The 57,671-nt window shown below is 71.5% G+C and carries 46 protein-coding genes, 1 pseudogene and 1 riboswitch (1 of these 48 running past the window's edge); of the genes and pseudogenes, 21 read left to right on the top strand and 26 right to left on the bottom strand.

All coding sequences use genetic code 11. The annotated features are described in order from the left end of the window. The 3 genes from LJ657_RS07160 to LJ657_RS07150 all read left to right on the top strand — a co-directional run. Window positions 1-286 carry the 3' end of an FHA domain-containing protein gene (locus LJ657_RS07160; protein WP_232647499.1) on the top strand. The gene continues 461 nt to the left of window position 1, outside the view, so 286 of the gene's 747 nt are visible here — the last part of the coding sequence; its start codon lies off the left edge, out of view; the stop codon is at window positions 284-286. Then, a complete protein-coding gene (locus tag LJ657_RS07155) occupies window positions 283-1,848 on the top strand; it encodes a protein kinase domain-containing protein (protein WP_232647498.1) in 1,566 nt (521 codons plus the stop codon). Before LJ657_RS07160 ends, LJ657_RS07155 begins: the two co-directional genes overlap by 4 nt. A gap of 98 nt (window positions 1,849-1,946) precedes the next feature. Further along, complete coding sequence (locus LJ657_RS07150) at window positions 1,947-2,447, top strand: hypothetical protein (RefSeq protein WP_232647497.1); 501 nt, start codon at window positions 1,947-1,949, stop codon at window positions 2,445-2,447. A 63-nt stretch (window positions 2,448-2,510) separates the two neighbouring features. Here the strand turns inward: LJ657_RS07150 and LJ657_RS07145 are convergent, their stop codons facing one another. Continuing rightward, window positions 2,511-2,945, bottom strand: a complete 435-nt coding sequence (locus tag LJ657_RS07145) for an ATP-binding protein (protein WP_232647496.1) — start codon at window positions 2,943-2,945, stop codon at window positions 2,511-2,513. Between the two features lie 222 nt (window positions 2,946-3,167). Between LJ657_RS07145 and LJ657_RS07140 the strand changes: the two genes are divergently transcribed. From LJ657_RS07140 to LJ657_RS07130, 3 genes are all read left to right on the top strand, one after another. After that, the gene (locus LJ657_RS07140; protein ID WP_232647495.1) at window positions 3,168-4,019 is read left to right on the top strand and encodes a helix-turn-helix domain-containing protein; all 852 of its coding nucleotides are present in this window, start codon (window positions 3,168-3,170) and stop codon (window positions 4,017-4,019) included. Window positions 4,020-4,027: 8 nt separating this feature from the next. Then, complete coding sequence (locus LJ657_RS07135) at window positions 4,028-4,228, top strand: DUF397 domain-containing protein (protein WP_232647494.1); 201 nt, start codon at window positions 4,028-4,030, stop codon at window positions 4,226-4,228. Window positions 4,229-4,334: 106 nt separating this feature from the next. After that, the gene (locus LJ657_RS07130; RefSeq protein ID WP_232647493.1) at window positions 4,335-6,008 is read left to right on the top strand and encodes a serine/threonine-protein kinase; all 1,674 of its coding nucleotides are present in this window, start codon (window positions 4,335-4,337) and stop codon (window positions 6,006-6,008) included. Between the two features lie 14 nt (window positions 6,009-6,022). Here the strand turns inward: LJ657_RS07130 and LJ657_RS07125 are convergent, their stop codons facing one another. The 3 genes from LJ657_RS07125 to purN form a co-directional block, all read right to left on the bottom strand. Beyond that, window positions 6,023-6,748 carry a glycoside hydrolase family 16 protein gene (locus tag LJ657_RS07125; protein WP_232647492.1) on the bottom strand — a complete coding sequence of 242 codons (726 nt, stop codon included), beginning with the start codon at window positions 6,746-6,748 and terminating at the stop codon, window positions 6,023-6,025. Between the two features lie 514 nt (window positions 6,749-7,262). Further along, entirely contained in the window at window positions 7,263-8,831 is a 1,569-nt protein-coding gene (gene purH, locus LJ657_RS07120; protein ID WP_232647491.1) for a bifunctional phosphoribosylaminoimidazolecarboxamide formyltransferase/IMP cyclohydrolase, read from the bottom strand. Next, window positions 8,828-9,457, bottom strand: coding sequence for a phosphoribosylglycinamide formyltransferase (gene purN / locus LJ657_RS07115; protein WP_123967030.1), 630 nt, complete (start codon window positions 9,455-9,457; stop codon window positions 8,828-8,830). The genes purH and purN overlap by 4 nt, the downstream gene beginning before the upstream one ends. Before the next feature lie 335 nt (window positions 9,458-9,792). Between purN and LJ657_RS07110 the strand changes: the two genes are divergently transcribed. After that, window positions 9,793-10,557 carry a hypothetical protein gene (locus LJ657_RS07110; RefSeq protein WP_232647490.1) on the top strand — a complete coding sequence of 255 codons (765 nt, stop codon included), beginning with the start codon at window positions 9,793-9,795 and terminating at the stop codon, window positions 10,555-10,557. Between the two features lie 45 nt (window positions 10,558-10,602). Here LJ657_RS07110 and LJ657_RS07105 read toward each other — a convergent pair whose 3' ends face one another. Further along, complete coding sequence (locus LJ657_RS07105; protein ID WP_232647489.1) at window positions 10,603-12,447, bottom strand: cell division protein PerM; 1,845 nt, start codon at window positions 12,445-12,447, stop codon at window positions 10,603-10,605. A gap of 96 nt (window positions 12,448-12,543) precedes the next feature. Here LJ657_RS07105 and LJ657_RS07100 point away from each other — a divergent pair, with 96 nt between their 5' ends. Then, window positions 12,544-13,377, top strand: a complete 834-nt coding sequence (locus LJ657_RS07100) for a SigE family RNA polymerase sigma factor (protein ID WP_232647488.1) — start codon at window positions 12,544-12,546, stop codon at window positions 13,375-13,377. Window positions 13,378-13,524: 147 nt separating this feature from the next. Here LJ657_RS07100 and sucD read toward each other — a convergent pair whose 3' ends face one another. The 8 genes from sucD to LJ657_RS07060 form a co-directional block, all read right to left on the bottom strand. Beyond that, window positions 13,525-14,409 carry a succinate--CoA ligase subunit alpha gene (gene sucD / locus LJ657_RS07095; RefSeq protein ID WP_232647486.1) on the bottom strand — a complete coding sequence of 295 codons (885 nt, stop codon included), beginning with the start codon at window positions 14,407-14,409 and terminating at the stop codon, window positions 13,525-13,527. A gap of 18 nt (window positions 14,410-14,427) precedes the next feature. Next, a complete protein-coding gene (gene sucC, locus LJ657_RS07090) occupies window positions 14,428-15,606 on the bottom strand; it encodes an ADP-forming succinate--CoA ligase subunit beta (protein ID WP_232647485.1) in 1,179 nt (392 codons plus the stop codon). Between the two features lie 453 nt (window positions 15,607-16,059). Continuing rightward, window positions 16,060-18,009 (bottom strand): hypothetical protein, encoded by a 1,950-nt coding sequence (locus LJ657_RS07085; protein WP_232647484.1) that lies wholly within the window; start codon window positions 18,007-18,009, stop codon window positions 16,060-16,062. A 244-nt stretch (window positions 18,010-18,253) separates the two neighbouring features. Beyond that, complete coding sequence (locus tag LJ657_RS07080) at window positions 18,254-19,348, bottom strand: hypothetical protein (protein ID WP_232647483.1); 1,095 nt, start codon at window positions 19,346-19,348, stop codon at window positions 18,254-18,256. Window positions 19,349-19,674: 326 nt separating this feature from the next. Beyond that, entirely contained in the window at window positions 19,675-20,859 is a 1,185-nt protein-coding gene (locus LJ657_RS07075) for a VWA domain-containing protein (RefSeq protein WP_232647481.1), read from the bottom strand. Continuing rightward, window positions 20,856-21,044, bottom strand: a complete 189-nt coding sequence (locus LJ657_RS07070) for a hypothetical protein (protein ID WP_232647479.1) — start codon at window positions 21,042-21,044, stop codon at window positions 20,856-20,858. The genes LJ657_RS07075 and LJ657_RS07070 overlap by 4 nt, the downstream gene beginning before the upstream one ends. Continuing rightward, window positions 21,041-23,908, bottom strand: coding sequence for a DUF5682 family protein (locus LJ657_RS07065; protein WP_232647477.1), 2,868 nt, complete (start codon window positions 23,906-23,908; stop codon window positions 21,041-21,043). Before LJ657_RS07065 ends, LJ657_RS07070 begins: the two co-directional genes overlap by 4 nt. Before the next feature lie 210 nt (window positions 23,909-24,118). Continuing rightward, window positions 24,119-25,318 (bottom strand): ATP-binding protein, encoded by a 1,200-nt coding sequence (locus LJ657_RS07060; protein WP_232647476.1) that lies wholly within the window; start codon window positions 25,316-25,318, stop codon window positions 24,119-24,121. Between the two features lie 133 nt (window positions 25,319-25,451). Between LJ657_RS07060 and LJ657_RS07055 the strand changes: the two genes are divergently transcribed. Together LJ657_RS07055 and LJ657_RS07050 are read left to right on the top strand one after the other, a co-directional pair. Continuing rightward, window positions 25,452-26,807: an SWIM zinc finger family protein gene (locus tag LJ657_RS07055; protein ID WP_232647475.1), complete on the top strand. Its 1,356-nt coding sequence runs from the start codon at window positions 25,452-25,454 to the stop codon at window positions 26,805-26,807. Window positions 26,808-26,872: 65 nt separating this feature from the next. Then, complete coding sequence (locus tag LJ657_RS07050) at window positions 26,873-28,495, top strand: DUF5691 domain-containing protein (RefSeq protein WP_232647473.1); 1,623 nt, start codon at window positions 26,873-26,875, stop codon at window positions 28,493-28,495. Between the two features lie 149 nt (window positions 28,496-28,644). On the opposite strand, the gene icmB is transcribed toward LJ657_RS07050, so the two are convergent. Continuing rightward, window positions 28,645-29,061 (bottom strand): coenzyme B12-dependent isobutyryl CoA mutase small subunit, encoded by a 417-nt coding sequence (gene icmB / locus LJ657_RS07045; protein ID WP_232647955.1) that lies wholly within the window; start codon window positions 29,059-29,061, stop codon window positions 28,645-28,647. Between the two features lie 353 nt (window positions 29,062-29,414). Here icmB and LJ657_RS07040 point away from each other — a divergent pair, with 353 nt between their 5' ends. After that, a complete protein-coding gene (locus LJ657_RS07040; protein WP_232647472.1) occupies window positions 29,415-30,281 on the top strand; it encodes a lipase family alpha/beta hydrolase in 867 nt (288 codons plus the stop codon). 218 nt (window positions 30,282-30,499) lie between these two features. Next, the gene (locus LJ657_RS07035) at window positions 30,500-31,936 is read left to right on the top strand and encodes a M23 family metallopeptidase (protein ID WP_232647954.1); all 1,437 of its coding nucleotides are present in this window, start codon (window positions 30,500-30,502) and stop codon (window positions 31,934-31,936) included. 89 nt (window positions 31,937-32,025) lie between these two features. Here LJ657_RS07035 and pcrA read toward each other — a convergent pair whose 3' ends face one another. Then, window positions 32,026-34,533, bottom strand: a complete 2,508-nt coding sequence (gene pcrA, locus LJ657_RS07030; RefSeq protein WP_232647471.1) for a DNA helicase PcrA — start codon at window positions 34,531-34,533, stop codon at window positions 32,026-32,028. A 373-nt stretch (window positions 34,534-34,906) separates the two neighbouring features. Next, a riboswitch (cyclic di-AMP (ydaO/yuaA leader) is annotated at window positions 34,907-35,076 on the top strand. A gap of 8 nt (window positions 35,077-35,084) precedes the next feature. Here pcrA and LJ657_RS07025 point away from each other — a divergent pair. Together LJ657_RS07025 and LJ657_RS07020 are read left to right on the top strand one after the other, a co-directional pair. Then, a complete protein-coding gene (locus LJ657_RS07025) occupies window positions 35,085-36,239 on the top strand; it encodes a C40 family peptidase (protein ID WP_232647470.1) in 1,155 nt (384 codons plus the stop codon). A gap of 150 nt (window positions 36,240-36,389) precedes the next feature. Then, on the top strand, window positions 36,390-37,385 hold the full coding sequence (locus tag LJ657_RS07020; RefSeq protein WP_232647469.1) for a tellurite resistance/C4-dicarboxylate transporter family protein: 996 nt from the start codon (window positions 36,390-36,392) through the stop codon (window positions 37,383-37,385). Here LJ657_RS07020 and LJ657_RS07015 read toward each other — a convergent pair. After that, window positions 37,363-37,716, bottom strand: coding sequence for a hypothetical protein (locus tag LJ657_RS07015; RefSeq protein ID WP_232647468.1), 354 nt, complete (start codon window positions 37,714-37,716; stop codon window positions 37,363-37,365). The genes LJ657_RS07020 and LJ657_RS07015 overlap by 23 nt on opposite strands. A 413-nt stretch (window positions 37,717-38,129) precedes the next feature. Between LJ657_RS07015 and LJ657_RS07010 the strand changes: the two genes are divergently transcribed. Beyond that, on the top strand, window positions 38,130-39,197 hold the full coding sequence (locus tag LJ657_RS07010) for a C40 family peptidase (protein ID WP_232647467.1): 1,068 nt from the start codon (window positions 38,130-38,132) through the stop codon (window positions 39,195-39,197). 17 nt (window positions 39,198-39,214) lie between these two features. On the opposite strand, the gene LJ657_RS07005 is transcribed toward LJ657_RS07010, so the two are convergent. After that, the gene (locus tag LJ657_RS07005; protein WP_232647465.1) at window positions 39,215-39,940 is read right to left on the bottom strand and encodes a LuxR C-terminal-related transcriptional regulator; all 726 of its coding nucleotides are present in this window, start codon (window positions 39,938-39,940) and stop codon (window positions 39,215-39,217) included. Then, window positions 39,940-41,229, bottom strand: a complete 1,290-nt coding sequence (locus LJ657_RS07000) for an ATP-binding protein (RefSeq protein ID WP_232647464.1) — start codon at window positions 41,227-41,229, stop codon at window positions 39,940-39,942. Before LJ657_RS07000 ends, LJ657_RS07005 begins: the two co-directional genes overlap by 1 nt. Before the next feature lie 179 nt (window positions 41,230-41,408). On the opposite strand from LJ657_RS07000, the gene LJ657_RS06995 reads away from it, so the two are divergent. Together LJ657_RS06995 and LJ657_RS06990 are read left to right on the top strand one after the other, a co-directional pair. Continuing rightward, window positions 41,409-42,830, top strand: a complete 1,422-nt coding sequence (locus tag LJ657_RS06995) for a PspC domain-containing protein (RefSeq protein WP_232647462.1) — start codon at window positions 41,409-41,411, stop codon at window positions 42,828-42,830. After that, window positions 42,817-43,062 carry a hypothetical protein gene (locus tag LJ657_RS06990; RefSeq protein WP_232647460.1) on the top strand — a complete coding sequence of 82 codons (246 nt, stop codon included), beginning with the start codon at window positions 42,817-42,819 and terminating at the stop codon, window positions 43,060-43,062. Before LJ657_RS06995 ends, LJ657_RS06990 begins: the two co-directional genes overlap by 14 nt. 383 nt (window positions 43,063-43,445) lie before the next feature. Here LJ657_RS06990 and LJ657_RS06985 read toward each other — a convergent pair whose 3' ends face one another. Both LJ657_RS06985 and LJ657_RS06980 read right to left on the bottom strand, forming a co-directional pair. Beyond that, window positions 43,446-43,976: a DoxX family protein gene (locus tag LJ657_RS06985; protein ID WP_232647459.1), complete on the bottom strand. Its 531-nt coding sequence runs from the start codon at window positions 43,974-43,976 to the stop codon at window positions 43,446-43,448. Between the two features lie 176 nt (window positions 43,977-44,152). Further along, on the bottom strand, window positions 44,153-45,442 hold the full coding sequence (locus LJ657_RS06980; protein ID WP_232647458.1) for a hypothetical protein: 1,290 nt from the start codon (window positions 45,440-45,442) through the stop codon (window positions 44,153-44,155). Window positions 45,443-45,628: 186 nt separating this feature from the next. On the opposite strand from LJ657_RS06980, the gene LJ657_RS06975 reads away from it, so the two are divergent. Continuing rightward, window positions 45,629-46,513 (top strand): DUF4429 domain-containing protein, encoded by an 885-nt coding sequence (locus LJ657_RS06975; RefSeq protein WP_232647456.1) that lies wholly within the window; start codon window positions 45,629-45,631, stop codon window positions 46,511-46,513. Window positions 46,514-46,517: 4 nt separating this feature from the next. Here the strand turns inward: LJ657_RS06975 and LJ657_RS06970 are convergent, their stop codons facing one another. Then, entirely contained in the window at window positions 46,518-47,327 is an 810-nt protein-coding gene (locus LJ657_RS06970) for a class II aldolase/adducin family protein (protein ID WP_232647450.1), read from the bottom strand. A 143-nt stretch (window positions 47,328-47,470) separates the two neighbouring features. Between LJ657_RS06970 and LJ657_RS06965 the strand changes: the two genes are divergently transcribed. Further along, entirely contained in the window at window positions 47,471-47,992 is a 522-nt protein-coding gene (locus LJ657_RS06965; protein WP_232647449.1) for a pyridoxamine 5'-phosphate oxidase family protein, read from the top strand. A gap of 19 nt (window positions 47,993-48,011) precedes the next feature. On the opposite strand, the gene guaA is transcribed toward LJ657_RS06965, so the two are convergent. Further along, the gene (gene guaA / locus LJ657_RS06960; protein WP_232647448.1) at window positions 48,012-49,592 is read right to left on the bottom strand and encodes a glutamine-hydrolyzing GMP synthase; all 1,581 of its coding nucleotides are present in this window, start codon (window positions 49,590-49,592) and stop codon (window positions 48,012-48,014) included. A 417-nt stretch (window positions 49,593-50,009) separates the two neighbouring features. Here guaA and LJ657_RS06955 point away from each other — a divergent pair, with 417 nt between their 5' ends. Then, on the top strand, window positions 50,010-50,312 hold the full coding sequence (locus tag LJ657_RS06955) for a chorismate mutase (RefSeq protein WP_232647445.1): 303 nt from the start codon (window positions 50,010-50,012) through the stop codon (window positions 50,310-50,312). Window positions 50,313-50,879: 567 nt separating this feature from the next. Here LJ657_RS06955 and LJ657_RS06950 read toward each other — a convergent pair. Beyond that, window positions 50,880-52,013 carry a hypothetical protein gene (locus LJ657_RS06950; protein ID WP_232647443.1) on the bottom strand — a complete coding sequence of 378 codons (1,134 nt, stop codon included), beginning with the start codon at window positions 52,011-52,013 and terminating at the stop codon, window positions 50,880-50,882. A 293-nt stretch (window positions 52,014-52,306) separates the two neighbouring features. Between LJ657_RS06950 and LJ657_RS06945 the strand changes: the two genes are divergently transcribed. Then, window positions 52,307-53,284, top strand: coding sequence for an LPXTG cell wall anchor domain-containing protein (locus tag LJ657_RS06945; protein ID WP_232647441.1), 978 nt, complete (start codon window positions 52,307-52,309; stop codon window positions 53,282-53,284). Between the two features lie 71 nt (window positions 53,285-53,355). Here the strand turns inward: LJ657_RS06945 and LJ657_RS06940 are convergent, their stop codons facing one another. From LJ657_RS06940 to LJ657_RS06930, 3 genes and pseudogenes are all read right to left on the bottom strand, one after another. Continuing rightward, window positions 53,356-55,134 carry a GMC family oxidoreductase N-terminal domain-containing protein gene (locus LJ657_RS06940; RefSeq protein ID WP_232647439.1) on the bottom strand — a complete coding sequence of 593 codons (1,779 nt, stop codon included), beginning with the start codon at window positions 55,132-55,134 and terminating at the stop codon, window positions 53,356-53,358. Window positions 55,135-55,163: 29 nt separating this feature from the next. Beyond that, a complete protein-coding gene (locus LJ657_RS06935) occupies window positions 55,164-56,777 on the bottom strand; it encodes a succinic semialdehyde dehydrogenase (protein ID WP_232647438.1) in 1,614 nt (537 codons plus the stop codon). A gap of 136 nt (window positions 56,778-56,913) precedes the next feature. Further along, window positions 56,914-57,671: pseudogene (locus LJ657_RS06930) on the bottom strand (serine/threonine protein kinase); the annotation flags it as partial.

The following is a 57,671-nucleotide window of genomic DNA, read 5'->3' as shown; positions in this document are numbered from 1 at the left end:
ACCGCGCCTGCGCGGCGCACCGCACGCGCCCCTGCCCACCGTCGACCAGGTCGTCGACCGCCTGCGCCCGAACTGGCCGGCCGCCTCCCGCACTTCGGTGCAGTGGAACATCGACTACCTGGCGGTGAAGCTGCGCCTGAAGCCGGGCCCGGACGAGGCGGACACCGGCCCGCGCCTCAACGGCAAGAAGGAATCGCTGGTCTCGCTCGCACTCCGCTTCGACCTCGTCCGCGAGGACGACCTGGTCGTCCTGGCCGCCTCCCCGTCCGGCCGGGCGGTCCGGTGACCGAGCCCTACGCCGTGCCGGTGCCCAGGGGGTACCGGGTGGGCGTCTGGGAGGTGCGGGACCCGATCGCGACGGGCGCCTTCGGGAGCGTGTACGAGGGCAGACGCACGGGCGGCGACCTGGCCGGCACCGGCGAGGAACTGCCCCGCACGGCCGCCCTGAAGTTCCTCCCCACCGGCACGGGCACCCCGCGCCAACTCACCCACCTGCGCGAGCTCATCGACCGCGAGGTCGAGTTGCACCGCCGCCTGAAGCAGCCGCGCCTGATCCGGATGTACGACACCCTCACGGTCGACGACCCGTCCCGGCCCGCCCTCGACGGCGCCACCGTCCTCGTACTGGAGAAGGCGGAACGCTCCCTGTCGGCGCTGCTGTCCGCCGCCCCGCGCCTGGCCGCCGGACCGGTGCTGCTCGCGCAGGTCTGCGAGGGGCTGGCCCAGCTGCACCGTGCGGGCTGGGTGCACGGGGACCTGAAACCGGCCAACGTCCTGCTGATGAAGGACGGTTCGGCCCGCCTCGCCGACTTCAACATGGCGGCCGAACTGGAGGGCACGCACGCGTACACCCCCGCCTTCTCCACGCCCGACTACACCCCGCCCGAACTCCTGTGGTCGGAGATCGGCACCCGCGGACGCCAGATCCGCCCCTCGGCCGACGTCTGGGCCTTCGGCGTTCTGGCGCACCTGGTTCTGACCGACTCCTTTCCCCTGCCCGGCGGCACCCCGACCGCCCGCCGTGACGCGGCCGCCGCCTACGCCCGCGGCACCGACGAACTGCGGCTGTCGCCCCAACTCCCCGACATCTGGCGGGGGATCGTCAGGGACTGCCTGTCCCGCACCCACGCCGACCGCGTCGGCACGGACGCTCTCCTGCGCCGGGTCACGGAGGCAGCCGGCACGGACCGCCCGCCACGCCTCCCGCGCCGCAGACGTCGTTCGGCGGTGATCGCGAGCGCGACGGCCGCCACCGTCGCGGTCGCGGCGCTCGGCTACGGCATCAGCACCTGGGCGGACACGGGCGGCGGCACCCCGGAGGTCAGGAGCTCCACCCCCACGGCGAAGGTCGCCCCCGCCACCTACGGCTCCGCCGAACTCCGCACGGACCAGGGCGTCCCGGCGGCCTACCGACCGATGATCGTGGACGCGGCTCACGGCTGCGACCAGGCGGACGTCACACCCGCGCTCATCGCGGCCATGCTCAAGGCGGAGAGCAACTTCGACCCGAAGCTCTCCGACCCCGGCAAGGACGAGTACGGCATCGCCCGCTGGACCCCGAGGCTGCTGCGCTGGTGGATCCGGGCCGACGGCCAACCGGTCAGGTCGATGCCCAAGCCACCCCTCTCCGTCCCCGACTCGATCGCCGGCCTCGGCCACTACCTGTGCTACATCGAGCCGAACCTGACACCCGACCTGCCCGGCGACAAACGGGTACTGATCGCCGCCGCGTACCGGACCTCGTACAAGCGGGTCAACGCGGCGCACGGCATTCCCCCCGAATACCGCGACTACTGCAAGCGGCTCACCCAGTACCTCAAGGAGTACACGCCACCCGGCAGTTGGTGACCCTGAGACTTCCGAGGTACCGGCCGGCGGGCGCCGGCGGCACGGTGGTACCACTCCGCCACGGCGGAACGACCACCAGAGTTCATGGGGGAAACAACGTGAACATCGCCAAGCCCGCCGCCCTGTTCCTCGCGGCCACCGCCCTGCTCGCCGGCTCCACGGTCGCGGCCACCGCGGCCGACACCCCGGACGGCACCCGGGTGACCTCGACGCCGGACGGCATCCGCGTCAACAGCATCCAGCAGACCGCCGACCAGGTGCTCGCCGGCCACCCGAAGGCCCTCAAGTCCACCGCCGACGAGGTCAGGTACGACGGCCTGACCCTGACCCGCGCCCCGAAGGGCAACCTCGGCGCGCAGGACCTGGCCTGCGGCTACGGCCACCTGTGCATGGTCGTCAGGGGCACCAAGTTCGACTTCTACAAGTGCCAGACCTGGACCGTCAGCAACTGGACCGGTGACGGCCCGTTCACCAACAACCAGACGCCCGGCACGGTCGCCAAGTTCTACAACCAGGACGGCAGCGTCCGCTGGACGTCCACGGCGTACCAGGCCGGCACGGCCACCTGGGACCCGATCTGGTCCCTGCGCCCCTGCTGACAGGGCACCGACCAGCCGCGGTCTCCGGCTCCCTCGGGGGAGGGCCGGAGACCGCGGCCTTTTTTACGCTGCCGAGGCCGACGCCGGCGTCGTGAGCTCGCACCACACGTACTTGCCCCGCCGGCCTCCCCTGGTCAGCGGCTGCCACCCCCACAGGCTGGAGCACGCACGCACCAGTGCCAGCCCGCGCCCCTCCTCCGCCTGCGCAAGCCGCTCCAACTGTCCCGGTGGCTCAGGCGGTTCGGGGTCGGCGTCCCACGCCCCGATCCGCAACACACCCCCTGGCAACCAGCACACCCGCAGTTCGGCAGGCCCCTTGGTATGCCGTACGGCGTTGGAGACCAGCTCCGCCGCGAGCAGCTCGGCGACGTCGACGAGGCCGATGAGGCCGTGCATGGTGAGGATCAGGCGAAGGGTGCGGCGACTGACGGTGACCGCGCGAAGGTCGTTCGGAATGCGGAGGGAGTACTCCCAGGGCTCGGACTCGTTTTCGGGCATGCGTCAACTCCGCTTAGGTAGTGGGGGGGTTGGGGCTGGCGGGCGGTGGCAGTGCCGCAGCCGTCATGGCAGGACGGGGCGGTGCGCTTCCGGGGTCCCGGGTTTCGCAGCGTGTGCGTCGCATTACCGACAGTAGGTCTTACCGTTTAAGTTTCGCAAGCCGATCGCGTAACCTGTTCCCCGAACGAGTCATGCCCACAGGCATGTTGGGAGGGGCATTCGATGGCCTTGAGGAGTGAGCCAACGGCGCGTCAGCTGCGCCTGGCGGTCGAGCTTCGGAAGCTCCGTGACGCGGCAGGCCTCACGACCCGCGAGGCAGCAGCGCTGCTCGGAGTGAGCTCTGCGCAGATCAGCCAGATCGAGTCCGGCGTCGCAGGCGTGAGCGCCAAGCGGTTGCGCCTCCTCGCTTCCAACTACTCGTGCACGGATGACGAGTTCATCGACGCGCTGGTCTCCTGGGCGACCGACAGAACGCGCGGCTGGTGGGAGGAGTACCGAGGAGCACTGCCCACCCCGTTCCTCGACCTGGCGGAACTGGAGCACCACGCCACGTACCTTCGCGAGGTCCAGTTCCTGCACATCCCCGGCGCGCTCCAGACAGAGGACTACGCCCGCACGATCTTCTCCGACAGAATCCCCGAACTTCCCAGCGATGAGCTTGAGTTGCGTGTCCGACACCGGATGCAGCGCAGGGCGATCTTCGAAGGCCCGGACCCCACACCGTACGAAGCGGTCATCCATGAGGCGGCGCTGCGCATCCGCATCGGCGACCGTGCCGCCTCCCGGGCCCAGCTCAACGCGCTCCTCGACCTCAGCGAGTCGGACCACATCACCGTGCGGGTCATCCCCTTTGACGTGGACGGCTTCGGCGGCTCCTGGGCAGCCATGATGCTGGCGAGCGGTGCCGTACCCAAACTGGACACCGTCGTTCGCGACGCGCCGCACGCCACGGGGTTCATCGACTCGGAGGCCCAGCTCAGCGTCCTTCGCACGCTCTTCCATAGAGTGGAAGCCGCATCGCTCGATCCCGAACGGTCGCGTGATTTCATCCACCGGCTGACCAAAGAGCTGTGAGGTGCCCCATGAGCATCCCCGACAACTGGCGGAAGTCGTCCTACTCCGGCGCCGGGGACGGCAACTCCTGCGTGGAGATAGCGAACTCGGACACCCACGCGGCGGTCCGCGACTCCAAGGACCCGACCGCCGGCGTCCTCACGTTCCCCACCGGAACCTTCACCACCTTCGTCGAAGCCCTGAAGACCCAGCCGGTACGTCAGCCCTGATCCCGGTTGCCGCCCCCGCAACCCGGTAGTCTCTCGTCAACCAACGGTGCCACTGGGCCCGTTGGGATGACCGAGGTCGAGACAGCACACGTCGGGGGATCGATCCATGTCAGACGCCGCCCTCGCACAGACCTGCGCGCGGCCGCTGCGGCCGACCGATCCGGTGCGAATCGGACCGTACGTACCGTTGGGGCTGCTCGGCAGCGGCGGTATGGGCCGGGTCTACCTGGCGCGGCACGGCGACGGGACGCCCGGACTGGCCGCGGTGAAGGTGGTACGGCCCGAGCTCGCCGAAGACGTGCGCTTCCGGCGGCGGTTCGAGCGGGAGGCCACCGTGCACGCGCGCGTGGGCGCGCCGTACACGCCGGAGCTCTTCGGCACCGGGTTCGAGCCCGACAGCGAGTTGCTGTGGATGGCGACCGCGTACCTGCCCGGCCTCAATCTCGCGGACGCCGTACGGGAGTGCGGCGTGCTGGAGCCGTCCGGGGCATGGCGGCTGGTGGCGGATCTGGGCCGGGCACTGGGCGCACTGGCAGCCGTAGGAATCGTGCACCGGGACTTCAAACCGTCGAACGTCCTGCTGACCCGGCACGGAGCACACGTCATCGACTTCGGCATCGCACAGGCCGTGGACGCCAGCGCGATCACGACCACCGGCAGCCGGGTCGGCACCCCCGCCTTCATGTCCCCGGAGTACCTCAGGGACGGCCGCTGCGACACGGCGTCGGACGTGTTCTGCTGCGCGAGCACGGTCGTCCACGCAGTCACCGGACACGCCCCGTTCGGCGACGGCACCGGCATGGACGTCCTGCACCGCGTCGCCTCCGAGGCGCCGAACGCCGAGATCATGGCCGAGGTGGCGGCCGCCGACCCCGCCCTGGCCGCCCTGCTGACCGCCTGCCTCGACAAGGACCCCGCGCTACGGCCCGGTCCACAGCACCTCATCGACGCCGCCGCCGCGCTCCCACGGGCCACCTCCTGGCAGGAGCCGCTGGGCAGCCGTCTCCAGGCCCAGGAGCAGGCGTACGACGTACTGCGCGCCTGCCCCGTGCCTGGCGAGCGGCCTCAGCAGACGCCGACCGAGCAGGTGGTGTACCCGGCGGCCGGGCCGGGGTTCGGTCCGCCGGTGACTCCGCCGTCGACGCCGACCGCACCCGCCCGGCCCCGCAGGAGGCGGTACGCCGCCCTCACCGCCGTACTCGCGGTGTGCGCCGTAGCCGTGACCGCCTTCCTGCTCACCCGCACGTCGTCCTCCGGCGACACCGCGAGCACCGCCGCCACGGCCTCCTCCACCACCGCCACGACCAGCGCATCCGGCGACGGGCCCTCCTCGCCATCCACGAAGCCGAAGGGGAGGGGGACGAAGGAGGGGAAGGGGACGAAGGAGGGGAACCCGATCACCTCCACCGCCCCTTCCGGCAACGGCACGCAAGGGACCGCCCACACCAGCCCCACTCCCCGCCCCACCTCCGAGGCACCCGGCACCCCGACCCCCACCCCCTCGAAGTCGACCCCCGCCCCGGCAGAACCACCGTGGCTCACCGAGTGCACCACCTACGCCGGCACCGAACTCACTCAGCTCGGCGACCGCGGCCGGCGCGTCGTACAGGTGCAGTGCATGCTGACCAAACGCGGCTACGACGTGGGAAGTTCGGGTGTGGACGGGGACTTCGGCAAGGCCACCGACGCGGCGGTGCGCAGCTTCCAGACCGACAAGGGACTGCGGGTCGACGGCCAGGTGGGGCCCAACACATGGGCGGCGCTTCGCAGTTCGACCTGAGGCGACCCGAGCCCTTACGGGGTGTACGGGGTGTACGTGATCGAGGAGACCTTCAGGTACCGCGCACCGTCTCCCGTGGCCCATGTCGAGTCGTTGGGGTTGCCGGGCCAGGTGCCGCCGACGGCGGTGTTGACGATGAAGTGCATCCCGACGCCCGGAGGGGTGGTGTACCACTTCGTGCCGGTGATGGTGCCGTCCACGGCGAAGTCGATGTGATCCGGCCACCAGGTGAACGAGTACCTGTGGTACGCGTTGGTCCAGCCCGCGCCGTTCGTCTTCGAGAACTGGGTCTGGGCGTTGTTGGTGTCGTGAGAGGTCTGGTACACGGTGTTCGGGTTCTGGCCGACGATTTCGGCGGCGTCGAACTCGGGCAGCCACGGATTCAGATAGGCCGCCCATACCGCGGGCAGGAGGCCCTGGCCGTTGGGCATGTTCGCGGTGAAGCTGTAAGTGCCGTAGCCGTAGAGCGCCTTGGACTCCACGCGGCCCGAGTAGTACGTGCCGCCCGACTTGTAGGTCTTGATGACGAGGGTGTCGCCCTCGTACCAGACGCAGCCGGGGGTGTAGGTCTCCAGCTCGTTGTTGGCGGTCCACCGTCCGCTGATGGTGTTCCACGAGTTGACGGTCTGGGGGGCTCCCCAGGACGCCGCGTGGGCCTGCGGCTGCCCCAGGAGAAGCAGTGACAGCGCTGCCAGGGCCGCAACTATCAGGCGTCCCGGCCGGAGAAGTACAGCTGACATCGCGGCTCCATTGCTCGGATGACATGGGGCGTGGGAGCGATCCCACTCTCATATCAACCGGACTTTAGGAGTCCGTTCAACGTTTGACAAGATGCGCGGACAGGATCGAGTCCTGGCTTCCGAAGTTGAAGACACCGGGTGGGGAGCGGCCTGGACAGGTGGATCCGGCACCGCGCGAAGGATGATCCAATGCGCGGGCTGCCAGCCGAAGTCCGAGACGGCCGGGGATGTCCAGAAGGTCACAGCCGGCCCATAGGAGCCGTCCGCCTCGTCGCCGACCTCGACGGTGATCTCCCGGTCCGGGTAGCGCGCGGACAGGACTCCCTGCCAGCACTCCCCCAGAGCCAGCGCGAGCTGGGGCAGCTCCTCCCGGAGCTGATCGTCGTCTGGGGAATGCGGCGCGCACTGACCTCGATGGGCGCACCTCCCCCTCGCCGGGGCTGCGCAAAGGACCGCCCGCACACGGCGCAGACCGCGTACGGGCGGATGAAGCAGCGGCGAAGGCGCGGCCGGCTCAGTGGAAGAAGTGCCGCGTCCCCGTGAAGTACATCGTCACGCCCGCCTTCTTCGCGGCCTCGACCACCAGCTCGTCGCGGACCGAACCGCCCGGCTGGACGACCGCCTTCACGCCGGCCTCGATGAGGATCTCCAGGCCGTCCGGGAAGGGGAAGAACGCGTCCGAGGCGGCGTACGAGCCCTGGGCGCGCTCGGCGCCCGCCCGCTCGACGGCGAGCTTCGCGGAGTCGACGCGGTTGACCTGGCCCATGCCGACGCCGACGGAGGCACCGTCCTTGGCGAGGAGGATCGCGTTGGACTTGACGGCGCGGCAGGCCCTCCAGGCGAAGGACAGCTCGGCCAGTTCGTCCGCGGAGAGTGCCTCGCCCGTGGCCAGCGTCCAGTTGGCCGGGTCGTCGCCCTCGGCCTGGAGGCGGTCGGTGACCTGGAGGAGGACACCACCGTCGATGTGCTTGGCCTCGACCCGGTTGCACGGGCCGTTCGGCGCCTTCAGGACGCGGATGTTCTTCTTCTTGGCGAGGGCTTCGAGGGCGCCGTCCTCGTAGTCGGGCGCGACGATGACCTCGGTGAAGATCTCGGCGACCTGCTCGGCCATCTCCTTGCTGACCGGCCGGTTGACGGCGATCACGCCGCCGAAGGCCGACAGCGGGTCACACGCGTGCGCCCTGCGGTGCGCCTCGGCGACATCCGAACCGACCGCGATACCGCAGGGGTTGGCGTGCTTGATGATCGCCACGCAGGGCTCGTCGTGGTCGTACGCGGCACGGCGGGCGGCGTCCGTGTCCGTGTAGTTGTTGTACGACATCTCCTTGCCGTGCAGCTGCTCGGCCTCGGCGAGACCGCCGGCCGGACCGCCGCCGAGATAGAGAGCGGCGGGCTGGTGCGGGTTCTCGCCGTAGCGCAGGGTGTTCTGGCGCTCGTACGTGGCACCCAGGAAGTCCGGGAAGACGGACTCGTCGACGGGAGCGTACGAGGACGCGAACCAGGAGGCGACCGCCACGTCGTACGCCGCCGTGTGCTGGAAGGCCTCCGCGGCGAGCCGCTTGCGGGTGGCGAGGTCGAAGCCGCCGTCCTTGGCTGCGGCCAGCACGTCGGCGTAGCGGGCCGGGCTGGTGACCACGGCGACCGACGGGTGGTTCTTGGCGGCCGCCCGGACCATCGACGGGCCGCCGATGTCGATCTGCTCGACGCACTCGTCGGGGGACGCCCCCGAGGCGACCGTCTCGCGGAACGGGTAGAGGTTGACCACGACGAGGTCGAACGGCTCGACGCCCAGCTCGGCCAGCTGCTCGCGGTGGCTCTCCAGGCGCAGGTCGGCGAGGATGCCCGCGTGCACCCTGGGGTGCAGGGTCTTGACCCGGCCGTCCAGGCACTCGGGGAAGCCGGTGAGCTCCTCGACCTTGGTGACGGGGACGCCCGCGGCGGCGATACGGCCGGCGGTGGACCCGGTGGAGACGAGTTCCACGCCCGCCTCGTGCAGGCCGCGCGCGAGGTCCTCGAGGCCCGTCTTGTCGTAGACGCTGACGAGCGCCCGGCGAAGGGGCCGCTTGTTGATGTCGGCGGTCACTGGATAACTACCTTTCGTCCCTCAATGCGATAGCCGTTGCGGGCGAGCCGCCCCACGACATCGACGAGCAGCCTTCGCTCGACTTCCTTGATGCGCTCGTGCAGCGCGCTCTCGTCGTCCTCGTCCCGGACCTCCACCACGCCCTGGGCGATGATCGGTCCGGTGTCGACGCCGTCGTCGACGAAGTGGACGGTGCAGCCGGTGACCCTGGCGCCGTACGCGAGCGCGTCGCGCACACCGTGGGCTCCGGGAAAACTGGGGAGGAGGGCCGGGTGCGTGTTCACGAACCGGCCGCCGAAGCGGGCCAGGAACTCCTTGCCGACGATCTTCATGAACCCGGCGGAGACGACCAGGTCGGGCTCGTACGAGGCGACGGCCTCGGCGAGCGCGGCGTCCCACTCCTCGCGGGTCTCGTAGTCCTTGACCCTCGTCACGAAGGTCGGCAGCCCGGCGCGCTCGGCCCGGGCGAGCCCCTCGATGCCGGCGCGGTCGGCCCCGACGGCCACGATCTCGGCGCCGTAGGCCTCGACACCGCTCGTCGCGATGGCGTCCAGCAGCGCCTGGAGGTTGGTGCCTGATCCGGAGACCAGCACGACGAGGCGCTTGGCCACGGGCTTGGCGGCCACGGCGGGGCCCTTTCTCGGGGGAGCGTTTCCGTACGGCCGGCTGTATGTACGTTCGTACGAATGCATCGCGCCCCGGGATACGGGGAAGTCTACGAAGCGGCCGACCGTCAGCAACGATACCGGCACTCCGGACGGCCCCCACGGGACGGGGGCGTGGCCGGAAGGTAGCGTCTGGGAGAGTCCAGGTCGGGAACGTGGTCGCCGTGCTGTGCGTTTCCGAAGTGGAAGCTCGTGCAAGACAGCCGTACGAACGCCTGATCAACGCTTGATCAACCGATCAACGCCTGGTCGGCGCCTGATCACTGCCGTATCGCCTAGGGGAAGACGCTCACTTGATGCCGGACCGCAGCCTGCGACTCCTCACGCTCCCTCCGCAGTCGGTGGAGGGAGGGGAGCACCGCGGCGTGCTGCTGCGGGAGCGCCCCGCCTCTCCGCCCGACGCGCCCTCGGACCGGAAGACCGGCGACTCCCCCGAGGACGACAACCCCTTCGCGCCGCCTCCGGAGGGCACACCGGACCGCCCGTGGCGGCCGCGCCGCCCGGCCGACGGGGAGAACGGCGACGGATCCGGCGACGCCGCCTCCCCGTGGGGCAGCCAGTGGAGCGACCGCCAGCCGGGGCGCTCCCCCGGCGGTTTCGGCCAGCGCCCGGGTGGCCCGCCCCCCAGTCCCGAGGGCCAGGGCGGCAACACCCCGGGCTCGGGCATGCGCTGGGACCCGACGGACCCCTCCCAACGCCGCGCCCGTTACGCCCTCCTGTGCGGGATGTGGGCCTTCTTCTTCGCCCTCTTCAGCTGGCCGTACGTGGCGCTGCTGCTGGGCGCCCTCGCGCTGTACTGGGGCATCAGCGCCCTGCGCGCCGGGGCCGGCGCCTCCGAGCCCACCAACGACCCGTCCGGCCGGCCGCAGACGACGGCGGCGGTGACCGGCCTGGTCACGGCCTCCCTCGCGATCGCACTGGTGGCCGCGACCTTCACCGCGCAGATGGTGTACAGCGACTACTACACCTGCACGAACGACGCCCTCACCAACCAGGCGAAGCAGTCCTGCACCCAGCTTCTGCCGAAGGAACTGCGGGGGTTGCTGGGCACGAACGGCTGACGACCGGCTGACGGAGAACGGCCGCTGCGGCGGCGCGTTCCGCGCTCACGGCAGGTCGGGCCCGTCCTGCGCGTCCGGTGCATCCGGTGCATCCGGCGTCCTGGGCGGGTCGGAGGCGTCCTTCAGCGCCGCCCAGCGGGACTCGCGGGTGGCCTCGCCGGGCCATGGGGCCGACGGCTGGGGCGACGGCTCGGCGGGCAGGAAGTCGTACGGTCCGAACCCCGCTTCCTCCTGGTCGCGCAGCGCGCCGTACGCGTCGTCCTGGTCATAGGGCGCGGAGGGCGTTGCGGAGTCCGCCGCCTTCTGCGCTCCGTCCGAAGCCGACTTCTTCCTCCAGAACCGCCCCTTGCTCTTGGTCTTCTCCGGCTTCTCCGCCTTTCCCGCCTTTCCCGCCTTTCCCGCCTTCTCCGCCTTCTCCGCCTTCCCGGGCTTCCCGGGCTTCCCGGGCTGCTCCTGCTTCGATTCCACGGTCTCCGGCCTCGGCTCCACGATCTTCGCCTGCGGCTCGATGGTCTTCGGCCTCAGATCGAGGGTGTTCGACCCGGGTTCTGCGGCCGCGCGACGCCACCGGCGCGACCGGCACCGCCAGGCCCGTACGCCGACCGCCGTCGGAATCGCCGCGACCGCCGTCCAGACCAGCGCCGCACCCCCCGTCTCCCACCACACGGGCCCGAACCTGGCAAGCTCCGCGACCCCGAGCCGCCCGCCCGCCATCGTCGCGAGTACGGCCATTCCGGCCGCGCACAGCAGCGCCGCCAACACGGCCGTGCCGGCGGCCCGCCCGGCACCGGACGTTCCCTCGGAGGGCAGGGAGGACGTATCGCGCGCTTCCGCCCCGCCCACGAACCACCCGACCGCCAGTCCGGCCGCCACCGGCACCGCTGCGGCGACCCAGTTGGGCCACCCCCCGGTCCCCGCGTCCGGCACCGCGGCCAGCAGTGGAAACGGCGGCAGCAGCGGGGCCGGCGCCGAGGAGAGCAGGTCCACCACATGCCCCGTGCCCAGCACGAATCCGGGTCCGAGGGCGTAGGCCGCCCCCCACACCGCCGCGTTCGGCACCAGCACCAGGCACAGGAACAGCACGGCGAAACGGCCCGACCAGCCCTGCGTCAACTGCAGGAAGGAGACCCGCGCCGTCCCGCCGTGCCACACCAGCGAGACGGCCACCAGCACCGCCCCGCCCCCGACCAGCACCGCCGCACCCGCCGCCGCGGCCCGCGCCGCGGTGCCCAGGCGGGCGTGGGAGCCGGGCCCGCGGACGAAGCTCCGCAGACCGGACGGCAGCAGCTTCAGCACACCTTCGAACGCCCGGCGCGGATGCCCGTACGCCGTCCACACCCCGGCCCCCGCCATCACCATGACGAGCAGCGGCAGGCACAGCATGGCCCGCCCCCACGAGGGCCGCAGCTCGCCGCCCGAGGCGTACAGCGCGGCGGCCGCGCCGACACCGAGGTAGCCGAGGACGACGCCCGCCCAGGCCGTACGGGCGGACAGCAGCGGCCCGTCCTCCTCGCCGCCGTACACCACGTCCCGCGCCGCCCGGTGCACCAGCAGCACCGGCAGCACGAACAGCAGCAGCGGCGTGACACCCACCGGTGCGGGGACACCGGAGAGCGTGTCGGTGCGGAGCAGTTCGGTGCCGTGCGCCAGCAGCCACAGCGCGGCGGCGACATGCAGCGCACCGCCGGGCCCGCTGTCGGGGTACGGCGAGCTGATCCAGAACACCATCACGAGCACGGTGATCGCCCCGAGCCCCAGCCCTGCGGCGACCGCACCGCCCGCCACGCCGGCGCCCAGCCCGGGCGAACGGTCACGCAGCCTGGCCCGGATCCGGGCACGCAGGTACGGCAACGGAGCTCGGCGAACAGTCGTCTGGATCACAACCGCCATGCTCCCAACGACACGCGCTTTCTCGTCGTAATAGGCAAACCACCGAAGTGTCGCCCAATATACGTTTATGTACTTTTTCGTACGAAAGGGCGCCCCGTGACGCCGAACCCCGCGAGCCCGCTGGCGCCCGAGCTGACACCCGCTCAGGCCTTCGACGCGCTGTACGCGTTCTGCGCCCCGGCCCTCGTACGGCAGACGTTCCTGCTCACCGGGCGACGCGAGCTGGCGCGCGAGTCGGTCGAGCGGGCCTTCCAACTGGCCTGGCAGCGCTGGCCCGAGGTGGCCGTCGACCGGGACCCGGCGGGATGGGTCCGGGCGACGGCGTACGAGTACGCGCTCTCGCCCTGGCACCGGTTCCGCCCGTGCCTGCGGCGGCGCCCCGAGCCGCCGCTCGTCGACCGGCGTGACCGCGAGCTGATGAACGTACTCATGGAACTCCCGCCGTCGTACCGCCGGGCGCTGCTGCTCTACGACGGTGTCGGCCTCGATCTGCCGGAGACGGCGGCCGAGGCGGAGGCGAGCACTCCGGCGGCGGCCCACCGACTGCTGAACGCGCGCGACGCGATCGCCGCGCGCCTGCCGGAGCTTGCCGACCCGTCCGCGTTGAACCGGCGTCTGGTCGAACTGGCCTCCACGGAGCGGCAGCCGGCCCCCGGGCCGCCGACGGTACGCAGACGCGGCGAACGCAGCGCCCGCTTCTGGACGCGCGCCGCCATCGCCTTCACGACGGCCCTGATCGGCACGACGGCCCTGGCCCTGCGAACGGCCCCGACGCACTACGAGCCCCCGGTACCACCGGGCGCAATCGTGCAAGGGGTCCCACCCCGGGTGGCCCGCGGCGCACTGTCGGCGCCGGAGGCCCAACTCCGCGCAAAACTGCGGTCGGAGACGGCACACGGCCCGGAGAGACTCGTACCGCTTCAGCAGTAGCCGGCGCAGCCTGCGGGCAGTCGTGCCGCTGGGGCGGCTCCCGACCCGGAGAAAGGCGGCACCCCGCCGGCGCGGGCAGGCGAAAACGCCGGTAGGCCCGCCCCCACCCCGGGGAACGGGCCCACCGACATCCGGCTGAAAACCCGCTCAGCCGGCCAGAATCTCCCGCGCCAGCTTCGCCGTCTCGGTCGGCGTCTTGCCGACCTTGACGCCGGCGGCCTCAAGGGCCTCCTTCTTGGCGGCAGCCGTACCGGACGACCCGGAGACGATGGCACCCGCGTGGCCCATGGTCTTGCCCTCGGGCGCGGTGAAGCCCGCGACGTAACCGACGACCGGCTTCGACACGTTCTCCTTGATGAACGCGGCCGCGCGCTCCTCGGCGTCGCCACCGATCTCACCGATCATCACGATCAGGTCGGTGTCGGGGTCGGCCTCGAACGCGGCGAGCGCGTCGATGTGGGTGGTGCCGATGACCGGGTCGCCACCGATGCCGACGGCGGACGAGAAGCCGATGTCACGCAGCTCGTACATCATCTGGTACGTCAGCGTGCCGGACTTCGAGACCAGGCCGATACGGCCCGGCTTGGTGATGTCGCCCGGGATGATGCCGGCGTTCGACTGGCCCGGGGTGATGAGACCGGGGCAGTTCGGGCCGATGATCCGGGTCTTGTTGCCCTTGGACACGGCGTACGCGTAGAACGCGGCCGAGTCGTGGACCGCGATGCCCTCGGTGATGACGACCGCGAGCGGGATCTCGGCGTCGATGGCCTCGACGACGGCGGCCTTGGCGAAGGCCGGCGGTACGAAGAGGACGGATACGTTCGCGCCCGTCTTCTCGATCGCCTCGGCGACGGTGCCGAAGACCGGGATCTCGGTGCCGTCGACGTCAACGGTGGTGCCCGCCTTGCGCGGGTTCACGCCACCGACGATGTTCGTGCCGTCGGCGAGCATGAGCTTGGTGTGCTTCATGCCCGTGGAGCCGGTCATGCCCTGGACGATGACCTTGGAGTCCTTGTTGAGGAAGATAGCCATGGCTGTGTTCCCTCGTCCTTACTTCGCAGCCGCGAGCTCGGCGGCCTTGTCGGCCGCGCCGTCCATGGTGTCCACGCGCTGGACCAGCGGGTGGTTGGCGTCGGAGAGGATCTGACGACCCAGCTCGGCGTTGTTGCCGTCCAGACGCACGACCAGCGGCTTGGTGACGTCCTCGCCGCGGTCCTCCAGGAGCTTCAGCGCCTGGACGATGCCGTTGGCGACCTCGTCGCACGCGGTGATGCCGCCGAAGACGTTGACGAAGACGGACTTGACGTCCGGGTCGCCGAGGATGATCTCCAGGCCGTTCGCCATCACGGCCGCGGACGCGCCGCCGCCGATGTCGAGGAAGTTGGCCGGCTTCACGCCGCCGTGGTTCTCACCGGCGTACGCGACGACGTCCAGGGTGCTCATGACGAGACCCGCGCCGTTGCCGATGATGCCGACCTCGCCGTCGAGCTTGACGTAGTTGAGGTTCTTCTCCTTGGCGGCGGCCTCGAGCGGGTTGGCCGCGTCCTTGTCCTGGAGGGCCTCGTGCTCCGGCTGGCGGAACTCGGCGTTCTCGTCCAGCGAGACCTTGCCGTCCAGGGCGATGACGTCACCGGAGGCGACCTTCGCCAGCGGGTTGACCTCGACCAGGAGGGCGTCCTCCTCGACGAAGGTCTTCCACAGGGTGACCAGGACGTTCGCAACCTTGTCGGCGACCTCGGCCGGGAACTTCGCGGCCTCGACGATCTGGCGGGCGACCTCGGGGGTCACGCCGACGTTGGCGTCGATCGGCGTCTTGGCGACGGCCTCGGGGCGGGTCTCCGCCACCTCCTCGATCTCCATGCCGCCCTCGACGGACGCGATGGAGAGGAAGGTGCGGTTGGCGCGGTCGAGGAGGAAGGAGACGTAGTACTCCTCCAGGATCTCCGGGGCCGTCTCGGCGATCATCACCTTGTGGACCGTGTGGCCCTTGATGTCCATGCCGAGGATGTTGGTCGCGTGCTCGACCGCCTCGTCGGCGGTGGCGGCCAGCTTCACGCCACCGGCCTTGCCACGGCCGCCGACCTTCACCTGGGCCTTGACTACTGACTTGCCACCGAGACGCTCGGTGGCTGCGCGGGCCGCCTCAGGCGTGTCGATGACTTCACCGGCCAGCACCGGTACATCGTGCTTGGCGAAGAGGTCCCTCGCCTGGTACTCGAACAGGTCCACGCGCTTCCGTCCCTATCAGTGATCTCGCGGTTCGTTGGATGCGTGGGCGTGCCGCGAAGGGCAACGTGACGTCCGCTAGTCACAGGGGAGGCGCACACGGTGTCCGAGCGCGCGGCATGTCCGTCTCGCAGGTTATCTCTGCATGCGGAGGGCCCCTAAATCGAGGGTCACACCTGAGCGGTGATACCTGTCACATGATGCCGCGCTCACTGGCACGGGGTGCCGGATGTGAGGGACAGGCACCGTCCGCGGGGCCGTACGGAGTGGGGCAGGGGAGGGCCTCACCGGGCTGGGGTTGACCCGGTGAGGCCCCTTGTGCAGCCCCGAGGGGGGCTCGGAGCAGTTGATCCCCACCCCAATGGGGATCACCTGACTCCACCCGCGGGGTTCGGGCCGGCCGGTCCGACGGCTTTCGGCCGTCCGGGTCCCTGGGTCCGCGGAGTCGGTCGAGCGTCAGACGCCGTACGGGCTTCCGTACCGCACGTTCTGCGCGAAGCCCGGCGTGATCGACTCGGTGACGCCCTCGACGCCGGTGAGGGCGTGCCCGGCGAGCGGGGCGGCGGTCGAGCGCACGGTGCCGCTCACGTCGCCGGCGAACGGCGCGACCTGGCCCACGACGCCGTGGGCGAAGGGGTCGACGTCACCGACGACGCCGTACGCGAAGGGGGTGACATCACCCGCGACGCCGTACGCCAGCGTCGTCGCACTGCCGCCGACGCCCTGAGCCACGGGCTCGACGAGGTCGACGACCGGCCGGGCGGCCTCGGTGGCACCCTGCGCGAACTGCGGCACCCGACCGACGACGCCGTACGCCAGACCGGTCGCGTGACCGGCGACGCCGTACGCGAGCGGCGCCACGTCGTCGGCGATCCCGCCCGCGAACGGCCGGACGTCACCCGTGACCCCGTACGCCAGCCCGCCCGCGTCCGCCACGGCCTGCCCTGCGACCGGCAGCACGCCGTCCACGGCGGTGTGCGCGACCGGCGGCAGCACGGCACCCGTCGCGTCGTCGGCGACCGGGCCGACCAAGCCTATGGCGTACGACCGCAGGTCCGCGACGACACCGCCGGCGACCGGCGCCACGCCGTACACGGCGCCGACGGCCACGGACCGCGCGTCGGACACCGCCCCCGTGGCGACGGGCCGCACGCCCTGCATGACACCGCCGGCGACCGGCTGCACGCCCTGGACGACGCCGGCCGCGACCGGCTGGACGTCGGACACGACGCCGTACGCCGGCGCCGTCGCCGCGCCGACCGCGTGCCCGGCGGTCTGCTGGACCCCGGCCATGGCTCCACCGACGACCGGCGTCACGCCGTGCACGGCACCGGTGGCGACCGGCGTCACCCCGTCCACCGCGTGACCGGCGACGGGCGTGACCCCGTCGGCGGCCTGCCGGGCGACCGGGACGGCGCCCGCCACCGCCTGGCCGGCAACCGGCGTCACGCCGCGCACGGCGTGGGTGGCGAGGGGCGGAACGGCAGCCGCAGCCGTCTCCACGACCACCGGGGTGAGCGTGCCGGGAACGCTCTGCACGGTGCCGACGGCCTTCTGCTCGACCGCGCCGACCGTGCCCGTGACATGGCTCGGGACCGCGGCCACGCAGGCCTGGGCGGCACCGGCGACTGCTCCGGCCTCGCCCTGCGCGGCGGCCGTCACGCCTGCGGTACGGCCCTGGACGCCGGTCGCGGTGCGGCCCGCACCCGCGACGGTCTGCTGCGCCTTCGTCCTGACGACACCGTCGACGCCCTGCGCCTGGGTGCGGGCCGACGACTGCACGCCCTGGAGCTTCGTCTGGGCCGCGGCGAGCGCCTGCTCCAGCTCCGGCGCGAAGGCGGCGAGCGGGCCGAAGAGGTAGTCGACCTCGCCCTGCGGGGAGGAGGTCGTGTCGGTGACGGTGGTGCGGGCGGTGGTGACAGTGCCCCCGACTGCGGCCTTCGCCCCGGCCTGCGCGGCACGCGCGGCCTTGGCGCCCTGGATGGCGGCGGCGCCCTTGACCTTGGACGCCTTCTTGGCCGCCTGCGCGGCGGACACCTTGGCGTCGACGTACTTGCGGGCCTGCTCGGCGGTCCGGCCGGGCGTCGTCCTCTCGGCGCCGGTGGCCGTGGAGGCCGCCTTGGCCACGGTGCCGTCGAGCGTGCCGGTGACACCGGAGACGGTGTCCTGGACGCCGGTGACGACGCCGTCGACCGTGCCGGTGACGGTGTCGGTCAGCGCGCCGAGCGTGCTGCCGGTGTCGACGGTCGCGTCGCCGGCCGGGTCGGCTGTCGGATCGGATGTCGTGTCGGACACGGACAGGGAGGAGGAGGGCAACTCGTCAGCGCTGGCGACGGCGGAACCGAGCGCCCACGCGCCGGTGACACCGGCGGCTATGACGATGGAGCGGCGGATGTTCTTGTTCATGCGTGCGTCAGATCCTTAGATCCCTGGAAGCTCCGCGCTCCTTGATCTCAGGGGAGATCCGGGGAGTTCCGGGGCTTCTTCGAAAGGCTTGGGGACAATTCCGGCGCCGATTCCGGTCCTGGTCCGGGGAGTCGGGACCAGCGGAGTCGGCGGCTTCCGTCCGGAGAACAAAGGGTGGTCCGGACGGGCGGGCAGACCTGTTCCGCCCCCGCGCGACAGGTCTGTGGCGGGGGAAGGGCCTGCCCTAGCCGGGGAATACGGGAATGTCCCGGTGCCTGTCCCGGGTACCGGCCGCGGCCGCACGGGCGGCGGCGCCGGGCACGAGCCGCACGGATGCCCGGTGGTTCAGGGCGACGGCGTGCGCGTCACCGTGCCTGGAGGTGCCGTTGTCGACAGCGGCCCGGTTGAGCGGCACACCGCCCGGGTCGCCGTCGGGAGCCTGCCGCGCCGGGGCATGTCCGGCACCGGCGGCCCGCTGCCCGCCGCCCCGCACGGCGGTGGCCTCGCCCGCGGTGGCGTCCACGGCGGAAGGCGGACCGACCGCCGTACCGCTCGCCCCCGCTCCGGAGCGCCTGTCGTCGACGGCGCCTTCCGTCCCCGAACGCCCTGCGGCACCCGGCTGCGGCGCCTGCGCGACGGGCGCGGGAAGCATCCGGCCCGGCGACGCAGGGAAACCGGGCAGGGAGGGCAGGCCCGGTATCGACCGGGACCCGGGCAGCCCCGGCAGGGAGGGCAACGACGACAGCTGCGGTATCTGCGCGGTCACCCTGCCCGGCCCGGCGGTCACTGTCTCCACCAGACCACCGACCGGCCGCACGACGCGATCGCCCACCGAGCGAACGAGTTCACCGGTCAACGGAGTGAGGATCTGCTCCTCGGCAGCGCCCGGAGCCGCGGGACCGGGGTGGGGATTCGGGCGGAGATACGGGGGACGATTCGGAGTGGGCTCGGGAACGGCCGACTGGGCCGGGGGCGCGGGAGGAGCGTCCGGCTGCGGCTCGGCAGCGGGCGGCGCCTCGTGCGCCTGCGTCGCTGATGCGGCTGCGGGTGCGGGTGCGGGTGCGGGTGCGGGTGCGGGTGCGACCGAAGCGTCCGTCAGTCGGCCGACGGTACCGACCGCGCTGTTCGTCAACGATCGGACGCCGTCCACCGGAGCGGTGGACACGACCTCGGCCGAGGATGCGGCCGGCGGCCCCTCCGCCGCGTGCGCCTGCTCCCCGCAGAGGAACCCCAGCACGAACAACCCGACCACCAGCAGCACCACTTGCAGCGCACGCCGTCCGGCCGCCGTGCGCATCGCGCGCAGAGCGGCACCGGGCAAGGCTGCTGGCCAGGTCAAAACGGGGTGGGTCCTCCCGTGCGGCGGAACGAATTTCGCGTGGCGAGCCGTAACGAGCCACGAGTCGACGCGATGCGGTGCGACGCGATGCGACGCGATGCGGACGAGGCGGAGCAACGACGCACCGCTGATGAGGCGTCGATCCTCGCACGGCCCTCCCGCGGTTGCGCAAGCCCCCTGTTACCGATGGGTAGGCATGTCCGTTTTGCTGGGTGAAGTCGGACGACGATGCATCGACAAATCGTCAGCGAACGCTCCCCGTCCGCCCGGTCGCGCTGTTTCCCGGTCATGCCGCATCGTTTCCGGTCACACCGTGTCGCGTCCGGTCATGCGGTGTCAGGTATGGGCAGCGGTCGCTTCTCGATCGCTGCCGCCATCACCTCCGGGAAGAAATCGGGCGTGCACGCGAACGCCGGTGCCCCCAGCGCGGCGAGCGCGGCCGCATGCTCCCGGTCGTAGGCCGGCGCTCCTTCGTCAGAGAGCGCGAGCAGCGTCACGAACTGCACTCCCGACGCCTTCATCGCGGCGACCCGCTTGAGCATCTCGTTCCGTATCCCGCCCTCGTAGAGATCGCTGATGAGCACGACCACCGTCTCCGCGGGCCGGGTGATCTGCGACTGGCAGTAGGCCAGCGCCCGGTTGATGTCCGTACCGCCGCCCAGCTGCGTGCCGAACAGCACGTCCACCGGGTCGTCGAGCTGGTCGGTGAGGTCGACGACCGCCGTGTCGAAGACCACGAGCCGCGTGTTGATCGATCGCATGGACGCCAGCACTGCCCCGAACACGGACGCGTAGACCACGGATGCCGCCATCGACCCCGACTGGTCGATGCAGAGGACGACTTCCTTCTTCACGGACCGGGACGCCCGCCCGTAACCGATGAGCCGCTCCGGCACGATCGTCCGGTACTCGGGCAGGTAGTGCTTGAGGTTGGCCGCGATGGTGCGGTTCCAGTCGACGTCGTGATGGCGCGGCCGGTTGATCCGGGCGCTGCGGTCGAGGGCGCCGGTGAGGGTGGCCCGAGTACGGGTGGCCAGCCGCTTCTCGAGGTCCTGGACGACCTTGCGTACCACGGCCCGTGCCGTCTCCTTGGTCGTCTCCGGCATCGCCTTGTTGAGCGAGAGCAGCGTGCCGACGAGGTGGACGTCGGCCTCCACCGCCTCCAGCATCTCGGGCTCCAGCAGCAGCGCGGACAGCCCGAGCCGGTCGATCGCGTCGCGCTGCATGACCTGCACCACGGAGGAGGGGAAGTACGTCCGGATGTCCCCGAGCCAGCGCGCCACGGACGGCGCCGACGCCCCGAGCCCCGCCGAACGGTCCCGCCCCGCCTGCCCTTGCCCGTCCCCCTTCCCGTAGAGCGCGGCCAAAGCCCCGTCCATCGCGCTGTCCCGCCCCGACAGCGCGCATCCCGTGCCGTCGGCGGCGTCGCCCCCGAGCACGAGCCGCCAGCGCCGCAGCCGCTCCTGCGCAGGGACCGCCGGTGCCGCCGCGTCCATCGCCTCGGCCGTCATCGGCACACCTCCGTGCCGGGCCGGTCCCAGAGCGGCATCACCGCGACGGCGACCGCCGGACGGTCGTCCGCCCCGCCCCCGTACGTGTTGCGATTCCTGTTCCCGTTTCTGCTCCCGGTCCTCTTCCTGCCGACGGTCATTGCACCGACGTCCTCGTGCGCCTCCGTCAGTCCGTCCTTCGTCATCCCGCCACCCCCGCAAGATCGTTGTCGATGTCCGCTTTCACTCCGCCCGGACCGCCCGGACCGCCCGGGCCGCCCGGGCCGCTCGGACCGTCCAGCCCCAGCAGCAGCCGGACCAGCGGCAGCACGGCGTCCGCGCGCTCGGGGTCGGGGTCGGCCGCGAAGCCCGGTATGCCGGAGCCGGCGGCCGTCACCCTCCCCCGCTCCCCCGGTCCGCGCCGGACCAGCTCGCCCAACGTCCGGCGCACCCCTGGCTCGTACGCCGAGAACGTCCGCCGCAGCAGGGGCAGCACGTCCGTGAACGCCTCCGCCGGTACCCCGGTCAGCCAGGAGTCGACCAGCCCGAGCAGCCGCTCGTCGTGCACGAGGAGCATTCCGCCGCCCGCCCCTCCGCCGACGAAGCCCTCGATCCAGGCGGCCGCGTCCCCCGGCGGCGTCCCCGGCGACAGCACGAGGCCCATGAGCCGCGCCACCTCGTCCTGCCCCAGCTCACCGTCGTCCAGCAGCAGCCGCACGGCCCGCCCCCGGACCACACCGGGAACGGTGTCCCGGACCGACAGCACGCGCAGAACCGAGTGCCAGCGGCCCCGCAGATCGCGGTGGTCCGGTCCGGGCGCGTCGCCCAGCAGCCCCACCGCCCCGTGCACCGCGTCCACATGGCGCCGCATCTCCTCGGCTGCGTCCGCGTCCAGGGCCGCGCAGGCCGGGGGCAGGCCCACGAATATCCGCTCGGCGAGGCCCGCGGCGACTCCTGTTAGCGCTCCGGTGTCCGTGCCGCGTACGTCGCCGTACCGAAGGGAGCGGACCAGGGCCGGCAGGGCCTGTGCGAGGTGGCCGACGTCCGTGTCGAGAGCCGCCCGGTCGGCCAGCACCTGCATCACCACCGGTAGCGCTTCGGGGAGTTCGGCCAGCAGGCAGCGCTCGGCGAGCCCGGTGACGTCGGCCAGGGCCTGTGCGGCGACGGCCTCCGCCTCCGCCTTGGCCGTCGCGGCGGCGAGCACCGTCGTACCCCACACCCCTGCCTCCGCCACCCGCACGGCCAGCTCCGGCTCCCAGCGCAGCCGCCATGTCTCCCGGAACGTGCCCGTGCTCCCCCGCGAAGCCACCGGTTCCCCCCACGCCACACCCAGCAACCGCAACCGGTGCAGCAACCTGCTGCGCCCGGCGTCGGTCTCCTTGCGCAGGTCGAGCTCCAACTCCCGATCCAGCGCCTCCGGTTTGAGCCGCAGCCGACGCTGGGTCCTCTCCAGATCCCGCTGCAACGGCACCGCCGGCGCCGCCTGCGGCACCTCCCCCAGCACATCCCCGACGACCAGCCGGTCGTGCACCAGCGCCAACGGCACGTCCGAGCCCTCGCACATCACGGCACGCACGGCATCGGTCGTCTCGCCGAGCCCCGGCAACGGGCGCCCCCGCATCGCGGCGAGCGCCTCCGCCAGCCGCACCGCTTCGATCACGTGCGCCGGGGAGACGATCCGGTCCTCGGCGCGCAGCAGTCCGGCCACCTTGGTCATCCACCGCTCGACCGGCCGGTCCGGGGCGGCAAACAAATGCCCGTACCAGCCCGGCGAGTCGATCCCCGCCCCGTAACCGCTGACCCTCGACAGCCTCCGGTACGTCCACGGCACCCAGGTCATGTCCGCCTTGACCTTGGGCAGCCCCTTCACCAGCGCCCGGTCGGCGGCGACGGCCGTCTTCTGCCGCAGCGCGGGGACGTGCCAGGCCCCGCACACGACGGCCACCGCGTCCCCGAACTCCCGCTGCGCAGCCCGCACCTGGAGCCGCATGTACGCCTCCCGCACGAGGTCCCGGTCATGGCCACCGCTGCCGTACGCCTCGCGCAACGCCCCCATGGCCTCTTCGAGCGCCAGGAAGGGCGCAAACGGGTCCCCCTCGCCCACCCCCCGGTGCTCGACGACGTCCTCCCACCACCGCTCCGGGTCGTCGTACCCGGCGGCTTCGGCGAGCACAGCAAGCGGGTCGATACGGACGTCTTTCTCCATGGCCGACCCGTCGGCGGAGGACTGGGAAGCGACACCGGCGTCGGCATCCCTGTTGGTGTCGGTCGCGGTCGCGGTTTCAGTGTTGGTGTTGGTGTTGGTGCCGGCATCGATGCCGGATCCGGCTCCGGTCTCTGCCTGCGCGCCAGACCCGGCCGCAGCGTCGGCTCCGGGCGCGGCCGGCGCCTCGGCCCCCGCCCCTGCCCCTGCCCCTGCCCCTGCCCCTGCCCCTGCCCCGATGCTGGCTTCTGACCTGGCCCCGGCCCCACCCCCAGCACTGGCATCGGTGTCGGTGTCGGTGTCGGCTTGTGATCCGGCTCCGGGCCGCGCCGCAGCACCGGAATGCGGACCGCCGCCGCGCTCGTCACCGTCACCGTCACCGTCCACACCGGTGCCCCCGCCACGGCGGCTGGCGTCCGCACCGGCCGCGCCACCCCCCGCCGGATCGGCATCGTCCCCACGTTCGCTGCCCGCGCCCCCGCCGGGCTCGCCCTCCGTGGCCGCGCTCCCCCACGCCAGGGTGTGCGTCGCCGGCAAGTCGATGAAGCGCGCCGGGACGTCGTGCTCCAGAGCCCACCGGATCGCCACCCACTCCGGGGAGAACTCGGCGAGCGGCCAGAAGGCGGAGCGGCCTGGCTCGTCGACGGCGTGGGCGAGGAGGGCGACCGGCGGTCGCATATCCACCTCGGTGGCCAGCGGGATCAACGCGTCGGCCTCGGGCGGCCCCTCGATCAGCACGGCCCGGGGCCGCGCCGCGTCCAGTGCCGCCCGTACCGCCCGCGCCGAGCCCGGCCCGTGATGCCGTACGCCGAGCAGCAGCGGCCCGCCACCGGCCGCGCCGCTCCCGTCCCTCGCAGTCGCTGTCACGCCGTCCCCCTCGTTTCCCGCGTCATCGCGCCCCTCGGCTGCAGCCGCCGGACGCCTTCCGGGCACCCGCCACGCCCCGGCCGTCCCCGACGTACGTCCCGTCCTCGTGGGCCGTGCACACCGAGCCGCTACCCGATCGCCGACCCCTGCCCGACCCCTGGTTCCCACTGTTCCCACCGTTACCGCCCGCGCGCCCCCAGCCCAGGTCGTTCACGCGCTCACCTCCCGGCAGGCCCGGTAGAAGTCCTTCCAGCCGTCGCGCTCGCGGACGACCGCCTCCAGGTACTCCTGCCAGATGACGCGGTCGGCCGCCGGGTCGCGTACGACGGCGCCGAGGATGCCCGCGGCGACGTCGCCGGCCCGCAGCACTCCGTCGCCGAAGTGGGAGGCCAGGGCAAGTCCGCTGGTGACGACCGAGATCGCCTCCGCCGTCGACAACGTGCCGCTCGGCGACTTGAGCTTCGTACGGCCGTCGGACGTGACCCCGTCGCGCAGCTCGCGGAAGACGGTCACGACCCGGCGGATCTCGTCGATGCCGTCGGGCACGGCCGGCAGGTCGAGCGAGCGGCCGATCTGGTCGACGCGACGCGAGACGATGTCGACCTCGGCCTCGACGCTCTCCGGCAGCGGCAGAACCACCGTGTTGAAGCGGCGGCGCAGGGCGCTGGAGAGGTCGTTGACCCCGCGGTCGCGGTCGTTGGCCGTGGCGATCAGGTTGAAGCCCCGGACCGCCTGCACCTCCTGCCCCAACTCCGGTATCGGCAGCGTCTTCTCGGACAGGATCGTGATGAGCGTGTCCTGGACGTCGGCGGGGATACGGGTCAGCTCCTCCACCCGCGCCGTCATCCCCTGCGCCATGGCCCGCATGACGGGGCTGGGAACCAGGGCGTCCCGGCTCGGGCCGTTCGCCAGCAGCTGCGCGTAGTTCCAGCCGTACCGGATCGCCTCCTCCGGCGTGCCCGCGGTGCCCTGCACGAGCAGCGTCGAGTCGCCGCTGACCGCCGCGGCCAAGTGCTCGGACACCCAGGTCTTGGCGGTGCCGGGCACGCCGAGCAGGAGCAGGGCGCGGTCGGTGGCGAGCGTGGTGACGGCGACCTCGACGATGCGGCGCGGGCCCACGTACTTCGGTGTGATCACCGTGCCGTCCGGCAGGGTGCCGCCGAGCAGGTACGTCGCCACGGCCCACGGCGACAGCTTCCAACGGGCCGGGCGTGGGCGGTCGTCCTGCGCGGCCAACGAGGCGAGTTCACCGGCGAAGGCATCCTCGGCGTGCGGTCGCAGCTCGTCCGTCCCGTTCGCGGACGCCTGCGCGCTCGCACCCGCGGATACAGGAGTGACGGCACTCGAATTCACGGGCGCGGACCCGCTCTCACTCGGTTCGACGGACTTCGGCTCTACGGACACAGACATGGCTGAGGCCCCCTCCAGCTCGGCCGGTTCGGATCTGGTACCAACCGTGCACCACGCCACTGACAATGCGTTCCGACCTGCACAAACGCGCTCGCAGACCCGATTGTCAGTGGCGGGATCTACCTTCGATGTCATGACTCAGCAGGGGGTGCGCTGGAGCGCGGATCAGGTGCTGGCACTGGCGCCTGACGTCGCGTCACGCAAAGCGGGAAGCAGACTCGGCGCGGCGGGTCCGTGGTCCGGGGCGGGGAGTTCCGACGAGGGGGCGGTGTGGGGACTGTGCAAGGGCAGCGGCAGCAAGCCGTATCGGACGGTCGTGGACATCGCGGATGCGGCGGCCCCCGCGTACAGGTGCAGTTGCCCGAGCCGCAAGTTCCCGTGCAAGCACGCGCTCGGCCTGCTGCTGCTCTGGGCGGGCGGGGACGGTGTGCTGCCGTCGGGGCAGGCACCGGACTGGGCGGAGCAGTGGATAGAGGGGAGAAGGCAGCGCGGCGAGCAGAAGCGGACGGCGGGGGCGTCCCACTCCTCGTCCGGGTCCGGTGATCCGGAGGCCGCGCGGCGCCGGGCAGAGCGCAGGGCTGAGCGGATCACCGCGGGTGCGACCGAGTTGGAGCAGCGCCTGGCGGATCTGCTGCGCGGCGGCCTGGCGAGCGCGGAGCAGGCGGGATACGGGCTGTGGGAGGAGACAGCGGCTCGCATGGTCGACGCCCAGGCGCCTGGACTGGCCGCGCGGGTACGGGAGTTGGGGGCGATTCCGTCGTCCGGGCCGGGCTGGCCCGTGCGCCTGCTGGAGGAGTGCGCGCTGCTCCATCTACTCGACCAGGGCTGGCTGCACCGCGAGCAGCTGCCGGACGGCCTGGCCGCGACGGTCCGGTCACGGATCGGCCTGCCCGGCACGGCGGACGGCCCGCCGCTGCGTGACCGCTGGCTGGTCCTCGCCCAGTACGACACGGCGGACGCGCGCCTGACAACCCGCAGGGTCTGGCTGCACGGCACCGACTCGAACCGCACCGTACTGCTCCTCTCCTACGGAGCCGCGGGCCGTGCCCCGGAGCTGGCGCTCCCGGTGGGACTGACCTTGGACGCCGAGGTGTCCGCCTATCCGGGTGCCGGACAACTGCGGGTGGCCCTGGGCGAGCAGTTCGCACCGCCGGCCCCGGCGGTGACACGGCCGCCGGGAGTGACGACGGCCCGGGCGGCCGCCCACTACGGCGAGGCGCTGCGGGACGACCCGTGGCTGGACTCCGTCCCGGTCACGCTGGACCGGGTCATACCGATCCCGGACGGCGACTCCTGGCAGCTGGCGGACGCCGACGCGGATGCGGCGCTGCCACTGACTTCCGCCGCCCGTACCCGCCCCGGGCTCTGGCGCCTGGTCGCTCTCTCGGGGGGCGCCCCCGTCAAGGTCTTCGGCGAGTGCGGCCATCGGGGCTTCACCCCGCTGACGGCGTGGCCGGAGCGGGCGGGAGAGGCGGTGCGGCTGTGCTGACCCAACGGTCCGGGGACCACCGCACGACGCCCGCAGGGGACGGGAGCTTCACGGAAAGGAACCGTATGAACAGGACGTCCACGCCGGTGGTTGCGCCCGCCTCGGGCGCCTGGGAGGAGCTCGTCACGGCGGCGTTGCTCGGGACGGAGCGGCGCATCCCGCCGGGCGGAGCGCCGGGACGGGATGCGCCGGTGGCGCTGCTGGACGCGGCGGCGGCGGAGACGGTACGTCGGCGGGCCGGTCTGCGGGCGGCGCGGGCGGCCGGGCGGCCCGAGCCGGCTGCCGAGGACCCGCGTCCCGCGCTGCCCCCCGCGGCGGCCCGCAGGCTCGCGCTGCTGCTGGCCGACCGCCCGGGCACGGGTGGCGGCGGCCGCAGGGGCACGGCGCCGGACCTCATGGAGCTCCTGCCCCAGTGGCTCGCGGCGGCGAACGCCCGCGGTTTCGCGGCACCACCTCAAGCGCTGCCCGCGCTGCTGGACGCGGCCCGCGGGCGTACGGATCTGCGGCCGGCCGCGCTGGCCTTCGCAGGACCGCGCGCCGTGTGGCTCGCCCGGCTGAATCCCGACTGGCGGTTCGCCCTGCGTGCGACGCCTGGCGGGGGCGCCGCACTGCCACCCCCCGAGGACACGGAGAAGACCCGGAGCCTGTGGGAGGAAGGCCTGTTCGCCGAGCGGGTCGCTCTCCTGTCCGCCATCCGCGCCCGCGAGCCCGCCGCCGCCCGCGAACTACTCATGACGACCTGGCCGACGGAGCGGGCCGAGGACCGTCTGATGTTCCTCGACTCGCTGCGCGCGGGACTCGGCCCCCTGGACGAGCCCTTCCTGGAACAGGCGCTGGCCGACCGCAGTCGCAACGTGCGGGCGACAGCGGCGGAGTTGCTCTCCGCGCTGCCGGGTTCGGCACTCGCCGCGCGGATGGCCGTCAGGGCCGCGGCATGCGTGGCCGTCGACCACACGGGCGACGCACCGATGATCACCGTCGAGGCTCCGCACGAGTGCGACGCGAGCATGGAGCGCGACGGTGTGGTGGCCAAGGCTCCGGCGGGACGGGGTGAACGGTCGTGGTGGTTCGGCCAGTTGGTGGAGGCGACACCGCTCGGGACGTGGCCTGCGCGGCTTGGCGGGCGTACACCAGGGCAGATCGTGGCGCTGCCGGTGACGGACGACTGGCAGAGCGAACTGCACGCGGCCTGGTGCCGGGCCGCCGTGCGGCAGCGGGACCCCGAGTGGGCCCGGGCGCTCCTCGGAACCCCGTCCGCCCCGGAGGCCGGCGGTCCGGGCGCGGTGTCCCTGGCCGAACGCGCCAGACTGCTCGGCACGCTGAGCGCTGCCGAACGGGCCGAATGGGTGGCCGGGTTCATCGCGGCGCATGGCCTGTCCGAGGCGTTCCAGCTGCTCGGAGTGTGCGCGGTGCCGTGGTCTGCGCCGCTCGGGCAGGCAGTCGTGGACGCGCTCAACATCGCCCGGGACGCGGGGAGCTATCCATGGAGCTTCAGCGGAGTGATGGGCCTGGCCGAGCGCTGCCTCGACCCCTCCGAGGGGAGCCGTCTGGACGCCCTGCTGGCGATACCCGACGAGACGGAGGACACGTCACCTGGGGCGGGCGGCTACTGGGCGGAGGCCTTCCAACGCCTGGTCACGACGCTGCGGTTGCGGGAGGTGATGGCGAAAGAGCTGGACGCGGCCTAGAGCTGCCCTGCGGCCTACGGCACTTCTTCAGCGCCGGTCAGCACAATTCAGCCCGTCCGGCGTTTGAGGACGGGGCCGTTCAGGCCGAAGGAGGTCCGGGGCAGAGCCCCCAGGGACAGCGCCCCCACGTACCCGCAGCGCACGACGACCTAAGCTCCTGCCGTCTGACGGACGTTCGCCCGCACCCAGTCCACGATCGACTGCGTCGTGGCCCCTGGCGTGAAGATCTCCGCGACGCCCTTCTCCTTCAGCGGAGCGATGTCCGCCTCGGGGATGATCCCGCCGCCGAAGACCAGGATGTCCTCCGCGTCCCGCTCCTTGAGCAGCTTGATCACCGCGGCGAAGAGCGTGTTGTGGGCACCGGAGAGGATCGACAGCCCGATCGCGTCGGCGTCCTCCTGGATCGCGGTGTCGACGATCTGCTCGGGAGTCTGGTGAAGGCCGGTGTAGATGACCTCCATACCGGCGTCGCGCAACGCACGCGCGATCACCTTGGCCCCGCGATCGTGGCCGTCGAGCCCCGGCTTGGCCACCACCACGCGGATCGGACCGGCTGCCACACCCATCACTGCCTCCATGAAGCGACTGCATCCATCCCTACCGACAAGTACTGGAGTACCCGAACCGGCCGGGGAAGTGAACGAACGTTATCGCCAGCATCCCGCAACCGGCAGTTTCGCGGTGAAGACCGAGGGGGAAATCACACGATGGGACACGTTCACCGCGCACCGTTCCGGCGGGAACACGCGCAACAGGAGCCGCAAAGAGGTCGCCGCACCACCGCGCCGCAGGCCACGCGCCGTGGCGATGCGGCACGTCGACGATGCCATGGAGCGTCGCCGACCGCCTTCCTCGCGGTCTCCCACGAGGGCACACGGGGGACAGAGGCGTCCTCCTGCGTGCCGACAGGAGGTCGGCCATGAAGGTCACGAGGGCAGCACTGCCCTTTCTTCCGCTCTGCCAGCGGCTGCTTCCGAGCAGACTGGCGGGCCTCTCCCTGGCCCTGCTGAAGGCGACCGCCCTGGAACTGGTGATCCTCGCGGGACACCTCCTCCTGTATCCCTCCGGCCTCACCCCGGAACGCCGAGGATCATCGGCCGCACTCCCCCCGCCCGACGGGGCCGCACAGCTGCCGACCGGGACCAAGCCCCCGGTCGTCCTCCTGCACGGCTTCATAGACAACCGCTCGGTCTTCGTGCTGCTGCGCCGCAGTCTCGCCCAGCACGGCAGGCAGCAGATCGAGTCGCTCAACTACTCGCCGCTGACCTGCGACATCCGTACGGCGGCCGAGCTGCTGAGCCGGCACATAGAGGAAATCTGCGAGCGCACGGGCAGCAAACAGGTCGACATCGTCGGGCACAGCCTCGGCGGACTGATAGCGCGGTACTACGTGCAGCGGCTGGGCGGTGACATCCGCGTTCGTACGCTGGTGACGCTGGGCACCCCGCACTCCGGCACCCGGGTGGTGCCGCTGGCGAACGCGCACCCCATCGTCCGCCAGATGCGCCCCGGCTCGGAGCTGCTGGATGAACTGACCCGGCCCGCGCCGGGCTGCCGTACGCACTTCGTGACTTTCTGGAGCGACCTCGATCACCTGATGGACCCGCTGGAGACCGCCTGTATCGACCACCCCGACCTGATGGCGCAGAACGTGCGGGTGAGCGGAATCGGACATCTCGCCCTGCCCGTGCACCCGGCCGTCGCGACCGGGATACGCCAGGCTCTCGACGCCGAACGAACAGGAGCCGAGGCCGCCGCCCACGCCGGCGGGCTGACAGTGGCCTGACCTACAGCCATTCGGTTTCGAACATTCTTCGAACACAGGGCCAAAGCCGTGCCCGTCGTCCCCCGAAACACGGCCGATTGCCCGTTTCCTGCGCGCACGAAACCTGTTGAAGATTGTCGAGCCCGTATACCGCCGGGTACAGTCACCGCACTGCTCTGGCAGCCCCTGTTGTCGAGGCGAAAGAGAAGTTGGTGAACGATCGTCACCCGTCGGGGACCATGACCACCCCGGCTCCGGCTTCCGACGCCGCCTCGGCGCACTACGCGTCGTACGGCACGCAGGAAGCCCAGTACGGCGACTTCACCCTGCACGGCGGCTACGACTCCAACGGTTTCGCGACCGGCGGCCACGCCACCGCGACCTTCGCCGCAGACCCCCTCTTCGGCAGCCTCCCGGGCGAGAGCACCGGTTCGTACGACTCCGGCCAGTGGGACACGAGTGGTCACCACACGCTGAACTACGACGCGTACGCGGCCCAGCACCATGCGGCCTATGACAGCGGCGTGTACGACGCGACCGCCTGGACCGCCGGCTACCAGCCGCTCTCCGCCATCCCGCCGCAGGCCACCGGGCACGACGCCTCCGGTCAGTGGGATGCGAACGCCTGGCTGCAGCCCGAGCGTCCGGGCACTCCCGCCGACCAGACCCAGCAGTGGGAATGGGGCACCCAGGCCTTCGACACCGGGGCGTACGACGCCACACAGTGGAACTCCGAGAGCCCTGAGGCCGGCGACACCGCCTCGGCCGCCGCCTCCGCCAACGACTACGAGCAGCAGGCAGATCAGGGTTCGTACGGCCAACCCGCCCCGGACGGCGGCCAGTTGAACGCCACCGGGGAGCTGCCCTCGGTCGCACCCCTCCTCGACGACCAGGAAGAGGTCACGTCGGCTCCGGCGTCGCGCGCGGCCTCCCGCAGCGGGGGCCGCTCCCGCCGTCGCGCGCCCGCCAAGCGCTCCGCGCTGCTGACCATCGCCGTGCCTTCGGCGTGTGTGATGGGCGTGGCCGGTATCGCCGCCGCCTCCGTGGGCACCTTCACCGGCGACAAGGACACCTCGACGACGGCGTCGGACGCACAGGCGGTGAAACCATCCGCCGCCAACAACAAACTGGACACCCAGCTGCGGAGCCTCTCCGCCGGCGCCGACGACTTCGCCGACCGGGCCAGCCGCACCCAGGAGCGCATCGACCTCAAGACCCAGCAGGAGGCCGAGAAGAAGAAGGCGGCGGCGGAGGCGGCCCGCAAGGAGCGGCTGCGCCCGAAGTACGTCCTTCCGGTCACCCAGAAGGGCCTCAGTGCCTACTTCGGCCAGGCCGGCATCAACTGGATGTCCGTGCACACCGGGATCGACTTCCCGGTCTCCTACGGAACGACGGTGATGGCCGCGACCGACGGCACCGTCCGCACGCAGTGGAACAGTGCGTACGGGAACATGATGATAGTGACCGCGAAGGACGGCACGGAGACGTGGTACTGCCACCTCTCCAGCTATCGCGTCTCCTCCGGCACGACGGTGAAGGCCGGTACGCCGATCGCGTACTCCGGGAACTCGGGCAACTCGACCGGCCCGCATCTGCACTTCGAGGTCCGGCCGGGCGGCGGTTCGGCGATCGACCCGCTTCCGTGGCTGCGGAGTCATGGGCTGGACCCTACGTAGGAGAGCTGGGAGCTGCGCTCCCAGACCCCTCGTCCTCAGCCTGAACGGCCTCGTCCTCAAACGCCGGACGGGCTGAAGGGCACCGGCAGTTACAGCTTCTCCACCGGTGCATACCTCAGCAGCAGGCGCTTCGGCTTGGCCTCGCCGAAGTCGATCGTCGCCTCGGCATTGCCTCCCGTGCCCTTGACCGCCACGACCGTGCCGAGTCCGAACTGGTCGTGGGTGACCCGGTCGCCTACGGCCAGCGACACCACCGGCTTCTCGGAGGCCCGGCTCGTGGCGAAGCCGGACGCGCCCGATGCCGACGAGCGCGAGCGGGAGGACGACAGGGAGGCCGCCACGCCCGACGCCGGGCCGGAGGAGGAGGAGGAGGAGGAGGAGACCGGGGCAGCGGCGCCCGTCCGCTTCCAGTCGACGTGCTGCGCCGGGATCTCCTCCAGGAAACGCGAGGGCGGGTTGTACGACGGCTGCCCCCACGCGCTGCGCAGCGACGACCGGGTCAGATAGAGCCGCTCTCGCGCGCGCGTGATGCCGACGTACGCGAGCCGCCGCTCCTCCTCCAGTTCCTTCGTCTGGCCGAGGGCGCGCATGTGCGGGAAGACGCCGTCCTCCATGCCGGTGAGGAAGACCACCGGGAACTCCAGGCCCTTGGCGGTGTGCAGGGTCATCAGGGTGATGACTCCGGAGCCGTCCTCCTCGTCGTCGGGGATCTGGTCGGAGTCGGCGACGAGCGCGACGCGTTCCAGGAAGTCGGCGAGCCCGCCGGTCGTCTCGCCCTCACCGGACTCCTGCTCGAACTCCAGGGCCACCGCGGCGAGTTCCTGGAGGTTCTCGATGCGGGTCTCGTCCTGCGGGTCGGTGGAGGCCTGCAATTCGGCGAGGTAGCCGGTGCGTTCGAGGATCGCCTCCAGGACCGTCGCCGGGCCGACGCCCGACTCGACGATCGTCCTGAGGTCCTCCATCAGCGTGTTGAACCGCTTGACGGCGTTGGCCGACCGCGCCGCCATGCCGTACGCCTCGTCGACGCGACGCAGCGCCTGCGGGAAGCTGATCTTCTCCCGCTGGGCGAGGGCGTCGATCATCGCCTCCGCGCGGTCGCCGATGCCGCGCTTGGGGACGTTGAGGATGCGGCGCAGCGGCACCGAGTCCTCGGGGTTGGCCAGCACCCGCAGGTAGGCCAGGACGTCCCGGACCTCCTTGCGCTCGTAGAAGCGGACGCCGCCGACGACCTTGTAGGGCAGGCCGACGCGGATGAAGACCTCTTCGAAGACACGGGACTGGGCGTTGGTGCGGTAGAAGACGGCGACGTCTGAGGCCTTCGTCTCGCCGGCGTCCGTGAGACGGTCTATCTCGTCCGCGACGAACTGCGCCTCGTCGTGCTCCGTGTCGGCGACGTAGCCCGTGATGCGCGCGCCCGCGCCCGCGTTCGTCCACAGATTCTTGGGGCGGCGGGACTCGTTGCGCTCGATGACCGCGTTCGCCGCGCTCAGAATGGTCTGCGTGGAGCGGTAGTTCTGCTCCAGCAGGATCGTCGTCGCGTCCGGGTAGTCCTCCTCGAACTGGAGGATGTTGCGGATCGTCGCACCGCGGAAGGCGTAGATCGACTGGTCGGCGTCGCCCACGACGCACAGCTCGGCGGGCTGCAGGTCGTACTCGTTCGGCGGTACGTCGGCGTCGTCGGCACGCGTGCCGGTGCCGACGAGTTCCCGTACGAGCGCGTACTGGGCGTGGTTGGTGTCCTGGTACTCGTCGACCAGGACGTGCCGGAAGCGGCGGCGGTAGTGCTCGGCGACGTCCGGGAAGGCGCGCAACAGGTTGACCGTCGTCATGATCAGGTCGTCGAAGTCGAGGGCGTTCGCCTCGCGCAGCCGTGACTGGTACATGGCGTAGGCCTGGGCGAGGGTCTTCTCGAAGCCGTCGGCGGCCTGAGCTGCGAAGTCCTCCTCGTCGATCAGCTCGTTCTTCAGGTTCGAGATCTTGGCGCTGAAGGACTTCGGCGGGTAGCGCTTGGGATCGAGGTCCAGGTCGCGGCAGACCAGAGCCATCAGGCGCTTGCTGTCGGCGGCGTCGTAGATCGAGAAGGAGGAGGTGAAACCGAGCTTCTTCGACTCCCTGCGCAGGATGCGCACGCACGCGCTGTGGAAGGTCATCACCCACATCGCGTTGGCGCGCGGGCCGACGAGCTGCTCGACGCGCTCCTTCATCTCGCCCGCGGCCTTGTTGGTGAAGGTGATCGCGAGGACCTGGCCGGGATGCACGTTCCGCTCACCCAGGAGGTAGGCGATGCGGTGGGTGAGCACGCGGGTCTTGCCGGAGCCGGCGCCGGCCACGATGAGCAGGGGGCTGCCGGAGTGGACGACGGCCGCGCGCTGGTTCTCGTTCAGTCCGTCCAGGAGCGCGGCCGGGTCGATCGCCGGGCGGGGGGCGCCGTTGCGGTAGTAGGCCTCCCGGTCCGGTGGCACGTCGAACTTCCCGCCGAACAGATCGTCCGGAACCGGCTCCGGTCCGTGATCGTCCTCGGGCGGCGGAGGTTCCTCCTCGTGCCCGCGGGGGGCCTGGAGGTTCGCCAGGAAGCTGTCGTCAAAGAGGCTGCTCATCGCCTTCCGAGTTTAGGGTGCCCCACTGACAGCCCGCTGCCGCCCTGGGAACATCGCGGGAATCGGAGGCCTCGCGGGCCTCGGCACCGCTGAATCCCTCGGACCTGGCCGCCCTCGGTGTCCGCCTGCCCTACGGAACCATTCCGTCACGCTCCGTGAGCACCCAGTCGGAAATGAGCGGATGCCATCACTCCGCTCCAAAATGCCCACAAGCCAGCACAGACCCCTCCCGATTGACGGCCATCGGCGACCTTCTGACCAAAGGTCACGAAAATGTATCGGGCATATCGAACATCAACCTTCACAGGGGCCACACGAGTTGGCTACCGTTCCGGCAGGCCGCACGACCCCCACCGGCGAACGTCGCCGGGCCGCGCGGCCTCCGCCGAGTCCGGGGCGCCGCCGCGCAGCCGGAGCCGGGGACCCACACCGACCTGGGGTGAATCGGTCCGCCCCCTTTCGGGGCAGGGACCGTAGGGCAACCCTTCCGAACCACCCGCCCGAACCCGACAGCTAACTCGGTAGGCGGAATATGGAAGGAGTCGCCTCCCTTGGCGTCGCACCGCAAGTCGCGCCCCGCGGGTACGCGCGTAGCAGGCATACGCACCCCCGCCCTCGCCACGGCCGCCCTCACCTCGGTGGCCCTGCTGTCCCAGTCGGCGAACGCCGCCCCCGCCGCCGACGGCAAGCCCAGCCTCGAAGAGGTCGAGAAGAAGGTCGACGACCTCTACCGCCAGGCGGAGTCGGCCACCGAGAAGTACAACGGGGCCAAAGAGAAGACCACGAAACAGCGCAAGAACGTCGACACCCTCCTCGACGACGTCGCCAGGCGCGCTCAGAAGCTCAACGAAGAGCGGGATCGGCTCGGTTCCTTCGCCGCGGCCCAGTACCGGACCGGAGCCGCCGCACCCGACACGGCGACCTTCCTGCTGGCGGACTCCCCTCAGGACTACTTCGACCAGACCCAGCTGATGGGGCGGCTGACCTCCCGTCAGAAGAGCGAGGTCGACGACTACTTCGCCGAGCAGTCCGCGACGATGAAGAAGCGCCAGGAGGCATCCAAGAGCCTGGAGACGCTCACCGCGACGCAGAGCGAGCTGCAGACCGCCAAGTCCACGGTGCAGAAGAAGCTCTCCGACGCGCGCGAGCTGCTGTCGAAGCTGACCGCCGAGGACAAGGCGCGGCTCGCGGCGATCCAGAAGCAGAAGGAGCAGGAGGCCGCGCGCAAGGCCGCCGAGCTGGCGAAGCAGCAGGCGGCGGCGGAGAAGGCCAAGGAAGAGGCCGCGGCCCAGGACGGCGGCTCCTCCTCGGACTCGGGATCCACCTCCACCAGCGACTCCGCGTACGCCACCCAGGCCGAGAAGGCGCTCGCCTTCGCCCGTGCGCAGATCGGCAAGCCGTACGTCTGGGGCGCCACCGGCCCCGGCTCCTACGACTGCTCCGGCCTCACCCAGGCCGCCTGGAAGGCCGCCGGCGTCTCCCTCCCGCGCACCACCTACGACCAGGTGAACGTCGGCACCACGGTCTCCCTCGCGGACGCCCGGCCCGGCGACCTGATCTTCTTCTACGACGACATCAGCCACGTCGGCGTCTACATCGGCAACGGCATGATGATCCACGCCCCGAAGCCCGGCGCCTACGTCCGCGAGGAGTCGATCTACTACGGCGGCGAATCGATCATCCACAGTGTGGTGCGGCCGGCCTGACGCTCCGCGGAACGGTGCACGCGCGCGTGCGGGCGCTTTGGGATGCACGCGCGCGTGAGAGCCGGTCCTGCCCCGCACCCGCGCGTATTTCGCCGTACCCGCGCGCGTGGCCCGCGCTGGACCCGGGCCTTGGTCTTTAGCATCGGCTCCATGTCCGGCAGCATCGGCCCCTTGTCCGGCCCGACCTCCCTCCGCGCCTGGTGGGCGCAGCGTTCGCCGGCGGCCGGGGCCGCCGTGCTGGCGACCGGCATTCTGTCGGTCGGGCTGCATCTGACGGGGGACGAGGTGCTGTCGCGGGTCGTCCTGGTCCTGGCCTGTGTCGCCTGGGTGGGGCTCGTGGCGGACTTCGGCGTCCGTCTGACGCAGGACCGGCAGAGGTTGCGGGCACAGGCGGGGACGCCGGGGGCGCTCACCGCTGTCGCGGCGACCACCGTGCTCGGGACCCGGTTCTCCGCCCTCGGACGGCAGACCCTCGCCGAGGCCCTGCTCGCGCTGGCGGCCGTGCTGTGGCCGCCGCTGCTGACGGCGGTCGTACGACGCTGGCGGCGTCGCATGCCGGGCGCGGTCTTCCTGTGCTGCGTGGCCACGCAGGGGCTCGCCGTGCTCGGTGCCACGCTCGCCGGGGCCGGGGCGACGGCATGGCTCGCGCGCGCGGCGCTCGTGCTGTTCTGGCTCGGGCTCGTCCTCTACGGCTGCGCGCTGGCCCTCTTCGACGTGCGACAGGTGACGGAAGGGCGAGGCGACCACTGGGTGGCGGGCGGCGCGCTCGCCATCTCGGCGGCCGCCGGATCGAGGCTCGTCGCCGCGGACAGCGCGCGCATGCACCTGTGGAACGACGACGACCGCGGTGTCCTGCGCACCGTCACCCTCGCACTGCTCGTGCTCGACCTGGCCTGGTACGCGGTCCTGCTCGTCGCCGAGGTGGTCCGGCCGCGGCTCGGCTACGACGTGCGCCGCTGGTCGACCGTGTTCCCGCTGGGGATGACGGCGGCGGCCGTACTGTCCGTCGCCGCCGTCCTCGACGTCCCGCGGCTCAAGGGGCCCGGGCAGGTGCTGCTGTGGATCGCGGTGGCGGCGTGGCTGGCCGTCGCCGCGGGGGCCCTGGCCGAGGCCCGCGCCGGCATCAGGTCCACAGCACCGCGATGAAGATGTTCGCCGTGGTGAGCAGGCCCACCAGCCCGAACAGGCTCTTGTCGACCTTCTCGTCGTCCCGCTTCACATAGACCAGGCCGAGGATCACGACCAGCAGGGCCAGCTTCACGCCGATCTTGACGGTGTTGACGTGATGGTCGTCGGCCTGGTTGAGGCCGACCAGGATCGCGCCGGTGACCAGCATCGTCAGCGCGCCGTGCAGCATCGCCGGGACGAAGCGGGCCTCGCCGCGGCCCATCGCCTTCATCTGGGTGAAGAAGCCGCCGAGGAGCGCGGCGATGCCGATGATGTGCAGGCCGACGAAGAGATGGATGAGTACGTCCATGAGGCCGGAGCTTAAACAGAGGCGCACGGGGCACTCGACACCGCCCCGTCCTTCATAGGTTCACCCTGCATATATGCGGCCCATAGCACTCTGCCGCCCACGCGTGTCCCGGAACCGCCACATCGGTCAGCGCACTGTGTGAACTCGACGGCGCGGGTCCTGGATCACGGCCGTATACGGTCACCCGGCGATCCGCCGGGAGCACTTCCGCACATCGCGTTACCGAGCCGACACGGACAGGTTTAGCGTCCTCCACCAGGTGACCGGCTCCCCACCGCCGCCCGGGCCAGGGGCGGCAGTCGGCCACCACCGCCGAGAAGGTCCGGCGGCGGCCCGCTCCCCCTGTGCGGGCCGCCGCCGGACGCGTAAGCCGACCCGGAACGGGCGGTCGTACGAAAGGACGGGCAGTCCACGTGGCAGCGCACCGCAGGCCCAGTCGGCGCTCGCTCAGCGGCAGTTCGGCCCGGACCGCGTTCACCATCGCCCTGGCGGGCGCGGCGAGCGCGACGGGTTTCGACGGGACCGGGCACGCCGAGCCGGATCTGACGCCGACGCAGGTCAAGGCGGAGGTGGACAAGCTGTACCAGGAGGCGGAGACCGCCACCGAGAAGTACGACGGGGCGAAGGAGCAGACGGACGCCGCCGAGCAGCGGCTGTCGACGCTGCGGGACGAGGCGGCGCGCAAGACGGACGGGCTCAACTCGGCGCGGGACGAGCTGGGTTCGATGGCCGCGGCGCAGTACCGGGACGGCGGTCTCGACCCGGCGCTGCAACTCGCGCTGTCGGACGACCCCGACCGCTATCTCGAGGGCGCCGAGTTCGTCGACCGGGCGGACACCCGGCAGGCGGCGGCCGTGGCGGGCGTACGGGAACAGCTGCGGGAGATCGAGCAGTTGCGCGGGGCCGCGCGCATCGAGCTGGCCGGGCTCAGGTCACGGCAGGCCGAGCTGAAGCGGGACGAGAGGACGATCACCGGGAAGCTGGATGAGGCGCGGCGACTGGCGTCCCGGCTGTCGGCCGCCGAGCGCGCCCGGCTCGGCGAGGACGGCGGCACAGGCCGCGCCTCACGGTCCGCCGCGGGCTCCCGGAACGGCCTCGTGTCCCTCGGATCCGCGACCGCGGAGGCGCCCGGCTCCCGTGCCGCGGCCGCCCTCTCGTATGCGTACTCCAAACTGGGCAGCCCCTATGTGTGGGGCGCGACCGGCCCGGACGCCTTCGACTGCTCGGGCCTCGTCCAGGCCGCGTACCGCTCCGCGGGCATCTCCCTGCCCCGCACGACCTACGCCCAGATCGACGCCGGCCGCCGCGTCTCCCGCTCCGAACTCGCCCCGGGCGACCTGGTGTTCTTCTACTCCGGCATCAGCCACGTCGGCATCTACGTCGGCAACGGCATGATGATCCACGCCCCGAACCCCTCGGCACCGGTGCGGATCGCACCGATCGACGAGATGCCGTTCGCGGGGGCCACGCGGGTGGTGTGAGCTTCGGGCAGCGGATCTCAGACCAGCCGTCGCGCCGTAGCCCACCGTGTCAGCTCGTGCCGGTTCGACAACTGCAACTTCCGCAGCACCGCCGAGACATGGGACTCGACCGTCTTCACCGAGATGAACAGCTGCTTGGCGATCTCCTTGTACGCATAGCCGCGGGCGATCAGACGCAGCACCTCGCGCTCGCGCTGGGTGAGGCGGTCGAGGTCCTCGTCGACCGGCGGAGCGTCGGTGGAGGCGAACGCGTCGAGGACGAAGCCGGCCAGACGCGGGGAGAAGACGGCGTCGCCCTCCTGCACGCGGAAGATGGAGTTGACGAGGTCCGTGCCGGTGATCGTCTTGGTGACGTAGCCGCGCGCGCCGCCGCGGATCACGCCGATCACGTCCTCCGCCGCGTCCGACACGGACAGCGCGAGGAAGCGGACGGGCTGCTCGGTGTCCGCCGTCAACGCGGCGCAGCGGCGCAGGACTTCGACGCCGCCGCCGCCAGGGAGGTGGACGTCGAGGAGGACCACCTCGGGGCGGGTCGCGGTGATGACCGTGACCGCCTGGTCGACGTCCGCGGCCTCGCCGACGACCTCGACGCCGGTCTGCTCGGTCTGGCCGATCTCGGCCTGGACGCCCGTACGGAACATGCGGTGGTCGTCGACGAGGACCACGCGTACGTGCCGCTCGCCCGCGCCACCGCCGGCCGCCGGCTCCACAGGCTCCGCGTTCGTCTCGGTCGGGTCGCTCATCACGTCTTCTCCGCCCTCTCCATCTCCAGCTCGACCTCCGTGCCGCCGTCCGGCACCGCGCGCAGCCGCGCCGTGCCGCCGTGGCGCTCCATGCGGCCGATGATCGATTCTCTGACGCCCATGCGGTCGGCGGGTATCGAGTCCAGGTCGAAGCCGGGGCCGCGGTCCCGGACCGACACGAAGACCGTCTTTCCCTCGACTTCGGCGTAGACCTGTACGGCGCCGCCCTCGCCACCGTACTTGGCGGCGTTCACCATCGCCTCGCGCGCGGCCTGCATCTGTGCGCCGATCCTCTCATCGAGCGGGCAGTCGCCGACGATGACGACCTCTATGGGGACGCCGTGCTTGTCCTCCACCTCCGCGGCGTTGCGCCGCACCGCGTCGGCCAGGTCGGTGGGTTCGTCGGCCTCGTCCTTGCCGGTGCCTTCCGGCTTGTACAGCCAGGTGCGCAGGTCGCGCTCCTGGGCGCGGGCGAGGCGGCGCACCTCGTTCGCGTTCTCCGCGTTGCGCTGGATCAAGGTCAGGGTGTGCAGCACGGAGTCATGGACATGGGCGGCGACCTCGGCGCGCTCCTGCGCGCGGATGCGCATCAGGCGCTCCTCGGAGAGGTCCTGGGTCATACGGACGAGGTAGGGCCCCGCGAGGAGCGTTATCCCGACGAGGACCGCGAGGGCCGCCTGGAGGACGGAGCCGAGGTGGGCGGCGGAGCCCTGGAGCACGAAGATGGCGGAGACGCCGGCGGTGACGAGGAGGACGCCGCCTGCGGCGCGCAGCAGGGTCAGCGTGCGCCGGCGGCTGCCGACCTCGACCCAGCGGGCCCGGCGGGCGTTGTCCGCCTGGCGCCAGACGAGGGCGACGCCCGCGCCGACGAGGACGGTGGGCCAGAGGTAGGCCTTGGCTCCGCCGCCCACGTTCACATTGCCCACGAAGACCAGGGCCACCACGACCATGAGGAGCAGGGCGACTATCTGGCCCTTGTCCGGCTTGCGGGTGACCAGCCTGCGGCGGCCGTCCGCCGAGGTCTCGGTGCTGACCAGCGACGGGGGTTTCTGGCCGCCGACGCCGCCGACACCCAGCGGCACGAAGAACCAGAACGCGGCATACAGCAGCGCGCCCAGGCCGTCCGCCATGAACAGACCGACGAACACGAGCCGCACCCAGATGACCGGCAGCCCGAGATGCCCGGCGAGCCCCCGCGCCACGCCACCGAGCCAGCGTCCGTCGCTGCTGCGGTAGAGCTTGCGCGGCGGCCGCGGTTCGACGAGTGGCGCTGCAGCGGCTTCCGGCATGCCATCGATATTCACACGGTCGGAGGACAGGGGCATCAGGGTCGACCCCCGAGACACCCCTGATCTTCGAACGCGGCCCCCGTCGAACGGTTCCCGGGCGCCGGGTCAGGGGCGATATCAGGGTCCGGCCAGGGTCGTACCGACTCCCGCCGGAGCGGCTCGGCCGTCACCATGGACACATGACAGATCACGAGCGCGCCGCGACGGGTCCGGGGCCCGGCTCCGGCCCGCGCTCCGCTCCGGGCGCCGGGCCGCACGATGCCGCGCCCGCCGCGGATGGCGTGCCGACCGCCGGGGCGGGACCCGGTGCGGATGCGGAGGCCACCGAGGATCCCCGCAGGTTCCGCCGCGACCGGCGGTACAAGGTGCTCGCAGGGGTCTGTGCCGGGCTCGGGCGGCAGTGCGACATGGATCCGGTGATCTTCCGGATCACCCTCGCGGTGCTCTCCGCGGCCGGCGGCATCGGCCTGATCTTCTACGGCTTCGCCTGGCTCCTCATCCCGTACGAGGGCGAGGAGGAGAACGAGGTCCGCAAGCTGCTGACCGGCCGCGTCGACGGCCAGGCGCTGACCGCGGTGATGTTCGCACTGGTCGGCTGCGGGGTGTTTCTGTCGCTGCTGAGGAACGGCGGGGTGCTGGCCTTCGCCGTCGTCCTCTCCCTGCTCCTCGCGGGCGCCGGGTACTGGTCCCGGCAGCGCGGCGCCCCCGACCCCGACCCGCTGGCCGTGCAGGCCGTCGCCGACGCCCCGCCGGAGGCGCAGGCGCCGCCGGTCCCCGCCGCGTACCCCTCCTGGTGGCGCGACCCCATCGTCAAGGACGGCACGCACGTCGGCGGCACCGGCTATCTGTGGGGCCCCCGGGACTCCCGCGACCGGGACATCGCGGCAGCGGTCAACATCAGCCTCGGCACGTCCTGGACCGACCGCGCGGACATCCGCACACCGCGCTCCCCGGCGCCCAGACCGCGCGGCCCGCGCTGGATCGGCGGCTGGGTCTTCCTGCTCGCCCTGCTCGCGGGCGGCCTGGGCACCGGGCTGACCTGGGACGACCACGGGCTCGGCGCCAGCCTGCAGACGGGCCTGTCCTGCGCGCTCCTGGTCCTCGGCCTGGGCATCGCGGTCAGCGCGTTCCTGGGGCGTACGGGAGCCGGGTCGGTCTTCCTCGCCCTCATCACGGCGGCCCTGCTCGCCGGCTCGGCAGCCCTGCCCAAGGACGTCGGCACGCACTGGATACGCACGACCTGGCAGCCGGCCGCGGTGGCGGACGTACAGCAGAAGTACGACGTCGGCAGCGGCGTCGGCACCCTGGACCTGAGCCGGCTGCACCCGGCCGAGGGGCGGACGGTGAGCACGAGGGCCGAGGTCGGCATGGGCCGGCTGAAGGTGATCGTGCCGAAGGACGTGACCGTGAAGCTGAGCATCGACGTGGGGGTGGGCGACATCCAACTGCCGGGCGACAAACCGGGAGACGTGGACGTGGAGCCGGGCAAGCACAAGGAGACAACCCTGTCGCCGGTCTCAGGCGGCAAGAACACCGGCACGCTCGACCTTGGGCTCCAGGTCGGTCTCGGACAGGCGGAGGTGAGCCGTGCTGCGTCATGAGTTCCAGCCGGGGAGGCTGGTCGCCGGCGTCGTCCTCGCCCTGGCGGGCGCCCTCTACGCCGGTGACGCGGGCGGCCTGTGGGAGACGCCGTGGTTCGCGGTGATCCCGGTCGTCACGGGCGGCCTCTGCCTCGCCGGTGTGGTGGGAGGGCTGACCCGGGGCATACGACGGCGCCGGACGGCGATGGCCGGAAAGGCGACAAGCGAGGCGCCACTGGATGCGCCGGGGTAATGCCCCCTGGCCCGGGGCGGGCGCGGGCTGCACGGCGCAAGACCTGCAGCCGGCTCCGGGGCAGCGCGGCTCCACACCGAAAAGGTGCCCCTGGCTCCGGGGCAGCGCGGCTCCACACCGAAAAGGTGCCCCTGGCTCCGGGGCGGGCAGCACGCGAGGAACGCGCCCCCGATTCCGGCGCGCCGCGGCGGACGCCAGCCCTCTTCGTGCCCGCCCACGCCGTTTCAGCCCGGCCGCATCATCTCAGCTTGTCCGGCGTTTGAGGACGAGGCCGTTCAGGCCGAAGCGGGGGGCTGGGGGCGCAGCCCCCAGGACTCGAGAGGTGAGGTGGGCTCACGTCGTGAGAGGGCGCTCCGCTGCCGGTCGCCCCCGCCGACCAGGAGCTACCGGTAGCCTCCCGCCCGCTGCCTTCGGCGGGCGCGGAGTGCGGCGTCCAGGGAGAACGTGGCGGCGCCCGCGAGGACCAGGGGGAGCCAGGCCATGAGGTAGGCGAGGTCGTTGCCGTAGTAGTACGGGTCGGATTGCCAGCTGACGGTCAGCCACAGGCTGAGGGAGATCAGTGCGCCGCCGAGCGCGGCCAGGCGTGCGAACAGACCGATCAGGGTGCCGATGCCGACCGCCAGTTCACCCAGGGCGATGGCGTAGCCGAAGCCCACGGGGTTCTTCAGGGCCATGTCGACCATGGCCGGGATGGCTGAGGAGTCGCGGATGTTGCGCATCATCTCGCCGATGGAGCCGGAGCCGGAGCTCTTCATGAACGCGCCGTTGGTGAGCTTGTCCAGCCCGGCGTAGATGAAGGTGACGCCCAGGAAGACTCGGAGCGGAAGGAGGGCGTAACGGGTGGCGGAATCACGCCAGCTCCGGTCGCCTTCGAGGTACGGGGTGTGCGTGTCGGTGCGCATGCCGTGAGTCATCGATGTCGCCTCTCGCCCGCTGGGCCGGGACCCCTCCCAAGACGATACGTAGTTCAAGGACGGTGCGCTCAATGCGTTCGTGCCGATTTCAGAGCAGGGTGCGGTGAACAGGGAGGGGTTGTCCCGGGATGTCTCATTACAGTCCGTCAGGATCGACTCAGTCCGTCAGGATCGATTCAGTCCGTCACATCAATCGCGTACCTATTCGTCTCTACCCCCGCGGCCGTCACTACTTGCACCTCGACTCTCCCGGGTTCCACTTCCGCCGGCACGGGCACGGTCAGTGCCGCGTCGGTCGGGTTGCTGAAGCCGCCGGCCACCGGGACAAGGGGCACATGGACGTTCACCGTGCCGATGCGGACCACCATCCGCGTCAGACGGTCGGCGCCCTGTGCCCCCGGGGGGACGAAGCCCGCCCCGCGGATCTCGATGTCGTCGCCCGTGCGGATGGGAGCGTCGAGGTCGCCGGCCTCCCGGGCGCGCACCACGGAGAGGATCACCGGGCGGCCGCCCTCCGCGTACTTGCCGGCCACATAGGTCGCCGCCGACACCAGTACCACCACCGCCAGGCCCCACGGCAGGTCCGGCAGCTGGTCCGGGCGGCGGGCCAGCCGTACCGCGGCGAACAGGACGGCGACGGTGCTGATCACGACGTACTGGATGTCGGCGAAGGTGCCCCGCCCCGAGTCGTCGGTCAGCAGGTCGGCCGCCCGGGGCCGGTCCGCCCGTACCTTCTGCAGCCGCTGGCCGAGGACCCGCAGCCCGACCACGCGCCGCACCAGCACCGCGATGCCGCACACCACGGCGAGGACGGTGACGACACCGGCGCCGCGGGCGAGTTCCAGACCGGAGATCACGGCGTCGCGCTCCGCGTGGTCGGAGGCCGCGGCGAGGCGGCCGGCCAGCAGCAGCACCGCGTAGGCGACGAACAGCACCCAGGCCGCCGCCACCGTGCGGGACGTGGACAGGCGGTTGTCCTCACCGACGACGGGAGCCAGCACACCACCCCGCGCGCGGTGGAACCAGGACGCGGCGCTCAGCACACCGCCCACGATCACCGCTGCCAGCAGACCCGCCGTGCGTGCCGTTGTCCAGCCCGCGCCGATGGCCGTGAGCGACTGCACCAGCAGCAACAGCACCACCAGCGCCCACGACGCACACACCGTCCGCCGCCACAGCCGGGCCAGCCAGGCCTCGCCCTCGGCGCGGCCGCGTTCGGCGACGAGTTCCGCGGACTGGGTGAGCTCCTCCGAGACCCACTGGCGGGAGGCGGAGGCCGAGTGCGCCACCGCGGCGGGCAGCCCCTGTCCGGCCGCGAAACCGTCGCGCATCACCAGGAATTCGGCGACCGCGCGCCGGTGTCCCTCGCGCGCCCCGTGCGGGCAGTCCCCGCAGGTGCAGCCGCCGCCGTGCGCACCTCTGCGGGCGCCCGCGTCCGCGCCGCCTCTCGCCTCCTGCACCGCCACGCCCGCCGCCCGCCTTCCCCGCAACGCCTACGGCCGGCGGCCCTGTCCAGCAGTCGGCCGCCGCCCTGCAACTCCCGTGTGATGACAGCGAATTGTGCCCTACCCCACCCCACCCCTGCCCGGCAGGTCTGGTCAGCACGGGGTGAAATGGGGCCATCGTGTTGACCTGGCTGCGAGAATTTCTCCATGGCCGAGATCATCCAGCGGGACGGGACCTGGGCCTTCGACGGCACCACGGTCAGGATCACGCCGGGTCTCCACCGCTCCGTGCCGCTGTTCCGGCAGACGTACGGGGAGGTCGCGGTGCCCCTCGAAGCCGTCGCGGGCGTGGTCTTCGAACCGGAACGCAAGCGCGGGCGGCTGCGGATACGGCTGCGCGAGGGCGCCGACCCGCTGCTCCAGGCGACCGGTGGGCGGCTACCGGATCCGGCCGACCCGTACCGGCTGGTGGTGGACGTGGACCGGGCCGGGGTCGCCGAGTACGTCGCCGAGGAGATCCGCCGGGCCCTGCTCCTCGACCAGATCCCCAAGGAGCCGACCAAGGCGTATCTGCTGCCGGGGCCGCCGGTTCCGGTCTCCGTCCGCTCATCCGACGGCACCGTCTCCTTCGACGGCACCCAGGTGCGCATCGACTGGGCCGACACCTCCGACCGGGTCAAACGGGCGACCGGGCCGCGGATCATCGCTGTCGGCGACCTGGTGCAGGTGGAGTGGCTGCCCAACTCCGGTTACGAGGAGGGCTTCCTGCGTTTCGTGACCCGCGAGACGGTGTTCTCCAAGCTTCCGCCGGAGAAGGACCCGTACGCCCTGGACCTGTGGGGCAGCGCCCGCCGCGACCTGCTCACCGCGCTCGTCGCCACCGCGATCACCGCGCGCCTGCCGCATCCGTCCACCCGCAACGGCTCGGATCACGCGGAGAGACCGCAGCCGACGGCAGCCGTGCCGCCCGCGGCCGACCACCACGACGTACTCCTGCGGCGGCTGCGGGAGTTGGGCGAGCTGCACCGGGACGGGGTGCTCACGGACGAGGAGTTCGCGATGACGAAGGCAGCGGTGCTACGGGGCTTCTGAACCCCTAGGACAGCAGATCCGGTTCGCTGCGGCTGATGTCCTGCCACAGCGGCTGGTAGTTGATCCATGCCACCAGGTCGCCGCCGAGCTGCTCGCGGGTCGCCGCGGCCAGTCGGTGGTCGATGAGGAGGGGGCGCCCGGCGGCCTTGGCGGTCAGCTGCACCTGGGCGGATCGTTCCATGGAGACGAACCACCAGGCCGCCGCGTCCACCGAGTCGCCGACCGTCAGCAGTCCGTGGTTGCGCAGCACGAGCGCCTTGCGGGAGCCGAGCGCGGTGGCGATACGGCGGCCCTCCTCGGCGTCGACGGCGACACCGGTGTAGGCGTCGTAGAGGGCGTGGTCCTCGTAGAAGGCGCAGCTCTCCTGGGTGATGGGGTCCAGGAGGTCGCCGAGCGCGGACAGGGCCCTGCCGTGCACCGAGTGGCAGTGGGCGACGGCCACCACGTCCGGACGGGCCGCGTGGACCTGGGCGTGGACGGTGAAGGCGGCCTGGTTGATGTGGTAGCGGCCCTCGATGACCTGGCCGTCGGAGTTGGCGAGCACCAGGTCGCTCACAGTGACGTGCTTGAAGGGCATCCCGAACGGGTTGACCCAGAAGCAGTCGGAGTACTCGGGGTCGCGCGCCGTGATGTGCCCCGACACGCCGTCCTCGAAGCCCAGCCGCCCGAAGATCCGCAGCGCGCCCGCGAGCCGCTCCTTGCGGTGCCGGCGCTCGTCGTCGACCGAGTCGTGCATCGGCGGCATCGCGAACCGCAGCCGGTCGCTCGGCAGGGCGGTCGGCGGGGTGGGCCCGGCCTCGGGGGTCCCGTGCATGTGTCCTCCAGCACTGGGTTGCTCTACGGGGCGGAAGTTACCGTCGGTCAGCCCAGGAGAACAGAGATGTTCTGTAAAGATGACGCGCGCAACCCAGCCGATACCCGACAGAGGATGTCGGGTATCGGGGCCACACTCGCCGTATGACAGCGAATACGGCAGCGAATACGGCAGCCAATGCGGCAGCGCGTACGGCAGCGAACTGGGCGGCGTTCGTCGGCGCCGAACCCGACCTGGCCAAGACCGTGGAAGAACGCTTCGGCGCCTTCACCCACCACGTTCTCGCCACCCTCCGCAAGGACGGCTCCCCGCGCACCACCGGCCTCGAGGTCCGTTTTCTCGGCGGTGAGCTGTGGCTCGGCATGATGCCGGGCTCGCTCAAGGCCCTCGACCTGAACCGCGACCCGCGCTTCGCGCTCCAGGCGAATCCGGGGCCGGGTACCGAAATGGGCGGCGGCGACGTGCGGATCAGCGGGCGGGCGATCGGCGTCGAGGACGGGGAGGCGAAGGCGGCGTACAGCAAAGAGGTGGAACCGCCGGAGCCGTTCCACCTCTTCCGTACCGAGCTGACCGAGGTCGTGAGGACCTATGTGGAGGACGACAAGTACCTCGTCGTCCAGGTCTGGAAGCCCGGTGAACCCCTGCGCACGATCAAGCGCACCTGAGCCCCTCCAGCGCGGGGGTCTACTCCCACTCGATGGTGCCCGGCGGCTTCGACGTCACGTCGAGGACGACTCGGTTGACGTCCGCGACCTCGTTCGTGATGCGCGTCGAGATCTTGGCGAGGACGTCGTACGGCAGGCGCGACCAGTCGGCGGTCATGGCGTCCTCGGAGGAGACCGGGCGCAGGACGATCGGGTGGCCGTAGGTGCGGCCGTCGCCCTGGACGCCGACCGAGCGGACGTCCGCGAGCAGGACCACCGGGCACTGCCAGATGTCGCGGTCGAGGCCGGCCGCGGTCAGTTCCTCGCGGGCGATGGCGTCGGCCTCGCGGAGGAGGTCGAGACGCTCCTTGGTGACCTCACCGACGATACGGATGCCGAGGCCCGGGCCGGGGAAGGGCTGGCGCTGGACGATCTCGTCCGGCAGGCCCAGCTCCTGGCCGACCATCCGGACCTCGTCCTTGAACAGCTTGCGCAGCGGCTCGATCAGCTGGAACTCGAGGTCCTCGGGGAGGCCGCCGACGTTGTGGTGGGACTTGATGTTGGCGGTGCCGGTGCCGCCGCCGGACTCGACCACGTCCGGGTAGAGCGTGCCCTGGACCAGGAACTCCACCGCCGGGCCCGCGTCCGCGATGATCTCCGCCTGCGCCTGCTCGAAGACCCGGATGAACTCGCGGCCGATGATCTTCCGCTTCTCCTCCGGGTCGGAGACGCCCTTGAGAGCGGTCAGGAACCGCTCCTCGGCGTCCACGACCTTCAGCTGGACGCCGGTCGCGGCCACGAAGTCCTTCTCGACCTGCTCGGTCTCGCCCTTGCGCATCAGGCCGTGGTCGACGTACACGCAGGTCAGCTGGGAGCCGATGGCCTTCTGCACGAGGGCCGCGGCCACGGCGGAGTCGACGCCGCCGGACAGACCGCAGATGGCGCGCCGGTCGCCGACCTGCTCGCGGATCGCGGCGACCTGCTCCTCGATGACGTTCCCGGTGGTCCAGGAGGGGGTCAGGCCCGCGCCCCGGTACAGGAAGTGCTCCAGCACCTGCTGGCCATGCGTCGAGTGCATGACCTCCGGGTGGTACTGGACGCCGTACAGCTTCTTCTCGTCGTTCTCGAAGGCGGCGACCGGGACGACGTCCGTGGAGGCCGTGACGGAGAAGCCCTCGGGGGCGGCCGAGCAGGCGTCGCCGTGCGACATCCACACCGACTGCTCGTCCGGAGTGCCCTCGAAGAGGGTGGAGCCGGCCTTGGACACGTGCAGAGGGGTACGGCCGTACTCGCGGGCGCCGGTGTTGTCGACCGTGCCACCGAGGGTCGTGGCCATCAGCTGGAAGCCGTAGCACATGCCGAAGACGGGCACGCCGGCCTCGAAGATCTCGCGGTCGAGGCGCGGGGCGCCCTCCGCGTAGACCGACGAGGGGCCGCCGGACAGGATGATCGCCGCGGGGTTCTTGGCGAGCATCTGAGCGACCGGCATGGTGCTCGGCACGATCTCGCTGTAGACCCGGGCCTCGCGGACGCGACGGGCGATGAGCTGGGCGTACTGCGCGCCGAAGTCGACGACCAGGACGGTGTCGGGGGCGGCGGCAGCGGGGGTCGCTGATGACACGGGGTGCCTTCCGGCGGTTGGGCGGGGTCTTTGGTTGCCGAGTCTACCGGGGTGGCCGTGAGGTGACCTCGCCGTCTGCCGGGGGCTGCCGCCCCCAGACCCCGCTTCGGCCTGAACGGCCTCGTCCTCAAACGCCGGACGGGCTGAAAGACCAAGTCCCGGCGGCCTCCCGGTCTCACGATGCGAACCAGGTTGGACCACATCCCCGGGCGGGGCATACTGGCCCCATGCTCACGCACCCGACCTTCCTCTTTACCTATGGCAACCGGCCCGCCGGCTGCCATGGTCGTGCTGCTTGAGCTACTGACAAGCGACTTCCCAGGCGCCCCGGGCCGACAAGGCCCGGGGCGCCTGTCGTTTTCCGGGTCCTGCCGCTCCGGGGCACCGCATCCCACCCACCCGACGAGGAGCCCCGACATGACCGCCACCGCAGCCGAGAAGAACGTCACCGAGAAGACCGGCGCCCGTACCACCGAGGCCGCCGGCGTGATCACCGGCGCACGTGAGCGCATCGACGCGCTCGACGACCGGATCATCGGCCTGATCCAGGAGCGGATGGCCGTCTCCGCCGTCATCCAGGAGGCCCGCATCGCCTCCGGCGGGCGCCGCGTGAACCTGTCCCGCGAGATGGAGGTCCTCGGCCACTACAGCGAGGCCCTCGGCAAGCCCGGCACGTCCCTCGCCATGACGCTGCTCGAACTGTGCCGCGGTCGCATCTGAGTTCGGAGTCCCTTTAACCCGTACGGCGCGTGACCGCCCGGCGAACCCCTTCGTTGGTGGTGGTGTCCGTGCCAGCCAGGGGCGGGCCCGAAAGAACCACGCGTGGCTTGCTGGAGTGATGAGACGTACGGGTCGTGCCGAACGTCGTGGGACCTCACTCCAGGGTTGTGGCCGGACGGCAGGGGACAGCAGCCCGGTCACCCAAGAGAACGGTCGGCCCCGGGGACGCCCGGGGCCGACCGGCGGAAAATGCAAAAATGCACAACCCTGGGTCAAACGGTTGCGTACGCCCCGTCCATCCAGCACGATGCGTAGAAAGCCCCCAAGTCCCCCCGCAGACAACTGCATTGCTTGCACTTGCGTACCGTCAGAGGTCGAGACCATCCGCGCGCCCCGTATGCGCCGGGGCGGCGACCCAGGGCACACAGGACAAGCGGCGCAACCCCCCGGCGCCGCTCCCCAGGCACCGGCGCTGCCCTGACGTCGGTGCTGACGGAGAAGGGCCCCGCGGCCAAGCCCGCGGGGCCCTTCGCATGTCCGTGCACCGGTCGGACCTCCGTGCACCGGTCAGACCCTGGAAACCGTCCCGCAGTCCCGCGGGCTGTCCTCGTCGATGCCCTTGCTGCGGTCGTACGGGTCCGTCGTCGGGCCCGTGGGAGGGGCGCCGGTGGCGGTGTCCGAGGTGAACCCGGGGTGCAGGTAACCGTCGTACACCTCACAGGCGGAGTTGCCGATGTCGCGGTCGTAGCGGCGGATGGTGATCTTGCCGGGGGTGACCTTGTAGCGGGCCGGGTCGGACATCTGGATGTCGAGGACGCGGCGCACGATGGTGCGGGTGACCTCCTTCGAGCCGCCGGTGCGGACGACCGGGTAGACGAAGGTGTAGTCGGCGTGCACGGCGACGGAGGACTGCTCGCCGGCTTTGAAGGTGATGCGGCCGCGGGTCTTGATCACATCGCCGACGAGCTTGATCTGCGCCGGGTCGAAGCGGCTGAACATGGACAGCGGGTCGTGCTTCTCGTCCGGCTTGGCCAAGGACGTGTCGAGGCGCGTGAGGAGGTCCGTCTGACGCGGCTCGATCACGCCCAGCGCGGCGGCGGGGCGTTCGCCGCGCAGGGTGGCCGAGTTGAGGTTCGCGTCGACCAGGAGGGTTCTGGTCTGCTGCAGGGCCTGCTCGACCTGGGCCTTGGAGAGCGTGCCGACGACTGTCGCCTTCGGCAGCACGATGCCCGCCGCGCCGTCGGCCCAGCGCTCGGCCGGGGAGCCGGCGAACGGCCGGGCGAGGGAGGGGACTTCGGAGTCGGCAGGGGAGGGCGGGGCGGTGGGGGCCGCGGTCTCCGCCGGGAGGGGGGAGGCCGAGCGGCCCACGTGGTCCTTCGTGCCGAAGGGGTCGCCGGGGATGACCGACGGTTTCACGGCCACGACGGCCACGGCGACGGCGAGGAGGACCCCGAGCACCGGCCAGATGCGGCGGCGCCGCTCGGGCCGGGGCGGACCGGCGCGCCAGCTCTCCGGCCGCTCGCCGAGCGCGTCCTGCTGCCGCAGTCGCTCGGTGACCATCCGGGCGCGGGCGGAGGGCTCCTTGGGCGCGGAGCCGAGCTCCGCCTCGGTGTCCTTGAGGAACTTGTCCCACACGTCGTCGGGTATGGAGGGCTCCTCGCCGGAACCGGATCTCCCCTCTTCGGACGGTCTGTCGGCCACGACGCGGACGCCTTTCTGTCAGGGCTCTTCGGGGCTCATCGAGGTACTGGTCGGGCGGCTGTCATGTGCATCGCCTGTCGAGCAGCAGAGCGTACGGGACCCGGGACGCGTAGAGAATCCGGGCTGCGTGGACTGCCGCTCGTCGCGAGTGAGTGACGTAGGCCACATAAGAATTGTGTGAAGGCCTGCACAACCATTCACAGGCTTCACGGATCCAACCCGGCGAACCAAGGGCCACAGCCGCGCCCCACACGCGGAGCCCTCCCATTGGACTGGACTCCCATGAGGTTTTCATGAAGCTTCGTCGTGCCATGGGCGCGGCGGCCGCGACCGCGGTCATCGCTCCCCTCGCGCTGCTGTCCGCGCCCGCCGCATTCGCGGACGAGACGCCGACCGCGAGCGTCACCGAGACCGTCTCCGAGACGCCCACCGAGACGCCGAGCGGCACGGCCTCGGCGACGCCGACGGACTCCGGCCTGCCCACCGAAACGGCCACCCCGAGCGCCCCGGCCTCCAGTTCGGCGCCGACCGCGAGCGAGTCGGGCAAGCCCACCCCCTCCACCTCGGCCGAGCCGAGCGAGGACCCGTCGCCCTCCGGCGGCCCGGTCGACCAGTGCAAGGACTCCAAGGTCGACGTCAGCATCACCGGCCTGCCCGGCAAGATCGCGGCGGGCAGCGGCTGGCACAAGTTCTCGCTGAACGTCCTCAACAACTCCGACTCCACGCTGAACGACCTCGACTTCTTCGCGGGGGCCTCCCCCGACAAGAACGGCGAGGACCTGTTCAAGAGCAAGCAGGTCCGGCTCCAGGCGTGGAACCCGCAGGACAAGGTCTGGGAGAACCTCGACGAGGGCGGTTACGCGGTCGGTTACGTCGGCTACGCCGCCGCGCTGAAGCCCGACTACGAGATCGACATCCCGCTCCGTGTCAACGTCACCTCGTCCGCCCCGGTGGGGGCCGGCTTCTCGCTCGGCGCGACGATCTACGGCGACAGCGACAGCGAGTGCACCGGCTACGGCGACGTCGCCTACAAGTTCCAGATCGTGTCCGGCGGCACGGACACGTCCGGCACCAAGCCGCAGGAAGGCGGCGAGGCTCCGGTCACGGACAAGAAGCCGTCCAGCACCACGCCGGAGGTCACCGGCAGCCTCGCCGCGACCGGCGCCGGCTCCGCCCTGCCGATGATCGGCCTCGTCGGCGGTGTCGCCGTCGTCGCCGGTGCCGGTGCGGTGTTCGCGGTGCGTCGCCGTCGGGCCGGCGCGAGCGCGTAACCACAGCTCACCGCAAGGAAGAAGGACCCGCACTCGGAGGGGGGTGCGGGTCCTTCGCTGTGTCTGGGCGGCTACTTCTTCGGCGGCACCGCAGGCATTCCCAGGAACGGCAGCCGCAGGGCGCCGAAAGCGTCCGCCGGGACCGCGGGAGCGTTCGGTTCCACCGGCTTCAGGCGTTCGTACACCGCGCCCTGTGCCGGACGGGGGTCCTCCTCGCCCTTGTTGGGCCAGTACGACATCGCACGCTCTGCCTGGGCGGTGATGGTGAGGGAGGGGTTCACGCCCAGGTTGGCCGAGACCGCCGCGCCGTCCACCACCGAGATCCCGGGGTGACCGTAGAGACGGTGGTACGGGTCGATCACGCCGGTCTCGCGCGAGCTGCCGATCGGGCAGCCGCCGAGGAAGTGGGCGGTGAGAGGGGTGCCCATGAGTTCGCCGACGTTCGAGCCCGCGAAGCCGTTGATCCCGGCGGCGATGGCGGAGGCGCTCTCCGAAGCGGCCCTGATCTGCTTGGGGTTGGGGGCGCCGTGGCCCTGGCGGGCGGTGAGCAGGCCCTTCCCGACGCCGTCCGGTTTCAGGTACGTCGTCAGGGAGTTGTCCAGCGACTGCATCACCAGGCCGATGATGGTCTTCTCCGACCAGCGGCGGTTGGAGAGGGAGCGCAGCACGAGCAGCGGGTGGCGGGCCGCGTTCGCGAGCCAGCCCATGACCCTCGACGAGCCTTCCGCGTACGGCACCTGCAGGATGGACAGGCTGCCCATCGAGTTGGAGCCCTTGCCGTAGCGGACCGGCTCGATGTGGGTGTTCTCGTCCGGGTGGATGGACGAGGTGATGGCGACTCCCTTGGTGAAGTCGACCTTCGGCTCGCCGGTCGCCTTGCGGTAGCGGCGGTCGTCCGTCTGCGCGCCTACCAGGGCCTCGGAGTTCGTACGGGTGAGCTCACCCAACTTGTCCGAGATATAAGGGAGTTGACCGCCCGCCTTCATGCGGTGCAGCAGGGTCTGGGTGCCGTACGTGCCGGCGGCCAGGACCACCCGGCGGGCCTTGAAGGTGCGGCCCTTGGACTTCGTCTTCTCGTCGGTCGGGAGGGTGGCGACGGCGTACCCGCCCTGCGAGTCGTCCGTGATCGACACGACCGTCGTCATCGGCTGCACGACCGCGCCCGCCTTCTCGGCGAGGTACAGGTAGTTCTCGTTGAGGGTGTTCTTCGCGCCGTGGCGGCAGCCGGTCATGCACTCGCCGCACTCGGTGCACGCCTTGCGGGCCGGGCCCGCGCCGCCGAAGTAGGGGTCGTCGACCTGCCCGCCGGGCGCCGCCTTCGACTCCCCCTCCGCGTCCTTTCCGTCGCCGAAGAACACGCCGACCGGTGCCATGTGGAAGGTGTCGCCGACGCCCATCCGCTCGGCCGCGGCCTTCAGATGGACGTCGGACGGGGTCATCGTCGGGTTCAGCCGTACGCCGAGCATGCGCTTGGCCTGGTCGTAGTACGGCTTCAGCTCCTCCTGCCAGTCCGTGATGTCACGCCACTGGGGGTCGTCGAAGAACGGCTTCGGGGGTACGTAGAGGGTGTTGGCGTAGTTGAGGGAGCCGCCGCCGACGCCCGCTCCGGCCAGGACCATGACGTTGCCCAGCAGGTGGATGCGCTGGATGCCGTACATGTGGAGCCGCGGGGCCCACAGGTAGTTCTTGAGGTCCCAGGAGTTCTTGGGCAGGCTTTCGCGGGTGAAGCGGCGGCCGGCCTCCAGGACACCTACGCGGTAGCCCTTCTCGGTGAGGCGAAGGGCGGTGACGGAACCGCCGAAGCCGGAGCCGACGACGATGACGTCGTAGTCGTAGGTGTCCTGGGGCACGTGCTCTCCTCGTTGAGAACGGATGCGATCTAGCGGAACCGGAAGGCCTTCATCAGCCGGAGGCTCCTGCTCATGAACTGCGCGTACTTCTCGTCGTCCATGCCCAGCGAGGGAGCCATCGGGAGGAGCCGCTGCTGGGCGACCGTCTGGGCCTCGGTGTACTTGAGGATGCCCTCGGAGCCGTGGCGGCGGCCGAGTCCGGAGTCCTTCATGCCGCCCATGGGGGACTGGACGCTGCCGTAGGCGGGGGCGTAGCCCTCGTTGACGTTCACCGTGCCCGTGCGGAGGCGGGAGGCGACCTCGCGGCCACGGCTGCCGTTCTTCGTCCAGACCGAGGAGTTCAGGCCGTACGACGTGGAGTTGGCGTGCTCGATCGCCTCGTCGTCCGTCTTGAAGCGGTAGATGGAGACGACCGGGCCGAAGGTCTCCTCGGTGCAGACCGACATGGGCTCGGTCACGCCGTCGAGGATGGTCGGCTCGAAGAAGTACGGGCCGATGTCCGGGCGGGCCACGCCGCCGGCGACGACCTTCGCTCCCTTCGCCACGGCCTCCTCGACGTGGCGGGTGACCGTCTCCAGCTGGCGTTCGCCGACCAGGGAGCCCATGTCGGCGCCGTACGCGAGGGACTTGCCGAGGCGCATGGCCTTGGTGCGGGTGGCGAAGCGCTCCAGGAAGGCGTCGGCGATCGACTCGTGGACGTACAACCGCTCGATGGAGATGCAGAGTTGGCCCGCGGAGGAGAAGCAGGCGCGGACCGCGCCCGCGGCCGCCTTCTCGATGTCGGCGTCCTGAAGGACCAGCATGGCGTTCTTGCCGCCGAGTTCGAGGGAGACGCCGACCAGGCGGGCGGCGGCACCCTGGGCGACCTCGCGGCCGGTGCGGGTGGAGCCGGTGAAGGAGACGTAGTCGGCGTGCCGGACCACTTCCGGGCCGACGACCGGGCCGTCGCCGAGGACGACCTGGAAGACGTCGGCCGGGAGGCCTGCCTCGATGAGCAGGTCGCGGGCCCACAGGGCGGTCAGGCAGGTCTCGGTGTCCGGCTTCATGACGACCGCGTTGCCCGCCACGAACGCCGGGAGCGCGTCGCCGACCGAGAGTTCCAGGGGGTAGTTCCAGGGAGCGATCTGGCCGACCACACCGCGCGGGTGACGGAGTTCGGTGACCTTCGTCAGGGTCGGCATGGCGCCCGCGTGGCGCTTCGGCTTCAGGTAGGCGGCGGCCCTGCGGCCGTAGTGGCGGCTCGCGACCGCGACGGCCTGGACCTCCTCGTGGGCGTGCAGCCGGGCCTTGCCGGTCTCCAGCTGGATCAGGTCGAGGACCTCGGCCTGGCGGGCGAGGATCAGGTCGTGGAAGCGGAGCAGGACGGCCGCGCGCTGCCGGACCGGCGTCTGCGCCCAGACCGCCTGCGCCGCACGGGCCGACTCGTAGGCCTTGGCGACGTCCTCGGGCGTCGACTCGGGCAGGTCGGCCAGCTTCTCGCCGGTGAACGGCGTGTGGTTGGCGGTGCGTCCGGAGCCGACCACGCCCCTGGTGAGCTGGGCGATCAGCTCGGGGGTGACCACGTCGGCGGCGGTACGGGCGCCTCCGGGGGCGGGGGCGAGGGGGTTCGTGCCGGTCTTGGCCTCGGCATGCGCTTCCGTCATGAGGCGCAGGGTATGACGGCGCGGGGCCTTTGGGTACCCGTCGGTAACGCGGCTTCACGGAGTACACACACGCCGCCAGTGCTCACTGGCAAGGTTTGCGCTGATCAGGCGTTGCACGAGGCCGGCGGGGAGCGGTTCAGCTTTTTCCGATCACAAGGCGGTCACGTGCGCCCTTGAAGAGCGCGGTGCCCTTCTTCTCGGCCGGAGTCCCCTTGGGCATGTCCACGCGCAGTTCGTACATGCGCCCGTCGTCGGTGCGGATCATCAGCTGCATCACCCGGGCCGGGCTGCCGCCCAGGCCGTAGGAGGTGTCCGCCTGGACGGCCTCGTAGCCGTGGAAGGTGGTGCGGGTGTACTGGGTGCGGGCGTCCCCGTTGTAGCTGTTCCAGACGGCGTGCGCGTGCTGCGCCTGGGCCATCGGGGAGCCGGGGGCCTTGTCCCACTGGGTGAGGCGGATGCTGACCTTGCTGTCGGGTGCGTCGTACTCCACGAGGCGGGGCGGCCTCGCGGCGCCGCCCTCCCTGGCGGACTCCCGGTACCGGCTGGGCAGGGAGAGTACGGCGTTCATGCCTTTCTCGCGGTGCGCGGTCCAGGCGGTGGTGGCACCGGGGCTCGCGACGCGCGCCGGGGTCTCGGTGAGGGTGGCGGTGCGCTCGGCGGCGCCTCCCTGGCCGGAGCCGGCGAAGTAGGACGTGCCGAGCCAGGTGCCGCCGACGAGGACGGCGGCGAGCGCGGCGAGGGCGACGGGGCGGCGCAGGAGGGCACGCTTCGGGGCGGGGTCCGAGTGGGGGACACTCGCGGTCGCGGGTTCGGGAGCGGGCTCGGGGGCGGGTTCGGCGGCGGGCGCGGGGGCGGACGGCTCGGGCTCGGGGACACTCGCGGGGGCGGGTTCGG

It is taken from the genome of Streptomyces guryensis (assembly GCF_021261325.1).
Taxonomy (GTDB): Bacteria; Actinomycetota; Actinomycetes; order Streptomycetales; family Streptomycetaceae; genus Streptomyces; species Streptomyces guryensis.
The sequence above is the reverse complement of the archived record's forward strand: the minus strand, read 5'-3'. Positions and strand labels throughout refer to the sequence as shown.

What these genes read in the sequence shown, in the direction of transcription:
- LJ657_RS06945 (WP_232647441.1), top strand. Translation starts at nt 52,307, where the DNA reads ATGAAGCTTCGTCGTGCCATGGGCGCGGCGGCCGCGACCGCGGTCATC.
- pcrA (WP_232647471.1), bottom strand. Translation starts at nt 34,533, where the DNA reads ATGAGCAGCCTCTTTGACGACAGCTTCCTGGCGAACCTCCAGGCCCCC.
- LJ657_RS07060 (WP_232647476.1), bottom strand. Translation starts at nt 25,318, where the DNA reads ATGTCTGTGTCCGTAGAGCCGAAGTCCGTCGAACCGAGTGAGAGCGGG.
- LJ657_RS07000 (WP_232647464.1), bottom strand. Translation starts at nt 41,229, where the DNA reads ATGCCGGAAGCCGCTGCAGCGCCACTCGTCGAACCGCGGCCGCCGCGC.
- sucD (WP_232647486.1), bottom strand. Translation starts at nt 14,409, where the DNA reads ATGGCTATCTTCCTCAACAAGGACTCCAAGGTCATCGTCCAGGGCATG.
- LJ657_RS07130 (WP_232647493.1), top strand. Translation starts at nt 4,335, where the DNA reads ATGTCAGACGCCGCCCTCGCACAGACCTGCGCGCGGCCGCTGCGGCCG.
- LJ657_RS07035 (WP_232647954.1), top strand. Translation starts at nt 30,500, where the DNA reads ATGACCACCCCGGCTCCGGCTTCCGACGCCGCCTCGGCGCACTACGCG.
- LJ657_RS07055 (WP_232647475.1), top strand. Translation starts at nt 25,452, where the DNA reads ATGACTCAGCAGGGGGTGCGCTGGAGCGCGGATCAGGTGCTGGCACTG.
- LJ657_RS06955 (WP_232647445.1), top strand. Translation starts at nt 50,010, where the DNA reads ATGACCGCCACCGCAGCCGAGAAGAACGTCACCGAGAAGACCGGCGCC.
- LJ657_RS07020 (WP_232647469.1), top strand. Translation starts at nt 36,390, where the DNA reads ATGTCCGGCAGCATCGGCCCCTTGTCCGGCCCGACCTCCCTCCGCGCC.
- LJ657_RS07105 (WP_232647489.1), bottom strand. Translation starts at nt 12,447, where the DNA reads ATGGCGGTTGTGATCCAGACGACTGTTCGCCGAGCTCCGTTGCCGTAC.
- LJ657_RS06985 (WP_232647459.1), bottom strand. Translation starts at nt 43,976, where the DNA reads ATGACTCACGGCATGCGCACCGACACGCACACCCCGTACCTCGAAGGC.
- LJ657_RS07145 (WP_232647496.1), bottom strand. Translation starts at nt 2,945, where the DNA reads ATGCCCGAAAACGAGTCCGAGCCCTGGGAGTACTCCCTCCGCATTCCG.
- LJ657_RS06970 (WP_232647450.1), bottom strand. Translation starts at nt 47,327, where the DNA reads ATGCACGGGACCCCCGAGGCCGGGCCCACCCCGCCGACCGCCCTGCCG.
- LJ657_RS07015 (WP_232647468.1), bottom strand. Translation starts at nt 37,716, where the DNA reads ATGGACGTACTCATCCATCTCTTCGTCGGCCTGCACATCATCGGCATC.
- LJ657_RS07040 (WP_232647472.1), top strand. Translation starts at nt 29,415, where the DNA reads ATGAAGGTCACGAGGGCAGCACTGCCCTTTCTTCCGCTCTGCCAGCGG.
- LJ657_RS07075 (WP_232647481.1), bottom strand. Translation starts at nt 20,859, where the DNA reads ATGACGGCCGAGGCGATGGACGCGGCGGCACCGGCGGTCCCTGCGCAG.
- LJ657_RS07005 (WP_232647465.1), bottom strand. Translation starts at nt 39,940, where the DNA reads ATGAGCGACCCGACCGAGACGAACGCGGAGCCTGTGGAGCCGGCGGCC.
- LJ657_RS07135 (WP_232647494.1), top strand. Translation starts at nt 4,028, where the DNA reads ATGAGCATCCCCGACAACTGGCGGAAGTCGTCCTACTCCGGCGCCGGG.
- LJ657_RS07070 (WP_232647479.1), bottom strand. Translation starts at nt 21,044, where the DNA reads ATGACGAAGGACGGACTGACGGAGGCGCACGAGGACGTCGGTGCAATG.
- LJ657_RS07125 (WP_232647492.1), bottom strand. Translation starts at nt 6,748, where the DNA reads ATGTCAGCTGTACTTCTCCGGCCGGGACGCCTGATAGTTGCGGCCCTG.
- icmB (WP_232647955.1), bottom strand. Translation starts at nt 29,061, where the DNA reads ATGGGTGTGGCAGCCGGTCCGATCCGCGTGGTGGTGGCCAAGCCGGGG.
- LJ657_RS06935 (WP_232647438.1), bottom strand. Translation starts at nt 56,777, where the DNA reads ATGACGGAAGCGCATGCCGAGGCCAAGACCGGCACGAACCCCCTCGCC.
- LJ657_RS07140 (WP_232647495.1), top strand. Translation starts at nt 3,168, where the DNA reads ATGGCCTTGAGGAGTGAGCCAACGGCGCGTCAGCTGCGCCTGGCGGTC.
- LJ657_RS06995 (WP_232647462.1), top strand. Translation starts at nt 41,409, where the DNA reads ATGACAGATCACGAGCGCGCCGCGACGGGTCCGGGGCCCGGCTCCGGC.
- LJ657_RS06975 (WP_232647456.1), top strand. Translation starts at nt 45,629, where the DNA reads ATGGCCGAGATCATCCAGCGGGACGGGACCTGGGCCTTCGACGGCACC.
- LJ657_RS07085 (WP_232647484.1), bottom strand. Translation starts at nt 18,009, where the DNA reads ATGAACAAGAACATCCGCCGCTCCATCGTCATAGCCGCCGGTGTCACC.
- LJ657_RS07050 (WP_232647473.1), top strand. Translation starts at nt 26,873, where the DNA reads ATGAACAGGACGTCCACGCCGGTGGTTGCGCCCGCCTCGGGCGCCTGG.
- LJ657_RS06965 (WP_232647449.1), top strand. Translation starts at nt 47,471, where the DNA reads ATGACAGCGAATACGGCAGCGAATACGGCAGCCAATGCGGCAGCGCGT.
- LJ657_RS07110 (WP_232647490.1), top strand. Translation starts at nt 9,793, where the DNA reads ATGCCGGACCGCAGCCTGCGACTCCTCACGCTCCCTCCGCAGTCGGTG.